This window comes from Burkholderia sp. AU18528 (genome assembly GCF_002223215.2).
In the GTDB taxonomy this organism is placed as follows: Bacteria; Pseudomonadota; Gammaproteobacteria; order Burkholderiales; family Burkholderiaceae; genus Burkholderia; species Burkholderia semiarida.
The window spans coordinates 1,013,207-1,070,029 of record NZ_NKFC02000005.1 but is presented as its reverse complement, the minus strand read 5'-3'; the positions used below and the strand labels follow the sequence as shown (position 1 = coordinate 1,070,029).

Here is a 56,823-nt window from a genome sequence, read left to right as displayed (position 1 = left end):
GAAGAACCGCGGCGTGACCGTGCGCGTCGTGCCGCTGCGCGAGGCCGAGGAGATCTACGAAGTGCGCGCGATGCTCGACGAGTCGGTCGCGCGCGCGCTGGCGAAGCGCATCTCGCCCGACACGCTGAAGGTGCTGAAGGGCATCGTCCAGTCGATGAAGGACGCCGCGAAGGCGCACGACGTCACGCGTTATACCGAGCTGAACGTGCAGTTCCACGACGCGATGGTGGTCGGCGTCGGCAATACGCATCTCGTCGATACCTACCGGCGGCTCGTGCGCCAGCTCGGCCTGCTGCGCCAGGCGGCGATCGAGGCCGAGGAGGATGCGATCGCGGTGTCGGCGGCCGAGCACGACAGGATCGTCCAGGCGCTCGCGGCCGGCGACGAGGAAAAGGCCGTCGCGCTCGTGCGCGAGCACGTCGCGCATGGTCTCGCCCGGATGCGCCGCATGCATGAGCAGGGGTTGCCCGCGACGGGCAAGGCGGCGCGGGAGAAGGCGGGCGCGTGAATTGCCGCGTTAGCGGTTACCGCACATTGACGACGCACGGAGTGGGCCAACTGAATCACGGTCTTCGATAGAGATGCCGGCTGGCGCATCCCCGTTGCAGGGCAGAGCCCGACGGCCAGCTCTGCGCAGGACATCGATGATGTTCGTCCGAATGCGATGATCGCTCGCCGCCGATCATTGGCCGCGCTGCTTATCAAAGAAGTCGTCGAGTACCCAACCCGTTCCGGATTCGCAGCGCACTTGCGTGTACGCGTAAATCTTCGCAGCCCGATCCGTCACCGGGACGCAGGATTCGCCTTTCCTGACCGTGAAGATCGGATGCGTTCTGTCGTCGTTTGGCTCGGCGAAGGCTGGCATGTCACGAAGTGCCGCCCATTTCTCGTCTTTATATTTCGAGCACGCACCGATCATCATCGTGAGCGCGACAACTAGCAGCAGGCGTGTCATTTTTTCGGATACCGTCGGATTCCAATCAGGCGTTTCGAATGGCGCAGACCGGTCATCAAATCCGCAGGCGCTATGATACTCGGGAGTTGCCATCTCGGGTCGTGAGCCAGAATTCCCGCTTTGCCAAGTACTTCGGCTATGTTCGAGGAGCAATTGTTGTCGACGAGAGAGTATGGTTTGTTTTCGTGTAGCCGGCGTTTTATCTCGGAAACGATGATCCTTTTCTCATCCCTGGATGTATGAAGGAGATAGCCGATCGTATCGCGTTGCATCTTGGTCTGCTGGCGATTTAAGTAGTTCAGGATGCTATCTACGTCCCATCCCGGGTGCGCTCGGCCATATACGACCCCATCGACTGCAATCGCGACATGTCCGAACTGCGACCCTCTCGAGACGGATCGGGAATCGCTAATCAAGATTTCAATGGTTGTTGATGAGTGCATGAAAGAAAAGGCGGGATTCTATTTTTCGGATTGTTTGAATCCTATCATGCTGTTTTTGATAATAAAATCGAGATAATGAAATGACAAAAATAAAGCGTATGGATTGGTGCGCCGTTTTATAAGTTTTATTTTAGCTGGGACATGTCTTGTCGATGCGTGATTGTCCTCATGGGGGATTTTGCGTTTCGAAACAAAAGCGGCGCCTGGAATCGGACTTTTTCTATTAGCGGGATTTCCCCACCTGTTGTTCGGTCGATGTGCGGATTCGACAGAGGCTGGCGACATGATGGTGCCGGGGAGCCGCCGGCCTCTCCCGTTTCTCGCCGCATTCGCCCCGCCCGTTACGCCTTGTCCGCCTTCCCCGCCGCACTCGCCAACTTCGCGAGCCACGTATCGACGACCGACGGCTGCCGGTTCTCGTCTTCCGCGCGCTCCTTGCGGCGGATCGCATTGCGCACGACATGCGCGCCGACATAGCGAATCGGCTCCGGCGGAAACCGGCCGAGCGGGCCGCGCACGAGCGGGCTGCGCGTCCACGCGTTGTCGAGGCCGAGCACGAGCGACGACAGGATCTGCCCGCCCATGTAGGTCGGCCCGACGCCGTTGCCCGAATAGCCGAAGCCGTAGAACACGTTCGGCGCGTCGTCGAGGCGGCCGAAGAACGGGAAGCCCGTTACCGAGCGGTCCGACGGCCCGTTCCAGCTTGCGGTGATCGGCACGCCCGCAAGCGACGGAAAAAATGCGCGCAGGCTCTGCGTGAGCTGCGCCTCGTACGGCGAGCGCCGGTCGAACACGGGCGCGATGCGGCTGCGCCACGAGAACGTGTTGCCGCCCTTGCCGAGCATCAGCCGCCCGTCGGCCGTCGTGCGGTAGTAGTAGACGAAGATCCGCGAATCGAGCACCGACACGCCGTCCACGAGCCCCGTCCGCTCCAGCAATGCCGGGCATTTCTCGGTCATCACCATGTCGCTCGACACGACCGCGATCGTGCGTTCGAACTGCGGGAAGCGGCTCGCCATCCACGCGTTGATCGCGAAGACCAGCTTGCCTGCGTGCACGCTGCCGGACGGCGTCTGCACGGCGGCCGGCTGCCCCGGCGTGAAGTCGACGAGCGGCGTGCGCTCGTAGATCCGGATGCCCATATCGAGCGCGACGCGGCGCAGGCCGCGCACGAGCTTGCCGGGATGCACGGTCGCGGCGATCGGCGAGTACACGCCGTCGAGATTGCGTGCGGAGCCCGAGCGGCGCGCGACTTCGGCGGGCGGCAGATGTTCGTAGCTGTGGATGCCGCACGCGGCGAGCGCGTCGAGCACCGGCGCGAGCGTGCCGACCTGCGCGCGCGACGTCGCGGTGTACAGCGTGCCGTCGAGCCGCAGGTCCGCATCGATGCCGTGCGCGCGGCAGAAGTCGGCGATGTGCTGGACGGCCGCTTCCGACGCCCTCACGAGCCGGATCGCCTCGGCTTCGCCGAACAGGCGCCGCAGCGTCAGGAATTTCGCCGACCACGTGAGCAGGCAGCCGCCGTTGCGGCCGCTCGCGCCGGCGCCGCACAGGTCGGCCTCGAGGATCGCGATGTCGAGCGCGGGGTTGTGCTGCTTCGCCTGGATCGCGGTCCAGAGGCCCGTGAAGCCGCCGCCGACGATGCACACGTCGGCCCGCGTCGCACCTTGCAGCGCGGGGGCGAGATCGCCGTCGTTGAACAGCGCTTGTTCGATCCAGAAGGGGCGCATCGGAGCATTCGTCGATAAAGGGCCGTGCGGCGCACAGCCGGAAAAACGGGCGGCCGCATGCGTATGCGGTCGGTACGTCGCGTCACATCGTCATGCAGCCGCTTCGGCCGATAGGCGGCTGCGGCGCACATCCATCGCCTTCAGCGTGTCGGCGATCGCCGCGACAGCGCGCGGAATCCCGGCTTCGCCGACGCGACCGATGCAGTCGACGCGGAGCGTCGGCACTTCGGTCCGCTTGCCCGGATACCGAATGTAGGCGCGCTATTTGACCTCCTGATAACACCGCTTGAAGTCGTCATTCGGATCGTCCGGGCGCCATCGCCTTGCCTCCTGCTTTTTGCATGTTGTTGACAATCTACAAATCGTCCATTTTAATGTCAAGCATCGAAACACTCGTTCGGCGCGGCACGGGCGCCGACGGCTCACCGCTTCGCCCCGAAAGGAATGAACGTCATGACTGAAACGCCCGTCTCCGTGGAAGTGAACGGCCGCCGCTACAACTGGATGAGCCGGCCCGTGGTGGTCGTCTGCGTCGATGGCTGCGCGTATGAATATCTGGAAGAGGCCGCCGAGGCGGGCGTCGCGCCGTTCCTGCGCACGCTGCTGAAGCCGGGCACGGCACTGAAGGGAGAATGCGTGGTGCCGAGCTTCACGAACCCGAACAACCTGTCGATCGTGACCGGCGTGCCGCCGGCGATCCATGGGATCAGCGGCAACTACTTCTACGATCGCGACACCGGCGCCGAGGTGCTGATGAACGATCCGAAATACCTGGTCGCGCCCACCGTGCTCGCGGCCTTCGCCGAGCGGGGCGCGCGTGTCGCGGTCGTCACCGCGAAGGACAAGCTGCGCCGCCTGCTCGGCAAGGGGCTGAAGGGCATCTGCTTCTCGTCGGAAAAGGCCGACGAAGCGAGCGTCGAGGAAAACGGCATCGACAACGTGCTGGAGCTGGTCGGCAAGCCGGTGCCGAGCGTGTACAGCGCGGCGCTGTCGGAATTCGTGTTCGCGGCCGGCGTGCGCCTGCTCGAGACGCGCCCGATCGACCTGATGTACCTGTCGACCACCGACTACGTGCAGCACAAGTGCGCGCCAGGCACGGAAGGCGCGAACGCGTTTTACGCGATGATGGACACGTACCTGAAGCGCCTCGACGAACTCGGCGCGATCGTCGCGATCACCGCCGATCACGGGATGAACGCGAAGCACGACGACGCGACCGGCGAGCCGAACGTCGTCTACCTGCAGGAGCTGTTCGACGAATGGCTCGGCCACGATGCGGCGCGCGTGATCCTGCCGATCACCGATCCGTACGTCGTGCACCACGGCGCGCTCGGTTCGTTCGCGACCGTCTACGTGCCGGCAACGGCCGATGCCGAAGCGCTGCGCGCGCGGCTCGCCGCGGTCGACGGCATCGACGTCGTGCTGACGGGCGCCGAAGGCTGCGCGCGCTTCGAGCTGCCGCCCGCGCGGATGGGCGACCTGATCGTGATCTCGAGGCAGGACGTAGTGCTCGGCACGCGCCGCATCAAGCACGATCTGTCCGGCCTCGACGTGCCGTTGCGCTCGCACGGCGGGATATCCGAGCAGATCGTGCCGCTGATCTTCAGCAAGCCGGTCGCGACCGACGTCGCGGGCCGCGCGCGGCTGCGCAACTTCGACATCATCGATATCGCGCTCAACCATCTGCAGTGATGCACGCGCATCCTTGGGGAGATACAGGCATGAACGCCTTTGCAGTATCGACCGCGGTGCGCGAGATTCGTCGCGAGGCACTGCGAATCGACGGCGAGCGGATTCAGCGGGATGCGGCGATCGACGTGCGCAACCCGTACGACGGCGCACTGGTCGGCACCGTGCCGAAGGCGACGCTCGACGACGTGCGCCGCGCATTCGCGGTCGCGCGGGCGTACCGGCCGACGCTCACGCGCCACGATCGCGCGGCGATCCTGCGCCGCGCGGCCGACATCGTGCGCGCTCGCACCGCGGAGATCGCCGCGCTGATCACGGCCGAGGCCGGGTTGTGCATCAAGGATTCGACGTACGAAGCGGGCCGCGTGGCCGACGTGCTGACGTTCGGCGCCGGCGAAGTGCTGAAGGACGACGGGCAGATCTTCTCGTGCGATCTGACGCCACACGGCAAGAAGCGCCGCGTGTACACGCAGCGCGACCCGCTGCTCGGCGTGATTTCGGCGATCACGCCGTTCAACCACCCGATGAACCAGGTCGCGCACAAGGTCGTGCCGTCGGTCGCGACCAACAACCGGATCGTCGTGAAGCCGTCGGAGAAGGTGCCGCTGTCGTGCTACCTGTTCGCGGACATCCTGTACGAAGCCGGCTTGCCGCCGCAGATGCTGCAGGTGATCACCGGCGACCCGAAGGACATTGCGGACGAATTGATCACGAACGCGGCGATCGACCTGATCACGTTCACCGGCGGCGTGTCGATCGGCAAATCGATCGCCGCGCGGATGGGCTACCGGCGCGCGGTGCTCGAACTCGGCGGCAACGATCCGATCATCGTGATGGAAGACGCCGATCTCGACGAGGCGAGCACGCTCGCGGTGTCGGGCTCGTACAGGAATTCGGGGCAGCGCTGCACGGCGATCAAGCGGATGCTCGTGCACGAGGCAGTGGCCGATCGCTTCACGGAACTCGTCGTCGAGAAGACGCGCGCATGGTCGTACGGCAACCCGTCCGATCCGTCGGTCGACATGGGCACCGTGATCGACGAAGCGGCCGCGCAATTCTGCGAGCAGCAGGTGAACGACGCGATCGCGCGCGGTGCGCGGCTGCTGGTCGGCAACGTGCGCGACGGCGCGCTGTATTCGCCGACCGTCGTCGATCGCGTGACGCCCGACATGCCGCTGGTCAAGCATGAAACCTTCGGCCCGGTATCGCCGATCCTGCGCTTTCGCGACATCGACGAAGCGATCCGGATGTCGAACAGCACCGACTACGCGCTGTCGTCGTCGGTGTGCACGAACCGCTTCGACCACATCACGCGCTTCATCACCGAGCTCGAAGTCGGCAGCGTGAACGTGCGCGAGGTGCCCGGCTATCGGCTCGAGCTGACGCCGTTCGGCGGCGTGAAGGATTCGGGGCTCGGATACAAGGAGGGTGTGCAGGAAGCGATGAAGAGCTTCACGAATACGAAGACGTATTCGTTGCCATGGTAAGCGACGTGTAAGGGGCCCGCGTCGGCATCGAGGTTGGCGTGGTCGTTATTCGATCGGCTCATATCGTTAGCCGATTTGCGTTTTTGCCGGGCCTTCCCGCATCGGTAGAATTCGCGGACCTCTCGAACGGCGCAGGCGTGCCGGCGGGATGATTCTCTCCAATCATTCGGGGTCCGCACCATGAAATTCCTCCGCTCCATCCTGATCGTCGCGCTGCTGCAGGCCGCCGCGGCCACCAGCGCGCTGGCTGCCGACGACCTGTCGCAGATCAAGTCGGCCGGCGTGTTCCGCATCGGTACCGAAGGCACCTACGCGCCGTTCACGTACCACGACGAGACGGGCAAGCTGACGGGCTTCGACGTCGACATCGCGACCGCGATCGCGCAGCGTCTCGGCGTGAAGCCGCAGTTCGTCGAAGGCAAATGGGACGGGCTGATCGCGGGCCTCGACGTGAACCGCTACGACGCGGTCGTGAACGAAGTGTCGATCACCGACGCGCGCAAGGCGAAATACGATTTCTCGACGCCGTACATCACGTCGCACGCGGTGCTGATCGTGCGCGCGGACAACACGACGATCCGCTCGTTCGACGACCTGAAGGGCAAGAAATCCGCGAACACGCTGACCAGCAATTTCGGCAAGCTCGCGGCCGCGCACGGCGCCGACGTGGTGCCCGTGCAGGGCTTCAACGAATCGATCGACCTGCTGACGTCCGGACGCGTCGATGCGACGATCAACGATTCGCTGTCGTACCTCGATTTCCGCAAGCACAAGCCCGACGCGAAACTGAAGATCGCGGCGACCGACACGAGCGGCGCGGGCGACGCGTCCGGCGTGCTGCTGCGCAAGGGCAGCCCCGCCCTGGTGGCCGCGATCGACAAGGCGCTCGCGGACATCAAGGCGGACGGCACCTACGCGAAGATCTCGCAGAAGTACTTCGGCCGCGACGTGTCGCAGCCGTGACGCGAGGCTGAACGATGCCGGCCTGGCTGCACCTGATGGCGGAATCGCTGCGCCCCCTGCTCGTTGCAGGGCTCGTGTTTACGGTTCCGCTCACGCTCGCGTCGTTCGCGATCGGCCTTTTGCTCGCGTTCGGCGCAGCGCTCGCGCGGCTGTTCGGGCCGCGCTGGGCGCAGGCCGTCGTGCGTTTCTATATCTGGCTGTTCCGCGGCTCGCCGTTGCTCGTGCAGTTGTTCGTGATCTTCTACGGGCTACCGAGCGTCGGCATCGTGCTCGATCCGCTGACGGCCGCCGTGATCGGCTTCTCGCTGAACGTCGGCGCGTACAACGCGGAAGTGATTCGCGGCGTGATCGAATCGATCCCCAAGGGGCAGTGGGAGGCCGCGTACTCGATGTCGATGACGCGCGCGCAGGCGCTGCGCCGCGCGATCCTGCCGCAGGCCGCGCGCGTCGCGCTGCCCGCGCTGTCGAATTCGTTCATTTCGCTCGTGAAGGACACGTCGCTCGCGGCCGTGCTGACGGTACCCGAGATCTTCCAGGCCGCGCAGCGCATCGCGGCCGTGACCTACGAGCCGCTGATTCTCTATACCGAAGCTGCGCTGATCTATCTGCTGTTCAGCTCGGTGCTGTCCACGCTGCAACGTCGCCTCGAAACCCGCTTCGGCCGGCATGCGCTGTTCCACGCGGAGTTGCGATGATCCGTCTCGAGCGCATCGACAAGTCGTTTGGCTCGCATCGCGTGTTGAGCGGAATCGACCTCGCATTGCAGCCGGGGAGCGTAACGGCGCTGATCGGCCCGTCCGGCAGCGGCAAGAGCACGCTGCTGCGCTGCGTGAACCTGCTCGAAGTGCCGGAGGCGGGCGCGCTCGTGGTCGGCGATGCGCGCATCGCATTCGTGCCGGGGCGCCGGCCGTCGCGCGACGCGGTGTTCGCGGTGCGCAAGCAGACCGGCATGGTGTTCCAGAACTTCCAGTTGTTTCCGCACCTGAGCGTCGTGCAGAACGTGATGGAGGGGCTCGTGACCGTGCAGCGCTGGCCGCGCGAGCAGGCGCGCCAGCGGGCGCTCGCGCTGCTCGACAAGGTGGGCATCGCGGGCAAGGCCGACGCATGGCCGGCCACGCTATCGGGCGGACAGCAGCAGCGCGTGGCGATCGCGCGCGCGCTCGCGCCGTCTCCGCAGGTGCTGCTGTGCGACGAGCCGACATCGGCGCTCGATCCGGAGCTGTCCGTCGAAGTGGTCGAGGTGCTGCGCCAGCTCGCGCGCGAAGGCACGACGATGCTGATGGCCACGCACGACCTGCGCCTGGCCGCGTCGATCGCGCACGATGCGGTGTTCCTCGCCGATGGCCGCATCGTCGAAGCCGGCGCGTCGCGCGACCTGTTCGGCCGGCCGCGCGACCCGCGCACCGCGAAGTTCGTCGCGACGCTCGCGCAAGGCGTGCCGGTGTTCTGACGACGCGAGGTGGCTGGCGGTCAGCGTGGCGCGTGCGCGTCGAGCACCGCGGCGACGATCGCCTCCGGCGCATCTTCCTGAACCAGATGGCCCGCGTGCGGGACGCGGATCAGCTTGCCGTTCGCGACGCGATCGGCGAGCGCCTGCCCTTGCTCGAGCGGAATCCATGCGTCGTCCTCGCCCCACACGATGCGCACCGGAAAGTCCGGCGGTGCGTAGCGGGCTTCCGCTTCCTCGATGTAGCGCTGGCGCATCTGCGCGATCTGGCGATAGAACGCGGCCTGGCCGGCCGGCGTGAGCCACGGTGCACGGTAGATCGACAGTGCTTCGTCGCTCAGCGGTCGCGCGACCGCCTGGCCGATATAGGCCGACACGAGCGCATGGTGCGCGTACGCGGGCAGGCCGGTGAACGCGGCTTCGTGCTGCGCGACGTGACGCACGAACGGCGACCCTTGCGGCGCGATCGCGACCGGGTTCACGAGCGTGAGATCCGCATACGCGATGCCGTCGAGAAAGTGCGCGCGCAGCACCGTGGCGCCGCCGTAGTCGTGCGCGAGCACACGCGGCCGCGCGAGTGTCCATTCGTTCAGCAGTGCGCCGAACATCGCGTTCTGGCGGCCGAGCGACACGTCCGCGTCCGGCATGTCGGACTGGCCGTAGCCGAGCAGGTCGTAGACATACACGCGATGGCGCCGCGCGAGCCACGGCGCGATCCGGCGCCATACCTGCGACGAAAACGGCGTGCCGTGCACGAGCACGAGCGGCGGGCCTTCGCCGAGCGTACCCCATGCAATCCGGTGGCCTTCGAAATCGAAGCGGTTCGGAAGTTCGAGCATCGGCTTCTCCGTGCTAACCTGTTTTGGTTGTTAACAGGTTACGCCGGATTTTCCGGATATGAAACCGATAGGTGAAAATAAATGGTTACTCGATCCGACCCGGCGCGGCACGGGCACGAATGGCGCGCGGCCGATTTCGTCGGCGGCCATCCGGCGCTCGACTTCCTCAACACGGTGGCCGACACGGGCAAGACGCGCGACGAGGACAAACTCGTCGACTGGCCGGCCGTGCGTGCGTGGGCCGGGAAAGCGGGGTTGCTGGCGCCCGACGATCTGGCGCGGCTGCTGCGTCATCCGCGCCAGGATGGCCCCGAGGAGCTGGCGGCGCTGCACCGCTTTCGCGACGACGCGTACGCCGCGATCGTGCACCTGACGGCCGCGGGCGGCGGCGGCGCGGGCGCGCGCGCTGCCGAGCGGCTTGCGCTGGCGATCCGCGAGGCGATCGGGCGGAGTGCGTTCGATGCGGTTGGCGGCCGCTTCGCGTGGCGACCGGACGCGCGCGCTGCGTCGCGCTGGATCGATGCGGCTGCGCTCGGTTTCGAGGATCTGATGCGCAGCGACGATTTCGCGCGCGTGCGGCAATGCGGCCGGTGTACGTGGTTCTTCGTCGATCGCGGCCGCGGCGTCGGGCGGCGGTGGTGCGACATGCGCACGTGCGGGAACCGCGCGAAGGTGGAGGCGTTCAGGGAGCGGTGACGCGCGGCGCGGCGGTTGCCGCACCGCGCCGAGCGTGGGTCATCGAGCGGCCTCGGCTTCGTGCGGCCGATGGTCGGGCCATAACGTCGCGGCGGCGAACAGCCCGGCCGCCAGGAACGGCGCGCCGATCGCGAACAGGATGGCCGTGAGGCCCCAGCGATCCCAGAAGCGATCGACGAGCGCACGCTCGGGCGTGACGGGATCGTACAGCACGTCGACCGCATCGCCTTTGTGGAGGCCCGGCGGCGACGCCGCGGAGCCCTGGGCGAATGTGATCAGCCGCCCGCTGTCGGTCGTGAACGCGACGATGGCCGAATACAGCGACGTGCGCGACCGCGACGGCCGCCCGTTTTTCGCGATCTCGACCACATGGCCGGTCGAACGCGCATAGTGGTGGACGATTTGCCACTGACGCAGCCCGGCCGCGCCGGCGCCGGCGAGGAAACCCGTGCCGATCGCGATCGGAATCAGCGCGATCGCGACATCCCAGCGGCGCCGTGCCGGCTTGCGTTCGACGTGGCGCGGCGCCGGGCCCGACTGCCGGCGGCGTCGCTCGCCCGCGAGCAGCAGGCCGCCGATGGCGAACGACGCGACGGCGAGCAGCGCCGGCACGGCCACCGGAAGCCAGCGTTGCGCAAAATCGTCGATCAGCGCGGGGCGCTCCGGGTGGTCGGGGTCGAGCAGGATGTCGACGTTCTCGCCGATGTCGTACGCGGGCACCGCGGATGCAGTATTGCCGGCGACTTCGCGGCGCCGGCCGTCGTTCGCGAGATACGCGACGATCGGCCGGTACGCGCGCATTGCATCGCTGTCCTGGACGATGCGCACGACCGTGCCCGGCGCGCGGACCAGGCGGTCGGGTTCCCGGCCGGCCGTGACGGCGAGCACGCCGGCCAGCACGAACAGCACGACACCGATCATCAGTGCGACCAGCGCGTCCTTACCCGGCATGACGCGATCCGGTTCTGGCGTCGCGCGGATCGGGGCCGGCCCGGGTGAGCGGCCCATCGCGACGGACAGGCCGATATCGGCGCAACCATGCCCTCTGAATGGTCGCGTCTCGTTCACATGCTTCCATGTCTGACGTCCCATGTTCTCTCAGTGCCGGCGGGCAAATGACGAACCCCGCGCCGGTCGTGTGATATTTGTCGGACGATTCTAGCGGAAACGATGCGCGACGGGCGTGCGGCGGCGTACCGCGAAAGGCGCGCGCTGCGAATACGGCGCGCCAAAACGGAAAAGGCCGGTCAGCTTTCGCTAACCGGCCTTTGAAATTCCTGGTGGGGCGTGAGTGACTCGAACACTCGACCTACGGATTAAGAGTCCGCTGCTCTACCAACTGAGCTAACGCCCCCAACAGAAGAAAGATTATGCCGGGGTTTTCGGGACATGGCAAGCCCTTTCTGCGAATTTCCCGAAAATATTTCGTCACGCCGGCGGCGGTTGCCGGCGCGGTAACGAGCGGTCGCAGTTTGCGCGCTCCCGGTATGATGACGCCACACGCGTTGCGCGGCGGTCGCGCAACGTTTTCTGGACATTCGAAGATGGACGAAAACGCAGTCCGCGAATTGCTGGATCGCCTGCTGGCCCCGTGGGTCCGCTCGCTGGGTCTGGTCCCCGTGTCGATCGGCGACGACAGCGTCACGTTGCGCCTGCCGTTTTCCGGCGAGTTCCGCCATTCGGGCGGCGTGATCTGCGGCCAGGTGTTCACGGCGGCCGCCGACACCGCGATGGTGGTCGCGATCTCGGCTGCGCTCGGCGAATTCCGGCCGATGACGACGGTGTCGCTGAACACGAACTTCATGCGTCCCGTGCGCAAGGGCGACGTGCTCGTCACCGCGCGCGTGCTGCGGATGGGTCGCAACCTCGTGTTCGGCGAAGTCGAGCTGTTCGACGAGGACGGCAAGATGGCCGTCCACGCGACGTCGACCTACGCGCTCGTCAGTTGAGCGGCGCGATGTTCGACCAGATCGTCTTTGCGGGCGGCGGCAATCGCTGCTGGTGGCAGGCCGGCTTCTGGGACGTCGCGCAGCCGGCCCTCGGCCTGCGCCCGCGGGTGATCACCGGCATCTCGGCCGGCGCGGCGACCGCCTGCATGCTGTATACACGCGACGCCGCATGGGTGATGCGCTATTACGAGGAGGCGCTGCGCCACAACCGGAAGAATGCGTACTGGGGCAACCTGTTCGGGCGTGAGCCGGTGTTTCCGCATTACCGGATCTATCGTCAGGCGCTGCTCGACATCTACGGCGAGCCGTTCGCGAAGCTCGCCGCGGCGCCGGAAATCCGCATCGGCGTGTCGCACGTGCCGCGCTGGCTCGGTGCGCGCAGCGCGGTCGCGGCCGGCCTCGTCGCGTACAACATCGAGAAGTACGTGCGCAAGACGCTGCACCCGACGCTCGGGCGCACGCTCGGCTTTCGGCCCGAATTCGTGCGCGCGCAGGCCTGCGCGCACGTCGACGAACTCGCCGACCTGATCCTGCAGTCGTCCTGCACGCCGCCGTTCACGCCGGTGCTGCGGCGCGGCGGCCGGCCGGTGCTCGACGGCGGGATGGTCGACAACGTGCCGGTCGATGCGCTCGATCCGTCTCCGGGCGACGTGCTGGTGCTCGTCACGCGGCTGTATCCGCGTCCGCAGATGTTCACGGTCGCGCATGGCGACCAGCGGCGGCTGTACGTGCAGCCGTCGAGCAAGGTGCCGATTTCGAGCTGGGATTACACGAGCCCGTCGCAGATGCGGCATGCGTACGATCTCGGGCGGCGCGACGGCGAGCACTTCCTCACGCGCGTCGACGCGATGACGGGCGGCCGCGTGGCCGCCTGACGGCGGGAATCGGGCAACGGGGCCACGCGACGCGCGCGGCCCGCGCGATCAGCGCTTGCGGATCGGCGTCAGCGCTTCGGGGTTGGCGACGCTCGACATGTCGCCGTCGTCGAACGCGAGAATGTTGCGGAATGCGGCACTGAAATACAGTTCGTAGCTTTCGCGTTCGACGTAGCCGATGTGCGGCGTGCAGATCACGTTTTCCATCCGCAGCAGGCTGTAGCCCTGCAGGATCGGCTCGCTTTCGAACACGTCGATCGCGACCATCCCCGGCCGGTTGTGCGACAGCGCGTTGACGAGCGCGTTTTCCTCGAGCAGCTCGGCGCGGCTCGTGTTGACGAGCAGCGACGTCGGCTTCATCCGCATCAGGTCTTCCTGCTTCACGATCCCGCGCGTGTCGTCGTGCAGGCGCAGATGCAGCGACAGCACGTCGCTCTGCTCGAACAGCGCTTCGCGGCTCTCGGCGGCCGTGTAGCCGTCGGCGCGCGCGGCCTCGAGCGAATGCTCGCGGCCCCAGATCAGCACGTTCATCCCGAACGCCTTGCCGTAACCGGCGACGAGCCGGCCGATCTTGCCGTAGCCCCAGATGCCGAGCGTCTGGCCGCGCAGCACCTGGCCGAGGCCGAAGTTCGGCGGCAGCGCCGACGTCTTCAGGCCCGACTGCTGCCAGGCGCCCTGCTTCAGGTTCGCGACGTACTGCGGAATGCGGCGCTGGGCGGCCATCACGAGCGCCCAGGTCAGCTCGGCCGGCGCGACGGGCGAACCGGTGCCTTCGAGCACCGCGATGCCGCGGTCGGTACACGCGTCGAGATCGATGTGGCTCGACACGCGGCCGGTCTGGCTGATCATGCGCAGGTTCGGCAGCTTCGAGAGCAACTGCGAGGTAATCGGGGTCCGTTCACGAATCAGCACGAGCGCCTCGACTTCCGCCAGACGGCTGGCGAGCTGTCCCAGGCCGCGCACCGTATTGTTGAAGACCTTTACGTCGTGGCCGGCGAGCATCTCGAAGCAGTTCAGTTTGCGGACGGCGTCCTGGTAGTCGTCGAGGATGGCAATTTTCATGGTGAACGGGTGTCGCGCGTTGAAAGCGGGCACGGGCGGCGGCGCATCTTGCGCACCTGTTCCGCCCGGCCGGGGCCGACATGATGCTACGCCGGCCGCCTTCGTGGGGTCTTTTTAACAGGTTGTTACGCTCCGCCGCAATGGGCGCCAGCCACCCCCGGCACTGCTCGCGCGCCGTGCGCAAGGGTGCGCTGTTGTGTCGCATCAAACACGTCCTTCCTGATTCGGCCGTTTACTCGACGAGGTTCACCCAATTGTTGCTCGCAGCAGAATAATTGGATCAACTATCCGCGGAAGGCGAGGATTTTTGACTATTTTTATCGTCAACCGGCCCGTTGTTGAGCAACTCTGCATCATTTCCGCTGTCGTAGGAGAATTACGCATTTGCTTCATCTTTTTGAAGTTGTAACAGCGGCAGGAGTCGTTTATGGATCATTTGCAGTCGATGCGCGTGTTCGTCAAGGTTGCAGATCTCGGCAGTTTCGCGCGGGCCGCGAGCGCAATGGATATCTCCAACGCGGTCGCGACGCGCCATGTCGCCGATCTGGAAGGCCGGCTCGGCACGCGTTTGCTTAACCGCACCACGCGCAGCCTCTCCCTGACGGAGTCGGGTCAGGTCTATCTGGAGCGTGCCCGCCAGATCCTCGACGAGCTCGAGGACGTCGAGCAGATGGTCGTCGCGCGCAATCACGAGCCGGTCGGCACGCTGCGCATCGTGGCGCCGGTCGTGTTCGGCCTGCACAACCTCGCCCCCGTACTGCAGTCGTACACGGAGAATTTCCCGAAGGTGGTGCCGGATCTCACGCTGGTCGACCGGCAGGTCGATCTCGTCGAGGAAGGCTTCGACGTCGGCATCGTCGTCACGCGCCAGATGCGCAGCGCGAGCATCGTCACGCGGCGCCTGACCACCGGCTGCATGACCGTGTGCGCGACGCCCAGCTATCTGGAGAAGCACGGCGTGCCGACGCATCCGGAACAACTCGCCGAACACCCGGCGCTGAGCCTGCCGACCGAATACTGGGGCGACGAGCGCGTGTTCACGGGGCCGGACGGCGAAGTGCGCGTGCGCCCGACCAACGTGATCGTCGCGAACAACACGGCGATGCTGCGCCAGTTCGCGTTGCTCGGGATGGGCGTCGCGATCCTGCCGAGCTACCTGATCGGCAGCGACATCGCGCGCGGCGCGCTCGTGCGGCTGCTGCCGGATTTCCGGCTGCCGCAGGTCGAGATCAACATCGCCTACCCGAGCCGGCGCCATCTGCCGGCGAAGGTGCGTACGTTCATCGATCATCTCGTCGAGCATTTCAGTCACTCGACCGACGCGACGATGGGCGAGCAATGGGCCGCGCAGGGCGCGACGCCGCCGCCGATCGGCGTCGAGATGCGTGCCGAGCAGCCCGAAACGACCGATCCGAACCTGCAACCGCGTCTTGCGCGCTCGCCGCGCACGCGCGTGGCGATGCCGTCGCCGCTGTAACGGCCCGGCGCCCGCCCGGTAGCAAGACGGCCGGCACGAAGAAAAAACGCGGATCGATCGATCCGCGTTTTTTATGGGTGCGCGCCGGAGCCGGACGCGCCGCAAGCGGCGCGCGGCGGCCGGGCCGTCACGAACCCGTCTTGCGGGCCGTCGTCTTGCGTGCGGCGGTCTTGCGGGCCGGCGCCGGTTTCTCTTCGGCGCCTTCGGTCACGGTTTCGGCATCCTTCGTCGCCGATTTGGCCGTCTTCTTCGCGGCGGCCGCCTTCGGCTCCTTCTTCTCGAACTCGAAGCCGATCTTGCCGTCCGGCTGCTTCACAAGGAACGCCTTGAAGTTGCGGCCGGTACGCGACGACTTGAAGTTCGGCAGCAAGTCCGTGCGGCCGTCGGCCAGCAGCTTGCCCATCTGCTCGCGCGTGATTTCCTGCTGCAGGATCACCTTGCCCGAGCGGAAGTCGCAAGTCTTCGGGTTCGCCACCGAGTGCTCGCACACGTAGCTCATCCCGTGTTCGAACACGCGGCCCTTGCACTTCGGGCACGCGCCGACCGGTTCCTGCGCGGAGAAGTCGGGCGCTTCGCCTTCCTCGCCGCCCTGGTCCTGGCCGAAATCGAACTCGAGCTTGTAGTTCTTCGTCTCGTCGTCGAACGACAGCTTCAGGATCGCCGAGAACGGGCGGCCCATCTTGCTGCGGAACCCGGACAGCGGCCCGATTTCCTTCTTCTGCAGCAATTCCTCGACTTCCGGGATCTCGAACTGCCGGCTGCCCGGGATCTTCGAGATCGAGAAGTCGCACTTCGTGCACGCGAAGCGGCGATAGTTTTCCTTCACCTGGCCGCCGCAGTTCGGGCACGGCGTCTGAAGGGTCGCGTAGTCGCCGGGGATCGTGTCGGAATCGTATTCCTTCGCGCGCTTGACGATCTGCTGCGTCATGCGGGCGATTTCCTGCATGAACGCGTCGCGCCCGAGATTGCCGCGCTCCATCTGCGACAGCTTGTATTCCCATTCGCCGGTGAGCTCGGGCGCGGTGAGTTCCTTCACGCCGAGGCCGCGCAGCAGCGTCATCAGCTGGAATGCCTTCGCGGTCGGGATCAGTTCGCGGCCCTCGCGCAGCAGGTACTTCTCGCCGAGCAGGCCTTCGATGATCGCCGCGCGCGTCGCCGGCGTGCCGAGACCCTTCGCGGCCATCGCCTCGCGCAGCTCGTCGTCCTCGACCAGCTTGCCCGCGCCTTCCATCGCGGACAGCAGCGTCGCTTCCGAGTAGCGTGCGGGCGGCTTCGTCACGAGCGCGACGGCGGCGATTTCGTCCGTCTTCACCTTCTCGTCCTTCTGCACCGGCACGAGGTTCGCGTCGGCGCCTTCGGCATCGCGGCCGTACACCTGCAGCCAGCCCGGCTCGACGAGCACCTTGCCTTCGGTCTTGAAGTGATGGCCCGCGACTTCGGTGATCCGCGTGGTCACGCGGAATTCGGCCGCCGGGAAGAACACCGCGAGGAAGCGCTTCACGACCATGTCGTACAGCTTCTGCTCCGGCTCGGACAGCGACTTCGGCGCCTGCAGCGTCGGGATGATGGCAAAGTGGTCGCTGATCTTCGAGTTGTCGAAGATCCGCTTGTTCGGCTTCACCCAGCCCTTGTCGAGCACCTGCTTCGCATGCGGCAGATAGTTGTGGCTCTCCTTGAGCATCTCGAGCGTGGACTGGACCGTCGAAAGATAGTCTTCCGGCAGCGCGCGCGCATCGGTACGCGGATAGGTCAGCACCTTGTGCTTTTCGTACAGCGCCTGGGCGAGGCCGAGCGTATTTTTCGCGGAGAAGCCGAAGCGGCTGTTCGCCTCGCGCTGCAGGCTCGTCAGGTCGAACAGCAGCGGCGAGAGTTGCGTCGACGGCTTCGATTCCTCGGACACCGTGCCGATCTGGTCGCGGCAGGCGGCGACGATCGTTTCGGCGGCCGGCAGGCTCCAGAGGCGGGAGTCGCGCTTTTCCGGATCGAATTCGTCGCGCTTGAATTTCGGGTCGAACCACTTGCCTTCGTAGAAGCCGCCCGCGCACGCGAATTCGGCCTTCACTTCCCAGTAGTCGCGCGGGACGAAGCGGCGGATTTTCTCTTCACGTTCGACGACGATCGACAGCGTTGGCGTCTGAACGCGGCCGACAGTGGTCAGGAAGAAGCCGCCGCCCTTGCTGTTGAACGCGGTCATCGCGCGCGTGCCGTTGATCCCGACGAGCCAGTCGGCTTCCGAGCGGCAGCGTGCGGCGTCGGCGAGCGGCTGCATGTCCGAGTCGCTGCGCAGGTTCGCGAAACCGTCGCGGATCGCCTGCGGCGTCATCGATTGCAGCCACAGACGCTGGACCGGCTGCTTCGCCTTCGCGTGCTGCGCGATCAGGCGGAAAATCAGCTCGCCTTCGCGCCCCGCGTCACATGCGTTGATCAGGCGGTCGACGTCCTTGCGCTTCATCAGCTTCGTGAGCACCTTGAGGCGCGACTCGCTTTTTGCGATCGGGTTCAGGTCGAAATGCGGGGGAATGACGGGCAGATGCGCGAAGCTCCATTTCCCGCGCTTGACCTCGTACTCCTCCGGGGCGGCGATTTCCAGCAGGTGGCCGACAGCGGACGAAAGGACGTAATCGTCGCTCTCGTAATACTCGTCATGCTTGGTAAAGCCGCCCAAAGCGCGTGCGATGTCGTTCGCGACAGAAGGCTTTTCCGCAATGATCAGTGCTTTGGACATGACAGGTGTGTGTTGGTAGACCGGGTTCGCCGGCGTGGGTCCCTTTTACGACCGCTTTATAGCACACGCGGCAGCGACGGCGGCTCGGCGTGTAAAAAGCGGCTCATCATAGAGGGGGGCCGCAACGGCGGCAAGCGTCCGGCGCGGCGCAGCGCGCGAACCTGCGCGAAACCTGCCGCGCCGGCCCGCGAATTCAGGCTTCGACGGCCAGGACGTCGCGCAATTTCGGTGCGTGCGGCGCACCGGGCACCGCGCTCAGGTCGGACAGCATGCGCTCGACGATCGCCGCGTGCGGGAGCACCGTGCCGAAGAAGCGCGCGGTGTGGGCATCCTCGATCAGGATGGTCGGGAAGTTCTCGACGTCGAGATCGTCGAGCCGGTCGGCATGGGTTTCGATGTCGATCCACGCGAAGCAGGCATCCGGATGCGCGTCGGCGAGCTGGTCGAAGGCGGTCCGGTAGTCGCGGCACGTGCCGCACCACTCGGCGCACAGGCAGGCGACCAGCAACGTGCCGGGATCGGCGAGGCGCTCGGCGATCCGATCTGCGTCGGTGTCGAGATTCAGCGCGGGCATGGCATTCCTTGGGTAGCGTCGGCGGCCGGGCCGCCCCTATGGCGGGGAATGTAGCACGCTCCGCGCGGACGGGGTGGGCGCCGCGTCAAGCCGCGCGAACCGTCCGCCGGCGACGCTCGCGACGCGGCCGGCCAGTTCCAGCGCGAGCAGCGCGCCATGCAGCACGTCGTCGGACAGGCCGCTGTGCTCGGCCAGCCATTCGTACGTCACGGGGCCGTATCCCAGGGCAGCGAGCACCGCCTGTTCCGACGGGGTGACCGGTGACGCGGCTTCGATCCGGGGCGATGCGGCGGCCGCGACGGCACGATTCGCCGGCGCGCCGCCGGCCGTTTCGGGTTCGCCGCTTTCGCCGGCGTTCGGGCCCGGGTTGGCGGCCCGTACCGTGCCGGCTGGTGCGTGCGCCGCCGGCTCGCCCAGCCCGTATTCCTCGAGCACGTCGAACGGCGCTGCGGTGAGCTTCGCGCCATCGCGGATCAGCGCGTGGCAGCCCTGCGCGAGCGGCGCGTGGATCGAACCGGGCATCGCGAACACATCGCGCCCCAATTCGTTCGCGAGCCGCGCGGTGATCAGCGAGCCCGAGCGCGGGGCGGCCTCGACGACGAGCACGCCGAGCGCGAGCGCGGCGATCAGCCGGTTGCGCTGGGGAAAATGCGCGGCGCGGGCCGGCGTGCCGAGCGGCCATTCCGACACGATCGCGCCGTGCGCGGCGATCTCGTGGGCGAGCGCGCGGTGCCGCGCCGGATAGACGAGATCGGCGCCGGTCGCGATCACCGCGACCGTGCCCGAGCGGCCGTCGAGCCCGCCACGATGCGCGGCGCCGTCGATGCCGAGCGCAAGGCCCGACACGATCGTGAGGCCCGCGTCGGACAGCCCGCGTGCGAAATGCGTGGCGTCGGCGAGCCCCTGCGGCGTCGCGTGGCGGCTGCCGACCACGGCGAGGCCGCGGGCGTGCAGCAGATCGAGCCGCCCCTTTACATATAGCAGCGGCGGCGGATCGTGCAGATCGCGCAGCCGCGGCGGGTAGGCCGGATCGCTCAGCGTGACGAGCACGTTGCCCGGCCCGTCGAGCCAGGCGAGTGCGGCGTCGGTGCGCGTATCGAGATCGTCGCGCTCGCTCGCGCGCACGGCCTGCGCGGCGGCGGGGCTGGCCACGGTGGCGATCGCCTCGTGGGACGCGCGCAGCAACGCCGCCGGCGAGCCGAACGCAGCAAGTAAAATCTGCAGCACGGCGGGCGGGAGGCCGGGCGCATGCGCGAGCTGCAGCCAGGCGCGCAGCGCGGCGGGCGTCAGCGCTTGCGGCGACATGAGACGGCCCTCGAATGCGGCGGCCAGCGCAGCGCGTGACGCCATGATAAAATTTTCATCATCCGAAATACTCGACAGGGCCGTGCGCGCAGGCGCCCGGCCGATTGCAGGAGGCGCGATCCGCGGCATTGATATGCCACGCATCCGCCTCATCTTCATTGCATCGCGGCGGCGGCGCCAGCCGGCCGGATGGCCGATGCGGCGCGCCGCCCCATCGAATACCGAACACCGAACACCATGGCTTTGCTCAATATTCTTCATTACCCCGACAAGCGGCTGCACAAGGTCGCGAAGCCCGTCGACAAGGTCGACGACCGGATCCGCAAGCTCGTCGCCGACATGGCCGAGACCATGTACGCGGCGCCCGGCATCGGCCTGGCGGCCACGCAGGTCGACGTGCACGAGCGCGTGATCGTGATCGACGTCTCCGAGGAGAAGAACGAACTGCGCGCGTTCATCAACCCGGAAATCGTGTGGTCGAGCGACGCGAAGCAGACCTATGAAGAAGGCTGCCTGTCGGTGCCCGGCATTTACGACGAAGTCGAGCGGCCCGACCACGTGCGCGTGCGCGCGCTCAACGAGCACGGCGAGGCATTCGAGCTCGACTGCGAAGGGCTGCTGGCCGTGTGCGTCCAGCACGAGATGGATCACCTGATGGGCCGCGTGTTCGTCGAATACCTGTCGCCGCTCAAGCAGACGCGTATCAAGACGAAGATGAAGAAACTCGAACGCGCGATGTGATGCGCGCACGCCCAGCCCGACCCCGAACGCTGTCATGACCCATACGTTGCGCGTGATTTTTGCCGGCACGCCGGAATTCGCCGCGGCTGCCCTTGCCGCGATCCACGAGGCCGGTTTCCCGGTGCCGCTCGTGCTCACCCAGCCCGATCGCCCGGCCGGCCGCGGGATGAAGCTCCAGGCGAGCGCCGTGAAGCGCTACGCCGTCGAGCACGGGATGACCGTCGCGCAGCCGCCGTCGCTGCGCCGCGCGGGCAAGTACCCGGCGGAGGCGGCCGACGCGATCGAGCTGCTGCGCGCGACGCCGCACGACGTGATGGTGGTGGCCGCGTACGGCCTGCTGCTGCCGCAGGAAGTGCTCGACATCCCGCGCGCCGGCTGCATCAACATTCACGCGTCGCTGCTGCCGCGCTGGCGCGGCGCCGCGCCGATCCATCGCGCGATCGAGGCCGGCGACGCCGAGACGGGCGTCACGCTGATGCAGATGGACGCCGGCCTCGACACCGGCGCGATGATCGACGAGGCGCGCACGGCGATCGCGCCCGACGATACGACCGCGACGCTGCACGACCGTCTCGCCGCCGACGGCGCGCGGCTGATCGTCGACGCGCTCGTGCGGCTCGAGCGCGACGGCACGCTGCCGGCGACGCCGCAGCCGGCCGACGGCGTGACCTACGCGGAAAAGATCGGCAAGCACGAAGCGGCGCTCGACTGGCGCAAGCCGGCCGACGTGCTCGCACGTCAGGTGCGGGCGTTCGATCCGTTCCCGGGCGGCGTCGCGACGCTCGACGGTGCGGCCATCAAGCTGTGGGCGGCCGAGCCCGTGGCGGTGCGCGGTGCGATTGCCGACGCGGCGCCCGGCACGATCGTCGAAGCCGCGCCGGAAGGCGTGGTGGTCGCCTGCGGCAGCGGCGCGCTGCGCGTGACCCAGTTGCAGAAGCCGGGCGGCAAGCGGCTGCCCGCGCGCGAATTCCTTGCCGGTTCGCCGCTCGCCGCCGGCCAGCGTTTCGTGCTGCCCGACGCTGACTGACACGGCCCGAGCGCCATTCGACCCGGTCTGCCGGCCCGGCGCAACTGGCCGGACGGCCGAGTCGCGCGGTGCGGCAGGCGCGCGTAGAATTTCCCTGCGCTTTCCGGTTTCGAGGTCTTCATGTTCGGCATCACCCATTTCGGCTTCTTCGTGTTCGCGGTTTTCCTGCTGAACATCACGCCCGGCCCCGACACGGCCTACATCGTCGGCCGCAGCGTCGCGCAGGGGCGCGGCGCGGGGCTGATGTCGGCGTTCGGCATTTCTGCCGGCTGCTGCGTCCACGCACTTGCGTGCGCATTCGGGCTGACCGCGCTGCTGGCGGCGTCGGCAACCGCGTTCACGGTGATCAAGCTGGTCGGCGCCGCGTACCTAATCTATCTCGGCGTGCGGATGGTCATCGCGAAGCCGTCCGCCGCGCCGTCGGGCGCGGAAGCCGTGCAGGTCCCGGCCGCCAGGCCGCTGCGCCAGCTGTTCATGCAGGGCTTCTGGACCAACGTGCTGAATCCGAAGGTCGTGCTGTTCTTCGTGTCGTTCTTCCCGCAGTTCGTATCGGCCGACAGTCCGCACAAGGCATGGGCGTTCCTGACCCTCGGCGCGGTGTTCGTCGCGATGAGCACGGTCTGGACGAGCCTGGTCGCGTGGGTGGCGGGCACTGTCACGCAGCGCTTTTCCGGCAAGCCGGGCGTCAAGAGGTGGCTCGATCGCACGGTCGGCAGCGCTTTCGTCGGGCTCGGCCTGCGTCTGGCCGCTTCGCAACGCTGAGATTGAATTTTTCCGGCGAGACCTTATCTAACAAATCGCTTACAATTTTCCGCCGTGCGCTGTGAAGCGCGGCGGGTCCCCTGACGGATAAGGAGTGGGTATGTTCAATTGGGTCAAAACGGCGATGCTGATGGCCGCGATCACGGCCCTGTTCATCGTGATCGGCGGGATGATCGGCGGCTCGCGCGGCATGACGATCGCGCTGCTGTTCGCGCTCGGCATGAATTTCTTCTCATACTGGTTCTCGGACAAGATGGTGCTGCGCATGTACAACGCGCAGGAAGTCGACGAGAACACGGCGCCGCAGTTCTACCGGATGGTGCGCGAGCTGGCCACGCGCGCGAACCTGCCGATGCCGCGCGTCTACCTGATCAACGAGGACGCGCCGAACGCGTTCGCGACGGGCCGCAACCCCGAGCACGCGGCGGTCGCCGCGACGACGGGCATCCTGCGCGTGCTGTCGGAGCGCGAGATGCGCGGCGTGATGGCGCACGAGCTCGCGCACGTGAAGCACCGCGACATCCTGATCTCGACGATCACGGCGACGATGGCGGGTGCGATCTCGGCACTCGCGAATTTCGCGATGTTTTTTGGCGGGCGCGACGAGAACGGCCGGCCAGCCAACCCGATCGCGGGTATCGCGGTCGCGCTGCTTGCGCCGATCGCAGGCGCGTTGATCCAGATGGCGATTTCGCGGGCGCGCGAGTTCGAGGCCGACCGCGGCGGCGCGCAGATTTCCGGCGATCCGCAGTCGCTCGCCACCGCGCTCGACAAGATCCATCGCTATGCGGCGGGCATCCCGTTCCAGGCGGCCGAGGCGCATCCGGCCACCGCGCAGATGATGATCATGAATCCGCTGCACGGCGGCGGCCTGCAGAACCTGTTCTCGACGCACCCGGCCACCGAGGAGCGCATCGCGCGCCTGATGGAGATGGCGCGCACCGGCCGCTTCGATTGACCTCCGGCATACCGCGCGGCCGTTGCCGCGCGGAGGCCGCCCCGCCACCCCGCATGCTCCGCGCTGCGGGGTGTTTCATTTGCGTGCGCCGTAAAGGGGCCAAAGGGGCGGCATGGCCGCACGCTACAATGCGCGGTTTGGGATCGCCAGGCCGTCTGGCGGCTGCGATCCCGCCGTTTGCCGCATTTGTTTGCCGCAGCTGATTGCCGCGCCTGTTTGCCGATTCCGCACCGATGACACGACCCCGTTCTTCCGCTTCGACTCCTTCCGGCCGCCCGGCGCGCCTGGCCGCGCTGCATCTGGCGCCCGATTCGCTCGGCTTCGCGCTCGACGCGGCCGCGCAGGCGGTCGATGCGGTGCGGCGCGGCACCGCATTGCCGGCGGCGCTGTCGGCGGTGTTCGCGCAGATGCCGTCCGGTGCGCAGGCGCTCGCGCGCGGCGCGACGCAGGACGTCGCCTACCGGACGATGCGTCGCCTCGGCAGCGCGGACTGGCTGATCGGCCGGTTCGTCAGCAAGGCGCCGCCCGCGCACGTACACGCGGTGCTCGCCGGCGCATTCGCGCTGCTGCTCGACCCGGCGGATGAGGCCGCGTACCCGGCGTTCACGGTGGTCGACCAGGCCGTTACCGTCATCGGTGCGCGGCGCGAATTCGCATTCGCGAAGGGGATGGTCAACGCGGTGCTGCGCCGTTTCCTGCGCGAGCGCGACGCGCTCGTCGCGGCGATGCAGGACGACCCGGTCGCGCGCTGGAACTACCGCGCATGGTGGGTCGATGCGGTGAAGCGCGCATGGCCCGACGCGTGGCAGGCGATTCTCGCGGCCGGCGAGCGTCAGGGGCCGCTGACGCTGCGCGTGAATGTGCGCCGCGCGAGCGTCGACGCGTATCTCGACACGCTGCGCGTGAGCGGGATCGACGCGACCGCGATCGGCCGGCACGCGGTGCGGCTTGCGTCGGCGCTGCCGGTGGATCGCATTCCGGGATTCGCCGACGGCGTGGTGTCGGTGCAGGACGCCGGCGCGCAACTCGCGGCCGAATGGCTCGGCGCGCGCGACGGCATGCGCGTGCTCGACGCATGCGCGGCGCCCGGCGGCAAGACGGGCCATATTCTCGAACTCGCGGACGCGGAAGTCGTGGCGCTCGAAAGCGACGCGACGCGCGCGGCGCGCATCGGCGAGAATCTCGTGCGGCTGTCGCTCGCGGCGGAGGTGCGCGTCGGCGACGCGGGCGCGCCGGACGCGTGGTACGACGGGCGCCCGTTCGATCGCATCCTGGCCGACGTGCCGTGCTCGGCGTCCGGCATCGTGCGGCGGCACCCCGACATCCGCTGGCTGCGCCGCGAGGCCGATATCCCGGCGCTGGTCGCGGAGCAGCGCCGCATCCTGTCGGCGTTGTGGCCGCTCGTGAAGCCGGGCGGCGAACTGCTGTACGTGACCTGTTCGATCTTCCCCGAAGAAGGCGAATTGCAGGCCCGCTGGTTTGAAGCGGCCTGTGAAGATGCGGTACGATTGGACGCCCCCGGCCAGCTGCTGCCGGGTGGCGCGCACGGACGGGCGGCCGCCGGCGCACTCGACCAGAACACCGATCACGACGGATTTTTCTACGCGCGGTTTCAGAAACGGTGACGATCAAACACCTTTTTCCCTTTCGGCTCGCGGCCGTCTTGCTGGTTGCGTTGACGCTATGCGTGGCCATCGTCCGGCCGGCGCATGCCGAATCGATCGCCGTGCAGCGCGCGTCGCTCCAGGCCGACGGAAGCGGCTGGAGCCTCGACGCGCGTTTCGACTTCGAGCTGAATCCGAACCTCGAGGATGCCGTCAACAAGGGCATCCCGCTCTACTTCACGACCGACTTCGAGCTGAGCCGCGCGCGCTGGTATTGGTTCGACGAGCAGCCGGTGTCCGTCACGCAGACGATCCGCCTGTCGTTCCAGCCGCTCACGCGCGAGTACCGCGTGTCGACGGGCGGCCTGCAGCTCGGTTTCCCGTCGTTGAAGGATGCGCTCGCGGTCGTCCGGCACATCACGTCGTGGCACGTGATCGATCGCAACCAGGTGCGCGCGGGCGAAACCTACACGGCATCGGTGCGGATGCAGCTCGATACGGCGCTGATGCCGAAGCCGTTCCAGGTCGATGCCGTGAACAACCGCGACTGGACGCTCGGGTCGGACTGGAAGCGCTTCAACTTCACGGTGACCGAACGTGCTAAATAAAGTACGCCGCGCGGCCAGTGGGAAGAGCCTCCTCGTCCGCGTGATCGTCTCGACCGTCGCGCTGACCGCGCTGCTGCTGCTCGTGCTGCTCGCGGCCGCGAGCGCGAACACCGAATTCTTCGACCGCTACTACTCGTGGCTGTACGCGACCAACATCGTCGTCGCGCTCGTGTTCCTGCTCGTGGTGCTCGGGCTGATCGGGATGATCGTCGCGCGCCTGAGGAAGGGCAAGTTCGGCACGCGGCTGCTCGCGAAGCTCGCGGTGTTCTTCGCGCTCGTCGGCGTGGTGCCGGGCGGGATCATTTACATCGTGTCGTACCAGTTCGTGTCGCGCAGTATCGAGTCGTGGTTCGACGTGAACGTCGAGACGGCGCTGACGGCCGGCCTGAACCTCGGCCGCGGGATGCTCGATGCGTCGCTGTCCGATCTGCAGACGAAGGCGCGGCTGATGTCCGACCAGCTCGCGAGCGTCGACGCGAACACGAACGGCACGACGCTCACGCTGCTGCGGCTGCGCGACCAGTTCGGCGTGCAGGACGCGACGATCGTCGAGCCGAGCCGCGGCGGCTCCGGCGCGGCGCCCGACCTGCACATCGTCGCGCAGGCGTCGGGCAATTTCGCGGCGCTGATTCCGGACGACCTGCCGACGCCGCTGATGCTGAGCCAGGCGCGCGAACACGGCGCGTATGCGGCGATCGAAGGCGAAGTCGACGGCGACCCGCGCGCGCACGGCGCGAAGGGCGCGCTGCGGCTGCGCGTCGTGCGGCCGATTCCCGATGCGACGACGTCGCTGCTGCAGCCGGCGGAGCGGTTCCTGCAGCTCACGCAGCCGGTGCCGCCCGGGCTCGCGCACAACGCGGACGCCGTGCAGCGCGCGTACCGCGAGTACCAGGAAAAGTCGCTTGGCCGCACCGGCCTGCGCAAGATGTACATCGGCACGCTGACGCTCGCGCTGTTCCTCGCGACCTTCATCGCGATGATGCTGGCGCTCGCGCTCGGCCAGCAGCTCGCGCGGCCGCTGTTCCTGCTCGCGCAGGGCACGAAGGAGATCACGGAAGGCGACTACACGCCGAAGCGCGAGATCAAGACGCGCGACGAGCTCGGCTTCCTCACGCAGTCGTTCAACGCGATGACGCGCCAGTTGTCCGAGGCGCGGCTCGCGGTCGAGAAGAACCGCATCGCGCTCGAGCATTCGAAGACGTATCTCGAGAGCATCCTCGCGAACCTGACGGCCGGCGTGTTCGTGCTCGACCGCCAGTTCCGGTTGACGACGGCCAATCGCGGTGCCGAGCGGATCTTCCGGCAGCCGTTCAACACGCTGATCGGCACGACGCTCGACCGGATCGGCGTGGCCGCCGGGTTCGGCGCGATGGTGCGCAAGGCATTCGCCGATCGCGAAGCGGCGTCCGACGGCGGCAGCGGCGATCGCGGTCACTGGCAGCAGCAGTTCGCGATCGAGGTGCCGGGCGAAACCGATCCGCTGACGCTGCTCGTGCGCGGCACGCGGCTCGTGTCGACGGTCGAGGGGCAGGCCGACGATCCGCAGACGTCCGGTTACGTCGTCGTGTTCGACGACATCTCCGACGTGATTTCCGCGCAGCGGTCGGTCGCGTGGGGCGAGGTCGCGCGGCGGCTCGCGCACGAGATCAAGAATCCGCTGACGCCGATCCAGCTGTCGGCCGAGCGGCTGCAGATGAAGCTGTCGGACAAGCTCGCGCCGTCCGACGCGGACGTGCTCAAGCGCGGCGCGACGATGATCGTGAACCAGGTGGCCGCGATGAAGCGGATGGTCGACGATTTCCGCGAATACGCGCGCACGCCGCCGGCGGTGCTCGCGAACCTGCAGTTGAACGACCTGGCGAGCGAGGTGCTCGGGCTGTACGGCGTCGGCGAAGGCAAGAGCCCGATCGTCGCCGAGCTCGCGCCGTCGCTGCCGGTGATTCGCGGCGACGCGACGCAATTGCGCCAGGTGATTCACAACCTGCTGCAGAATGCGCAGGATTCGGTCGCGGAGTCCGCGCATCCGCGTGTGTTGATCGAAACCAAGACAGTAGAATATGGCGACCCCGACGCCGAAGGCAAAACGCGCGTCGCGGTACGTCTGACCGTGTCCGACAACGGGCCCGGTTTTCCGGCACGCATCCTGACCCGCGCGTTCGAGCCTTACGTGACGACGAAGGCGAAGGGCACGGGGCTCGGGCTGGCCACGGTCAAGAAAATCGTTGACGAGCACGGCGCGCGGATCGATCTGCGCAATCGCATGCACGGCGAGACCGTCGAGGGTGCGCAGGTGTCGATTCTCTTCCTGCAGATGGCGAGCGATACGCCAGGCGCCGAACCGGGCGCGCAGGACGGGGCGACGCCCGCCAAGACAAAAGCAAGTGAGCAGACAAAGGCAGCGTAAATGGCAACCATCCTGGTGGTAGATGATGAAATGGGCATCCGGGAATTGCTCTCGGAGATCCTCAGCGATGAAGGACATGTCGTCGAGGCGGCGGAGAACGCGCAGGCCGCGCGGGAATACCGGCTGAAGCAGGCGCCCGATCTCGTGCTGCTCGATATCTGGATGCCCGATACCGACGGCGTCACGCTGCTCAAGGAATGGGCGGCGCAGGGGCTGCTGACGATGCCCGTGATCATGATGTCCGGGCACGCGACGATCGATACGGCCGTCGAGGCGACGAAGATCGGCGCGCTCGATTTCCTCGAGAAACCGATCGCGCTGCAGAAGCTGCTGAAATCGGTCGAGCATGGTCTCGCACGCGGCGCGGCGCCCGTATCCGCGAATGCGGCGGCGAAGGCGGGCGGCGGCCAGCCCGCAGGCCCTGCGGCGGTCGCGTCCGCGGCGGCGCTGCCGACGCTCGGCGACGACATGGCGTCGGCGCTCGGCCTCGCGGGCCAGACGGCCGCGATCCCGTTCGACATCCCGCTGCGCGAAGCGCGCGATGCGTTCGAGCGCGCGTACTTCGAATATCACCTCGCGCGCGAGAACGGCAGCATGACGCGCGTCGCGGAGAAGACGGGCCTCGAGCGCACGCACCTGTATCGCAAGCTCAAGCAGCTCGGCGTCGAGCTCGGCAAGAAGCCGCCCGAAGGCGCGCTGTAAAATTTTTTGCGAAAGCACTTGCTCAGGGGTGAATAGCTCGATATACTTTCATTCTTCGTTGGCCCGGTAGCTCAGTTGGTAGAGCAGCGGATTGAAAATCCGCGTGTCGATGGTTCGATTCCGTCCCAGGCCACCAGCATTCAAAACCCCAAGAATCGGAAGGTTCTTGGGGTTTTTCGTTTGTGGTGGGTATCGCGTGTCGTGGGCCGCGGGCCCGGCAGCATTCGCCGGGGCATGATAAAATCCGTGCCCGCTCAATGACTTAGCGCATCGCTTCATGCGCATGGCCGGCCGCCCGCGGCGCGCCTGCCGTGGCGCGCGGCAACGATGCCGCGCGATGAGCGGTATAAGCGCGCCGCCGCATTCTCGGCCGACCGCGCTGCCTATACTGGTCGAGCCGGCGCAGGCCGGCCGTGTCGGGCCGCCCGGCGGCAGCCGGCCTCGGGGCGCAGCGCGACGCGAGCCTACACATTCACGGAGTATCACGGTGATTCGGACAGACGCTAAAGACGGCGCGCTCGTGTTGTTTTCCGGCGGGCAGGATTCCGCCACGTGCGTGGCATGGGCCCTCGAACGCTACCAGACGGTCGAGACGCTCGGCTTCGATTACGGCCAGCGTCATCGCGTCGAGCTCGAGTGTCGCGAAGGCGTGCGCGAAGCGTTGAAGCGCAAGTTTCCGGCGTGGTCGGACCGGCTCGGCGACGATCACATGATCGACCTGTCGGTGCTCGGCGCGATCAGCGATACCGCGATGACGCGCACGATCGAGATCGAGACGGCGGCGAACGGCCTGCCGAATACGTTCGTGCCGGGCCGCAACCTGATGTTCATGACGATCGCCGCGGCGATCGCCTATCGCCGCGGGCTGCGCGTGCTGGTCGGCGGGATGTGCGAGACCGATTTCTCGGGCTATCCGGACTGCCGCGACGACACGATGAAGGCGCTGCAGGTCGCGCTGAATCTCGGCATGGATACGCGCATCGTGCTCGAGACGCCGCTGATGTGGCTCGACAAGGCGCAGACGTGGCAACTCGCCGAACAGCTCGGCGGCGACGCGCTCGTCGAACTGATCCGCGTCGAGACGCACACGTGCTACGTGGGCGAGCGCGCGGAGCTGCACGACTGGGGCTTCGGCTGCGGCGAATGCCCGGCCTGCAAGCTGCGCAAGCGCGGCTACGAAGCCTACCTGAAGGGCGAGCGGGTGACCGAAGCGCCGCTGTGACGCGGCTCGCGCGGGCAGCGCTTGATGGACAACGGATTCTGATCGACAACGAGCGGCGCGAGCCGGACGAAGCACGATGACTTACGCGGTCAAGGAAATTTTCTACACGTTGCAGGGCGAGGGCGCGAACGCGGGCCGGCCGGCCGTGTTCTGCCGGTTCGCCGGCTGCAATCTGTGGTCGGGCCGCGAAGAGGACCGTGCGGAGGCCGTGTGCCGCTTCTGCGATACCGACTTCGTCGGCACCGACGGCGAGAACGGCGGCAAGTTCAAGGACGCCGCCGCGCTCGTCGCGACGATCGCGGGCCTGTGGCCGGAAGGCGAAGCGCACCGCTTCGTCGTCTGCACGGGCGGCGAGCCGATGCTGCAGCTCGACCAGCCGCTTGTCGACGCGCTGCATGCGGCAGGCTTCGAGATCGCGATCGAGACCAACGGTTCGCTGCCGGTGCTCGAATCGATCGACTGGATCTGCGTGAGCCCGAAGGCCGATGCGCCGCTCGTCGTCACGAAGGGCAACGAACTGAAGGTCGTCGTGCCGCAGGACAACCAGCGGCTCGCCGACTACGCGAAGCTCGATTTCGAGTATTTTCTCGTGCAGCCGATGGACGGCCCGTCGCGCGATCTCAATACGAAGCTCGCGATCGACTGGTGCAAGCGTCATCCGCAGTGGCGGCTGTCGATGCAGACCCACAAATATCTGAACATTCCCTGAGCCACGGCTTTTGACATCGTGCTGATTACCCGAAAACTCGAATTCGACGCGGGCCACCGCATCCCCGATCACCGCAGCCAGTGCAGGAACCTGCACGGCCATCGCTACGTGCTCGAAATCACGCTGCGCGGCGATCTCGTCGATACGGAAGGGGCGCCCGACCGCGGCATGGTGATGGATTTCGCCGATGTGAAGGCGCTCGCGATGGAGCACCTCGTCAGCAAGTGGGACCACGCGTTCCTCGTCTATGCGCGCGACGAGGTCGTGCGCTCGTTCCTCGAGCAGATGGCCGACCACAAGACCGTCGTGATCGACCGGATCCCGACCGTCGAGAATCTCGCGGCGATCGCGTTCGACATCCTCGCGAACGTGTACGACGCGCACTACGGCGTGAACCTGCGCCTCGAGCGCGTGCGGCTGTACGAAACGCCGAACTGCTGGGCCGACGTCGAGCGCCAGCCCGGCCGCTGATCCTGCCTGCCCCGGCAGCCCCGCCGTGCGGCGCGGGCTGCCCGTCGATGCGCTTTCGCGCGCCCACGCCCCCGCGGTCTCGCCGCCGCCAGTCCCGCGCCGGTACGGCTTCCCCCGTCAGTTCCCGCATCGAGCACCCCGCCGCGCTATGATCGTCGTGCGGCGCCGAAAAACGCTCGCGTGACCCATTGCGCGGCCCGCGCTGTCAGATCGGCCGTCCCGGGCCGACTCACGTTCTCGGGCGCGCGATCCGCCGCCGCCGTGCTTCGCTTGCCCGGCGGCGGGCGTTTCGCTTCGCCTGTTGCTTGTCCCGTTCGATTGCCGTTCCGCTCCGGAGGCCGTATCGATGAGCACGCTCACCAATTCCCTCAAACAACGCCTGCGCGACGGTGACGAGCCGCTGTACGGCCTGTGGCTGTCGCTCGGCAGCGACTCGGCCGCGGAAGCGCTCGCGCACGCCGGTTACGACTGGCTCTGCATCGACATGGAGCATGCGCCGAACGACAGTCGCGACGTGGCGTCGCAACTGCGCGCGATCGCCGCCGCGCACCTGCCGAGCGAGCCGGTCGTGCGCGTGCCGGCGCGCGAGCCGTGGCTCGTGAAGCGCGCGCTCGACGCCGGCGCGCGCACGCTGATGTTCCCGTGTATCGAGACGCCCGACGACGCCGCGCACGCGGTGCGGCTCACGCGCTTTCCGTCGCCCGAAACGCCCGACGGGCTGCGCGGCGTCGCGGGCATGGTGCGCGCGGCGGCGTTCGGCATGCGCCGCGACTACCTGCAGACGGCGAATGCGCAAGTCGCGGTGGTCGTGCAGGTCGAATCGGCGCGCGGCGTCGACGAAGTCGAGCGGATCGCGGCGACGCCGGGCGTCGATTGCCTGTTCGTCGGTCCGGCCGACCTCGCGGCGAGCCTCGGGCATCTCGGCGATATCCGCCATCCGGACGTCGAAACCGCGATGGCGCGCGTGCTCGCGGCCGGCAAGCAGGCGGGCGTCGCGGTCGGCATCTTCGCGGCCGATACGGCGGCCGCGCGCCAGTACCGCGAGGCCGGCTATCGGATGATCACGGTGTCGGCCGACGTGAGCTGGCTATTGCGCGCGACGCGACAGGCGTTGCAGGAGGTACGGTCATGAACGGCGCAGACGGTGCGTGCCGCAGGCGCGCGCGGATCGGGACGATGGTCGGCCTGTGGGCCGTGTGGGCGGCGGCCGCCGCGCAGGGCGCGCCGCCAGCGAAGCCCGATCCGTCGCGCGAGACGCAATCGGCGGTCGCCGACTACAACGCAGGCGACTATCGCGCGGCGCTGGTGCAGTTCCACGATGCGGCCGAGCGCGGCGATCGCCTCGCGCAGTTCAATTACGCGATGATGCTGCTGACGGGCGAAGGCGTGACGGCGAACGTCGACGAAGGGCTGCGCTGGCTGAAGCGCGCGGCGGAAGCGAACATGTCGCATGCGCAGTACGTGTACGGCCGGATGTTCGACGACGGCGAGTTCGTCGCGCGCAATCCGGCTGAAGCGCACCGCTGGTTCCTGCGGGCCGCGAAGCAGGGGCACGTGCAGGCCGCGCTGTCGCTCGCGAACCAGTTTCTCGACGGGCGCGGCACGCCGCGCGACAACCGGCAGGCGTTCACGTGGTACAAGCAGGCCGCCGACGCCGGCGAGCCCACCGCGCAGTACGTGACCGCATCGTTCTACGAGCGCGGCGGCGACGGCGTCACGCAGAACCTGAACATCGCACGGGCGTATTACGCGGCGGCCGCCGCGCAGGGCGACGAGACGGCCGGCCTGAAATTCAAGGAGCTGAGCGCGCGGCTGAAGGCGCCGGCATCGGGCGCCGGCGCCGGGCAAGACAAGCCGCGCGCGCCGCCGCAGTAAGCGGCCGCATTCGGCGGGCCCGATGCAAAACGGCGCGTCGCGGCGCCGTTTGCGTGTGCTGCGCGGTGCGGTGCGGGCCGCGCGATCAGCTCTTCATCAGCCGCCGCTGCCGGCCGACGCTCATGATCATCCCGATCGCGATGCCGAGCGTCGTGAGCGCGGTGCCGCCGTAACTCATGAACGGCAGCGGCACGCCGACGACCGGCAGCACGCCGCTCACCATCCCGATGTTGACGAACGCGTAGACGAAGAACGCGAGCGTGAGCGAGCCCGCGAGCAGCCGGCCGAACTGTGTCGCGCCCTGCGCGGCGATGTAGAGGCCGCGCGCGATCAGCGCCATGTACAGCGCCAGCAGCACGAGCCCGCCGGCGAGCCCCCATTCCTCCGAGAACACCGCGAAGATGAAGTCGGTGTGCTTTTCGGGGATGAATTCGAGGTGGGCCTGCGTGCCTTTCAGGTAGCCCTTGCCGAGCACGCCGCCCGAGCCGATCGCGATCACCGCCTGGATCGTGTGGAAGCCCTTGCCGAGCGGGTCGGACGTCGGGTCGAGCAGCGTGCACACCCGGTGCTTCTGGTAGTCGTGCATCAGCGGCCACTGCACTTCGGGCTGGCAGATGCGTTCCTCGAACACGGCGATCGAGCCGACCGCGATCACGCCCGCGACGAGCACCGGCACGATCAGCTTGAACGACAGGCCGGCCAGATAGATCACGAAGAAGCCGGCCGCGAACACGAGCAGGCCGGTGCCGAGGTCGGGCTGCTTCGCGATCAGCCCGACCGGCACCATCAGGATCCCGAACGCCGCGACGAAGTCGTACCAGCGCAGCCCGCCTTCGCGGCGCTGGTAGTACCACGCGAGCATCAGCGGCGTCGCGATCTTGAGGATTTCCGACGGCTGGATCACGACGCCGACGTTCAGCCAGCGCTTCGCGCCCTTCTTGGTCATCCCGAACAGCGCGACGGCGATCAGCAGCGTGACCCCGAACGTGTAGAGCGGGACCGCGAAGCGCATCAGCGTGGTCGGCGGGATGTTCGCGATCACCCACATCAGCACGAAGGTCAGCAGGATGTTGCGCAACTGGTCCTCGACGCGGCCCGGTACGTCGATCGACGCGCTGTACAGCGTGACGATGCCGACGCACAGCAGCAGGAACACGATGAGGGCGAGCGGGCGGTCGAAGCCCGCGAACATCTGCTTGATCTTGTCGAGCCAGGCGCGCTTGTCGAATTGCATGCCTTTCTCCGTTAATGAGCGGTGCCGGCGTCCGCCGCTTTCGCGGGGGCCGTCGCACGATGGTTGTCGTCCCGCGGCGCGGCGACGGCAGGCTGCGCGTCGCTGGCGGGCCGGCGCGGGCGGTGCGGGCGCCGGATCGGCGGCAGGCTCGCGGCCATCGGCGCCGCGGCGCTCGCGTCGGCCGGCGCCGTGGCGCTGGCGCCTGCCGCGCCCGAGGCGCCCGAGGCGCCCGACGCCGCGTCGGCCGCGCTGGCTGCCGACGGCACGACGGGCTGCGGCAGCGCGGTGAAGCCGGCCGCGATCGTGGCCGGCTTCGATGTGTCGCCGACCACGGGCGCGCTCACCGGCTCGGTGGCCGACGCCGCGGCGGCCACGGCCGCGGCTTCGTTCTTCGGGTTCTGGCGCTCGACCAGGTAGTAGTCGAGCACGCGACGCGCGACCGGGCCGGCGGCCTGGGCGCCCCAGCCGCCGTTTTCGACGACCAGCGCGACGGCGATCTGCGGGTGGTCGACCGGCGCATACGCGATGAACAGCGCGTGGTCGCGCAGGTGCTCGGCGAGCAGGTGGCCCTTGTAGTTCGAGCCCTGCAGCGAGAACACCTGCGCGGTGCCGGTCTTGCCGGCGGCGAGGTACTGCGCGCCGCGGAACACCTTGTACGCGGTACCGGACGGGTTCTCGATCACGTTCTCCATCCCGCGTTTCACGACGTCGATGTCGGCTGCCTTCAGCGGGATCACGTCGCTTTCCTTCGGCACCGTCAGGTGGCGCGCGCGCGTGATCGGATCCTCGACTTCCTTCACGAGGTGGGGCTTCATCACGACGCCGTTGTTCGCGAGCGTCGCGGTCGCGTGCGCGAGCTGCAGGATCGTGAACGAGTTGTAGCCCTGGCCGATCCCGAGGCTGATCGTCTCGCCGTCGAACCACTTCTGCTGCGCGGGCTTCTTGAACGCCTTCTTCTTCCAGTCGGTCGACGGCAGGATCCCGCGCGCCTCGCCCTGGATGTCGATGCCGGTGATCTGGCCGAAGCCGAACGGCTTCATGAAGTTCGCGATCGCGTTCACGCCGAGGTCGCGCGCGAGCATGTAGAAGTAGGTGTCGTTCGACACCATGATCGCCTTGTTCATGTCGACCCAGCCCTGGCCCGAGCGCACGTCGTTGCGGAACGTGTGGCCGCCGAACGTGAAGTAGCCCGGGTCCTGGAAGCCCCAGCCCGGCGTGCGCTTGCCGAGCGTCAGGCCCGCGAGCGCCATGAACGGCTTGTACGTCGAGCCGGGCGGGTAGGTGCCGTGCAGCGGGCGGTTCAGGAGCGGCTTGTCGGGCGAGTTGTTCAGCTCGTCCCAGGTCTGCTGGTCGATGCCGTCGACGAACGAGTTCGGGTCGAAGCTCGGCGACGACACGAACGCGAGCACGTCGCCCGTCTTCGGCTCGATCGCGACGAGCGCGCCGCGCTTGCCGGCGAACGCCTGCTCGGCGACCTGCTGCAGCCCGATGTCCAGCGACAGCACGAGATTGTTGCCGGGCGTCGCCTGCGTGCGCGACAGCGTGCGCACCGGCCGGCCGCCGGCCGTCACCTCGACTTCCTCGAAGCCCGTGAGCCCGTGCAGCTCGGTTTCGTAGCTCTGCTCGACGCCGATCTTGCCGATGTAGTCGGTGCCCTTGTAGTTGTTCGCGTCGCGACGCGGATCGTAGTGTTCCTGGTCGCTGTCGTTGTCGTCGCTCATCGCGTCGATGCGATCCTGGTCGCGCTTCGAGATCCGGCCGATATAACCGATCACGTGCGCGGCCGTCATGCCGAGCGGGTACTGGCGGAACAGCCGCGCGCGCACGTCGACGCCGGGGAAGCGGAAACGCTGCGCGGTGAAGCGCGCGACTTCGGCGTCGGTGAGCCGCGTGCGGATCGGCAGGCTCTCGAAGTTCTTCGAGTCTTCCTGCAGCTTCTTGAAGCGGCGGCGGTCGCGGGCGTCGATCGGGACGATCTCGGACAGCTTGTCGATCGTGTTGTCGAGCGTGTCGTCGAGCTTCGACGGCGTGATCTCGAGCGTGTACGCCGAGTAGTTCTTCGCGAGGATCACGCCGTTGCGGTCGGTGATGATCCCGCGGTTCGGCACGATCGGCGCGACCGAGATGCGGTTTTCCTCGGCCTGCAGCGCGTATTTGCCGTGCTGCATCAACTGCAGATAGAAGAAACGGCTCGCGAGCAGCCCGAAGCAGACGAACACGAACACGCCCGCCGCCGCGACGCGCAGGCGGAACCTCGAGAGCTGCTGTTGGGTGTCGTTGAATTCGGTCATTTACTGGCAATCTGGCCCGCGCGCGGGCGAGGGCGAGGTGCCGCCCCGGAGCGCGGCGCGCGGCGGGCGTGGGGGCGGCGGGTATTCAAGGTCGGTCCGGCTCAGATCGGGCGCGTATCGTCCGGGTCGACCGGGCGGCGTTGCGGCATCAGCAGCAGATGGCTCGCGATCGGCCACAGCGCGGCTTCGACGAAACCGTCGACGAGGTAGCGCCAACCGGGGAACGCGGCGCCCATCAGCAGGCGGATCACGAACGGCACGAGCTGCGCGGCGACGAGCAGCGGCGTGACGTACAGCACCTGCACGCCGATCGGCATCCACAGCACGCGGCGGTGGATCGTGATCGCGCCGTACGACAGCAGCGTATAGGCGAGCGCATGCTCGCCGAGCAGCCCCGCGTCGTGCACGTCCATCAGGATGCCGAGCGCGAACGCGACGCCCATCCCGACCTTGCGCGGCTGGTGGATGTTCCAGAACAGCAGCACCAGCGCGACGAAGTCGGGCACGCCGGGCAGGCGGCCCCACGGCATCAGGTTCAGCAGGAACGCGGCGGCGAGGCTGAAGACGATGAAGTACGGATTGACCGGCTGCAGGATGTATTGCGGGCGGTTCATCGCTGGGCTCCAGATTGCCCGGCGGCGGGCTTCGCGGGCGCGGCGGCGGGCTGGGCCGGCGCCGGCGCCGGCGCCGGCTTCGCGCCGGGCTGGGCCGCGGCGGCCGGCTTCGCGTTCGCGTCGGCCTTGTCGGTTTTCTCGGCCTTCTCGCCCTTTGCGGCGGCTTTCGCGCCCTTCTTGCCCTTCGCGTTCTTCTCGGCGGCGGGATCGGGCTCGGCCGGGCGCGGCGGGATGTCGTTCCGGTAATGCAGCACGAGCATCTGGCGCGCGCCGCGCACGGCCGCGACCGGTGCGCAGGTCACGCGCGCGAACGCGGTATCGGCGAGCTTGTCGACGCGCACGACCTTCGCGACCGGCAGGCCGGGCGGATAGACGCCGTCGAGGCCGCTCGTGACGAGCTCGTCGCCGGCGACGAGATCCGCGCTCGTCGGCACGAAGCGCAGGTCGAGCGAATCGCCCTTCGGCGTGCCGTAGATCACGCTGCGCAGGCCGGTGCGCAGCACCTGCACGGGAATCGCGAGATCGCGGTCGGTGACCAGCGTGACTTCGGATTGCAGCGGGAACACGCGCGTGACCTGGCCGACCACGCCGTCCTCGCTGACGACGGGCGAGCCGTCCTGGATGCCTTGCTGCGAGCCTTGGCCGATCACGATCTTCTGCGTGAACGGGTCGCTCGTGTCGTACTGGATCTCGACCGGCGTCGATTGCGTCGCGATGTGCTGGCGCAGCTCGAGCACCGCGCGCAGATGGATGTTCTCCTGCGCAAGCACCGCGGCCTGGTTGGCCTGCGTGGACAGTTGCAGGTTGCGCTTGCGGAGGTCGTCGTTCTCGTGGCGCAGCGACGCGCCGGTGACGGCGATGTCGGCCGCGCCCATGAACAGGTCGCGCGGCACGAGCGCCGCGCGTTGCAGCGGGTACAGCACGGTGCCGAGTACGCCGCGCACGATTTCGAGCGTGCTGAAGCGCGCGTCCGACACGAGGAGCGCGATGGCGAGGGCGACGAAGAAGATGAGCCGCGCGAGCGCGGGCGGACCTTGCTTGAAGAGGGGCGGCGGACTGTATTCCATGGTCGGCGCCGGGCGCGTGTGATCGGTTAAATAATGCTCAGACGCGCAAACGGCGCGGCGGTTCGTTCTGAACGAGCGATCCGGCCACGCCGCGGGTGCGCCATATCAAACGGGACTGCCTAGGCGATCACTGGGCGATCACTCGTACGAGAAGATGCTGCCCAGCTTGTCCATGCGCTCGAGCGCCATGCCCGAACCGCGCACGACGCAGGTCAGCGGATCTTCCGCGACGAGCACCGGCAGGCCGGTTTCTTCCGCGAGCAGGCGATCGAGGTCGCGCAGCAGCGCGCCGCCGCCCGTCAGCATCATCCCGCGCTCGGCGATGTCGGCGCCGAGTTCCGGCGGCGTCTGTTCGAGCGCGATCTTCACCGACGACACGATCTGGTTCAGCGGATCGGTCAGCGCTTCGAGGATTTCGTTGCTGGAGATCGTGAAGCTGCGCGGGATGCCTTCCGACAGGTTGCGGCCCTTCACTTCCATTTCCTTGACTTCGGAGCCCGGGAACGCGGAGCCGATTTCCTTCTTGATCGCCTCGGCGGTCTGCTCGCCGATCAGCATCCCGTAGTTGCGGCGGATGTAGTTGACGATCGCCTCGTCGAACTTGTCGCCGCCGACGCGCACCGAGCCCTTGTAGACGATGCCGCCGAGCGAGATCACGCCGACTTCAGTCGTGCCGCCGCCGATGTCGACGACCATCGAGCCGGTGGCTTCCGATACCGGCAGGCCCGCGCCGATCGCGGCCGCCATCGGCTCCTCGATCAGGTAGACCTGCGATGCGCCGGCGCCGTGCGCGGCTTCCTTGATCGCGCGGCGCTCGACCTGGGTCGAGCCGCACGGCACGCAGATGATGATGCGCGGCGACGGCGAGAACATGCGCGACTCGTGCGCCGTCTTGATGAACTGCTTGATCATCTGCTCGGTGACGGTGAAGTCGGCGATCACGCCGTCCTTCATCGGGCGGATCGCCTCGATGTTGCCGGGCACCTTGCCGAGCATCTGCTTGGCTTCCTTGCCGACCGCCTGGATCGTCTTCTTGCCGTTGGGGCCGCCTTCCTGGCGGATCGACACGACGGACGGCTCATCGAGCACGATGCCCTTGCCGCGCATGTAGATCAGGGTGTTTGCGGTGCCGAGGTCGATCGCGAGATCGTTGGAGAAGTAGCTGCGCAAAAAACCGAACATTCAGAATCCTGTTTCGCTCTGGGCCGGCCCTGCATAGCGAGCGCTGAGGGCGGCAGCGGAAAAAATAACAGCCTCGGGAAGCGTGGCGGAAGCGGCCGCCGCGGCGCACGAAGCTGCGAGTGATGTCTACCGGGGATCGCACGAAGCACGCACGGCTTGCCGAAACAGGGCGAAACGGTGCGGGAAAAGGCTGCCGGGTTTGGGTCGAACGCGTAATGATACCTTATAATTTCGCGGTATTTGAATCGAAACGGGCGGTATTTTTGCCGCTTCGGCCCCGATTTTTGAGGGTGGGATCGCACCCTCCAACCCCCCGCCGCAGTGCTGCTTCGATGCACTGCGCAGCCTTGTTTTTCCGGTGATCGCATGGCCCTGACCCTGACCGATGTGAAACGCATCGCGCACCTGGCGCGACTCGAAATGGCCGACGCCGACGCCGAGCACATGCTCGGCCAGCTCAACGAATTCTTCGGCCTCGTCGAGCAGATGCAGGCGGTCGACACCGCCGGCATCGCGCCGCTCGCCCACCCGATCGAACAGATCCAGGCAGTCGCGCAGCGCCTGCGCGACGACGCCGTGACGGAGCTCGTCAATCGCGACGACAACCAGCGTCCGGCGCCGGCCGTCCAGGACGGCCTCTATCTCGTGCCGAAGGTGATCGAGTAAGCATTCGATGACAAGCGCGCCGGCCGTCCAGCGCCGCGCGCCACCCAGAATTCCCAGGAAAACCACTCAATGCATGCAAAAAGCCTGACCGAACTGCGCGCCGCGCTCGCCGCCAAGGAATGCTCGGCCGTCGAGCTCGCGCAGCACTATCTGAAACGGATCGACGCCGCGCGCGACCTGAACGCGTTCGTCCACGTCGACGCCGACCTCACCCTCGCGCAGGCGAAAGCCGCCGACGCGGAGCTCGCGCGCGGCGCGGGCGGCGCGCTCACCGGCCTGCCGATCGCGCACAAGGACGTGTTCGTCACGCGCGGCTGGCGCTCGACCGCCGGCTCGAAGATGCTCGCGAACTACGAGAGCCCGTTCGACGCGACCGTCGTCGCCCGCCTGCAGGCGGCCGGCATGGTCACGCTCGGCAAGACCAACATGGACGAGTTCGCGATGGGCTCGTCGAACGAGAATTCGGCGTTCGGCGCGGTGAAGAACCCGTGGGACACGAACGCGGTGCCGGGCGGCAGCTCGGGCGGCAGCTCGGCCGCCGTCGCCGCGCGCCTCGCGCCGGCCGCGACCGGCACCGACACCGGCGGCTCGATCCGCCAGCCCGCGTCGTTCGCGGGCGTGACGGGCATCAAGCCGACCTACGGCCGCGTGTCGCGCTACGGGATGATCGCGTTCGCGTCGTCGCTCGACCAGGGCGGCCCGATGGCGCAGAGCGCGTCCGACTGCGCGCTGCTGCTGAACGCGATGGCCGGCTTCGACGAGCGCGACTCGACGAGCCTCGAGCGCGACGACGAAGATTTCACGCGTCACCTCGGCCAGCCGTGGGCGGCCGGCAACGACGCGGGCAAGCCGCTCGCCGGCCTGCGCATCGGCCTGCCGAACGAGTATTTCGGCGCCGGCCTCGCCGACGACGTGCGCGCGACGATCGATGCGGCGCTCAAGCAATATGAAGCGCTCGGCGCCACGCTCGTGCCGGTGTCGCTGCCGAAGACGGAACTGTCGATCCCCGTGTACTACGTGATCGCGCCGGCGGAGGCCTCGTCGAACCTGTCGCGTTTCGACGGCGTGCGCTTCGGCCACCGCGCCGCGCAGTACGGCGACCTGCTCGACATGTACAAGAAGTCGCGCGCCGAAGGCTTCGGGCCGGAAGTGAAGCGCCGGATCCTCGTCGGCACGTACGTGCTGTCGCACGGCTACTACGACGCGTACTACCTGCAGGCGCAGAAGATCCGCCGCATCATCGCGAACGATTTCCAGGAAGCGTTCAAGTCCTGCGACGTGATCATGGGCCCGGCGTCGCCGACGGTCGCATGGGATCTCGGCGCGAAGGGCGACGATCCGGTGCAGATGTATCTCGCGGATATCTACACGCTGTCGGTGAGCCTCGCGGGCCTGCCCGGCATGAGCGTGCCGTGCGGCTTCGGCGCGGGCGCGAACGCGAAGCGCCCGGTCGGCCTGCAGATCATCGGCAACTATTTCAACGAAGCCCGGATGCTGCAGGTCGCGGACGCGTTCCAGCGCGCGACCGACTGGCACAAGCAAGTTCCGGCGGGGGTGTAAGCATATGGCTACTCAGTGGGAAGTCGTCATCGGTCTCGAGACGCACGCGCAACTGTCGACCGTCTCGAAGATTTTCTCGGGCGCATCCACGCAGTTCGGCGCCGAGCCGAACACGCAGGCGTGCCCGGTCGACCTGGCGCTGCCGGGCGTGCTGCCGGTGCTGAACCGCGGCGCGGTCGAGCGCGCGATCCGCTTCGGCCTCGCGATCGGCTCGACCATCGCGCCGCGCAGCATCTTCGCGCGCAAGAATTATTTCTACCCCGATCTGCCGAAGGGCTATCAGATCAGCCAGTACGAGATTCCGGTCGTGCAGGGCGGCCGGATCACGATCCAGGTGCCCGCCAACGAAAAGGCCGGCAAGCCCGCGTACGAGAAGACGGTCAACCTGACCCGCGCGCACCTCGAGGAAGACGCGGGCAAGTCGCTGCATGAAGACTTCGCCGGGATGACCGGGATCGACCTGAACCGCGCGGGCACGCCGCTGCTCGAGATCGTCACCGAGCCGGAAATGCGCAGCGCGGCCGAGGCCGTCGCGTACGCGAAGGCGCTGCACGCGCTCGTCGTGTGGCTCGGCATCTGCGACGGCAACATGCAGGAAGGCTCGTTCCGCTGCGACGCGAACGTGTCGGTGCGCCCGGTCGGCCAGGAGAAGTTCGGCACGCGCGCGGAAATCAAGAACCTGAACTCGTTCCGTTTCCTCGAGGAAGCGATCAATTACGAAGTGCGCCGTCAGATCGAGCTGATCGAGGACGGCGGCGAAGTCGTGCAGGAAACGCGCCTGTACGATCCGGACAAGCGCGAGACGCGTTCGATGCGCAGCAAGGAAGACGCGCACGATTACCGCTACTTCCCCGATCCCGACCTGATGCCGCTCGTGATCGGCCAGGACTGGATCGAGCGCGTGCAGTCCGGCATGCCCGAGCTGCCGGCCGCGATGCAGCAGCGCTTCGTCGACGAATACGGCGTGTCCGCGTACGACGCGGGCGTGCTGACGTCGAGCAAGGCGATGGCCGCGTACTTCGAGGCGGTGGTCGCGAAGGCCGGCGCGGCGAACGCGAAGATCGCCGCGAACTGGCTGATGGGCGACGTGTCGTCGCAGCTGAACCGCGACGGCATCGAGATCGACGTGATTCCGGTGTCGGCCGCGCAGCTCGCGCAGCTGTTGCAGCGCATCGCCGACGGCACGATCTCGAACAAGATCGCGAAGGAAATCTTCGCGACGATCTGGGACGAGAAGGCGACCGACGAAGGCGCGGCCGATCGCATCATCGACGCGAAGGGGCTGAAGCAGATCTCCGACACCGGCGCGCTGGAAGCGATCATCGACGAAGTGCTCGCGGCGAACGCGAAGTCGGTCGAGGAATTCCGCGCGGGCAAGGAAAAGGCGTTCAACGCGCTGATCGGCCAGGCGATGAAGGCGACGAAGGGCAAGGCCAATCCGCAGCAGGTCAACGAACTGCTGAAGAAGAAGCTCGGCTGAGCATGCGCGCGCGCCTGACCCGCGCTTGACGACGGGCCGCACCGGACGCGTTCGGGCGGCCCGTCGCATTTGGTGGATGCGTTATCGTATGCATCGTACCGCCCAACGGAGGAACGAATGGCGAAACAACCGTCGCTCGACGATTTCCGCGTGCCGTACAGCACGCGCGAGAAGGAAGCCGCCGCATTCAAGCTCGACGCGTTTGACCCGGCCGCGAAGCCGTTTTCGTCCGGCTCGAAGGAGGCCGACCGCGAACGGCTGTCGGCGGTGTCGACCGAGCTCGACGTGCAGCAGGAGCGCCTGCACACGCAGCAGAAGAAGCGCGTGCTGCTCGTGCTGCAGGGGATGGATACGAGCGGCAAGGACGGCACCGTGCGCGCGGTGTTTCGCGAGGTCGATCCGCTCGGCCTGCGCATCGTGCCGTTCAAGGCGCCGACGCCGATCGAGGCCGCGCACGACTTCCTGTGGCGCGTGCATGCGCAGGTGCCGGCCGCGGGCGAGCTCGCGATCTTCAACCGCAGCCACTACGAGGACGTCCTCGTGCCGCGCGTGCTCGGCGCGATCGACGACAAGGAGTGCGAGCGCCGCTACCGGCAGATCCGCGATTTCGAGACGATGCTGTTCGAGAACGGCACGACCATCGTCAAGTGCTTCCTGCACATCTCGAAGGACGAGCAGCGCGAGCGGCTCCAGGCGCGCATCGACGATCCGACCAAGCACTGGAAATTCGACATCGCCGACCTCGACGCGCGCAAGCACTGGGACGCCTACCAGTCCGCGTACCGCGACGCGCTCGCCGCGACGTCGGCCGAGCATGCGCCATGGTACGTGATCCCGGCGAACTCGAAGACGCACCGCAACGTGATGATCGCCGAGCTGCTGCTGCGCACGATGACCGACATGAAGCTGGAATTCCCGCCGCCGAAGCCCGAGCTCGACGGCGTGAAGATCCGATAACCCTGTAAAAACATCGAACTGAACGGAACCCGACATGATGCGAGTGATTACCGCCAACCTGAACGGCATCCGCTCCGCCGCGAAGAAGGGCTTCTTCGACTGGCTCGGCGAACAGAACGCCGATTGCGTGTGCGTGCAGGAAATCAAGGTATCGGCCGACGACCTGCCGGCCGAATTCGTCGAGCCGCACGGCTTCAAGAGCTATTTCCACCACGCGGAGAAGAAGGGCTACAGCGGCGCGGGCGTGTACAGCCGCCGCGAGCCCGACGACGTGATCATCGGCTTCGGCAGCAGCGAATTCGATCCGGAAGGGCGCTACGTCGAGGCGCGCTACGGCAAGCTGTCGGTCGTGTCGGTGTACGTGCCGTCCGGCTCGAGCGGCGAGGAGCGCCAGCAGGCGAAGTACCGCTTCATGGCCGAATTCATGCCGCACCTCGCCGCGCTGAAGAAGAAGCGCGAGGTGATCCTGTGCGGCGACGTGAACATCGTCCACAAGGAAATCGACATCAAGAACTGGAAGAGCAACCAGAAGAACTCGGGCTGCCTGCCGGAAGAGCGCGCGTGGCTCACGAAGCTGTTCGACGACGTCGGCTACGTCGACGTGTTCCGTACGCTCGACCCGCGTCCCGAGCAGTACACGTGGTGGAGCAACCGCGGCCAGGCGTACGCGAAGAACGTCGGGTGGCGGATCGATTACCAGATCGCGACGCCGGGCGTGGCCGGCACCGCGAAACGCACGTCGATCTTCAAGGACATCAAGTTCAGCGACCATGCGCCGCTGACGATCGACTACGACTATACGAAGTGATGGCCGGCGCTGCGCCTGCGCGCAGCCGCCGAGCCATTCGTCCGGTCGCCGGACGCAAGACGGGCCGCCTGTCCGACAGGCGGCCCGTTTTGTTTGCCGCGGCGCTTACTGCTTGAGCGACGCCATGTCGATCACGAACCGGTATTTCACGTCGCTCTTCAGCATCCGCTCGTAAGCAGCGTTGATCTGCTGCATCGGAATCGTCTCGATGTCGGACGTGATCCCGTGCTCCGCGCAGAAATCGAGCATTTCCTGCGTTTCCGCGATCCCGCCGATCAGCGAACCCGCGAGGCGGCGGCGCTTGAAGATGAGGTTGAACACCTGCGGCGACGGATGGTCGTGCTCCGGCGCGCCGACGAGGGTCATCGTGCCGTCGCGCTTCAGCAGGTTCAGGAACGGATTCAGGTCGTGCTGCGCGGCGACCGTGTTCAGGATGAAGTCGAAGCTGTTCAGGTGCGCGTTCATCTGCGCTTCGTCCTTCGAGATCACCACTTCGTGCGCGCCGAGCCGCTTGCCGTCGTCGATCTTCGACGGCGACGTCGTGAACAGCACGACGTGCGCGCCCATCGCGCGCGCCAGCTTCACGCCCATGTGGCCGAGGCCGCCGAGGCCGACGATGCCGACCTTCTTGCCGGGGCCGACGTTCCACTGCCGCAGCGGCGAGTAGGTCGTGATCCCCGCGCACAAGAGCGGCGCGGCGCCGGCCGGGTCGAGCGTGTCCGGCACGCGCAGCACGAACGCCTCGTCGACGACGAGCTGCGTCGAATAGCCGCCGTACGTGATGTCGCCCGTCACGCGGTCCTGACCGTTGTAGGTGCCGACGAAGCCGTTCTCGCAATACTGCTCGAGGCCTTCTTCGCAGCTCGCGCAGGTGCGGCACGAATCGACGAGGCAGCCGACGCCGACCAGCTCGCCGACCTTGAAGCGCGACACCTGCGGGCCGGTCGCGGTCACGCGTCCGACGATTTCATGGCCCGGTACGACCGGGTAGATCGTGTTGCGCCATTCGTTGCGCGCCTGGTGAAGATCCGAGTGGCAGACGCCGCAGTAGAGGACGTCGATCTGGACGTCGAGGTCGCGCAGCGCGCGACGCTGGAATTCGAACGGGGCGAGCGGCGATTGCGAATCGGTCGCCGCGTAGGCATAGGTCGTGCTCATGCAATGGGCTCCTTGTCCGGAAAACATCCGGCGAAACAGACTGCCGCCGCACCCTGTGGCGATGCGGCGAGACAGGCCCTCATCGTAAGGAGCGCGGCGCCGCGGCGAAATACACGAAGGTCTGGAAGATTTGCCTATTCCTCTCGAATTGGCCGCGAACGGCCGTCAAAATACGTTCAAGGTGCTACATTGCGAGCCAGATTCTCTTGCCGGACAGGACCACGCCGATGAGCTTCCAGCCCCTTTTGGCCGACGCGGGCGAACGCCTGCAGCGCCGCATGATCGAGCTGCACACGCGCCTCGCGCCGAACGAGGGCGACACGCTCGCGGCGCTCGACGGCGTGCGCTTCATCCGTGTGACGCATCCCGTGCCGCGCATGCCGGTGCTGTACGAGCCGAGCATCATCGTCGTGTGCCAGGGGCGCAAGCTCGGCTATCTCGGCGACCGCTCGTTCGTGTACGACGCGCAGCAATACCTGGTGCTGTCGGTGCCGCTGCCGTTCGAATGCGAGACGTTCGCGAGCACGGACGAGCCGTTTCTCGCGATCTCGATCCGCGTCGATCTCGCGGTGATCGCCGAGCTCGCGATCCTGCTCGACGAGACGCTCGGCGCGGCGGTCAGCGAGCCGCTCGGCGTGTACTCGACGCCGCTCGATGCGCCGCTGGCCGATGCCGTCGTGCGGCTGCTCGAAGCGCTCGCGTCGCCGCACGACACGCGCGTGCTCGGGCCGGCGATCATGCGCGAGATCGCGTATCGCGTGCTGACGGGCGAGCAGGGCGACGCGATGCGCGCGGCGCTCGTGCAGCAGCATCATTTCGGCCGCATCGCGAAGGCGCTGCGGCGCATCCACGCGGAGCTGAAGGCCGATCTCGACGTCGAGACGCTCGCACGCGAAGCCGGGATGAGCCTCGCGGTGTTCCACGCGCAGTTCAAGCACGTGACGGCGACGTCGCCGATGCAGTACGTGAAGACCGCGCGGCTGCACCAGGCGCGGCTGATGATGGTGCGCGACGGGCTCGGCGCCGGCGCGGCGGCCGCGCGGGTCGGCTACGCGAGCGCATCGCAGTTCAGCCGCGAGTTCAAGCGGCTGTTCGGCCGCAGCCCCGGTGACGAGGTGCGCTGGATGCGTGACAGCGGCGTGCGCCCGGCGATGGCCGACGCACACGCGTAGCGCGCGGCGCCGTGCGGCCGCTCAGCGCCGCACGACCTTGCGCCGCTGCGCGCTGATGCCCGCGTAGTCGGGCAGCGATTCGACGCGCTTGCCCGTTGCTTTCGCGTACAGCGGCATCAGGTCCGGCAGCCGGTTCAGCAGATCCTGGCGGCGCGCGGCGCCGTACGGATGCGTGTAGATGAAACCCGTCGCCTTGTTCGCGCGCGTCGCGGCCGCGAGCTTGTCCCACAGCGTGATCGCCGCGCGCGGATCGAAGCCCGCGCGGGCGGCGATGTCGCCGCCGATCACGTCGGCTTCGGTCTCGTCGGTCGGATCGTAGTGGAGCGACTGCAGGCGCTCGCCGAGGTTCAGCGCCTGCGGCAGCGGATCGCCGACGCCGAACAGCGGCGGCAGCGCGGCCGCGCGCAGCGACGTCTGCGAGGTCGCGCCGAAGTTGCTGCGCGCGTGTTCGCGCAGCGCATGCGCGATGCCGTGCGCGAGCAGCACGCCGAGCTCGTCGTCGTTCAGGCGCACACGCTCGAGCATGCCGCCGTACACGAGCACCTTGCCGCCCGGCAGGCAGGTCAGGCGAATGTCGCGCGAACGGATCGCATTGACGTCCCATGCCCAGCTTTTCACGCGGTCGTTCCATTTCACCGAATACGGCGCGAGCTTCGCGACGATCGCACGCAGGCGCTTCACGCGCGGCTGGTTCGCGGGCAGCAGGCGGTTGCTGTCGGCGGCCGTCTGCACGATCTGCGCGTATTCGTTCGCGGTGAGCTGTTCGAGCAGCGGCGACGGAATCAGCGTGCGGAACGCGATCGCGTTGCCGTAGCGGACCTGCTGCGGCGTCGGCGTATAGGCCTTCGCCGGCACCGCGGCGCCGGTCGGCTGCGCGCCTTCGGCGGCGGACGGCGCGGCGGGCGCGGCAGACGTGGCGGCGGCGGGCGGCGTGGCTTGCGCCGCGGCCGGCGCGGAGCCCGCGGCCGTCGCGCCGGTGTCGGTCGCGTGCGCGGCGAGCGCCGCGGCGCCGACGCCCAACGCGGCCGCCACGCGTGCGAGACGGCGCAGGCGGTTACCGCGCACGGCTCGCCTCGCCGTTGCGTGCGGCACCGTTCCACGGCGCGATCCTGAACAGCAGCAGCATGCCGGGAATCGCGAGCGCGGTGCACACGATGAAGTAGTCGAACCAGCCGATCTTCGCGACGATGAAGCCGCTCGCCGCCGACGCGAGCGTGCGCGGCACGGAGGCCAGGCTCGTGAACAGCGCGAACTGCGTGGCCGTGTAGCGCGGATCGGTCGTGCTCGCGATGTACGCGACGAACGCGGCCATCGTCAGCCCGGTCGTGAAGGTTTCGAAGCCGTAGACGATCGCGAGCGCGACCGTCATCGGGCTGAATTGCGGCGTGACGGCGATGCCGAACACCGACAGCGCGGCCGCGATCGCGTGGCTGGTCGACACGGTGAAGTCGTACAGCATCGCGAGCACGGGCGAGCCGGGGCCGAGCTGCGCGAGCCATGCGAAGCCGAGCGTCGACACCATCTGCAGCGCGCCGAAGATCCACAGCCCGCGGCCGATGCCGATCTTCACGAGCCAGATGCCGCCGATGATGCCGCCGGCGACGCTCGCGACGAGCGCGGTGGTTTTCGCGACGATGCCGATTTCGGTGCGCGTGAAGCCGATGTCGAGGAAGAACGACGTCGACAGCGTGGTGGCCATCGTGTCGCCGATCTTGAACAGGAAGATGAACGCGACGACGAGCAGCGCGCCGGCCCAGCCGTCGCGCTGGATGAATTCGCGAAACGGCAGCACGATCGCGTCGCGCAGGTTGCGCGGCGGCGCGCCGGCCACTTCCGGCTCGCGCACGACGAGCGTCATCAGGATGCCCGGCAGCATGAATGCGCCGGTGATCGCGAACACGGCGTCCCACGGCATGTGGTCGGACAGGATCAGCGCCAGCGAGCCGGGAATCAGCGCGGCGAGCTTGTACGCGTTCACGTGCACCGCGTTGCCGAGGCCCTGCTCGGTGTCGCGCAGCAGTTCGCGGCGGTACGCGTCGATCACGATGTCGGCGCTCGCGCCGAAGAACGCGACGAGCGTCGTGAGCGCGGCGACCGTCCAGATCGAGTCGCGCGGCGACACGAAGCCGAGCGCGGCGATCGCGCCGGCGACCAGCACCTGCGTGAGCAGCAGCCAACCGCGCCGGCGGCCCGGCCGCCAGCCGGGCAGCCGCGGGATGTAGCGGTCCATCAGCGGCGCCCACAGGAACTTCCACGTATACGGGAACTGGATCAGCGCGAACAGGCCGATCTCCTTCAGGTTCACGCCCTCGGAGCGCAGCCATGCCTGCACGAGGTAGACGAGCGTGAACAGAGGCAGACCCGACGTGAAGCCCAGGAACACGCAGATCAGCATGTGCTTGTTCAGATAGGCGCGCCAGCCGGGGTGATCCTCGTGAGCGGTGAGTGCGGGCGCCTCGTGTGGCGTTTTCGACATGGACTGGAACTGGGTAGCGTTGACTGAAGGCGGCGGCAGCGCGGGCGGCGCGGCCGGCGAAGGCGGGGCGGCCGCGCGCGTGGGCGGGCCGGATCTTCCGTCAACGGCTCCCCGGCTCAGCTGCGCTTGACGCGATAGACAGCAAGACTACCACGCCAGTTCGCTCCCCATCGAATCGGCTGGCCTTCGTGCAGCACGACGCGGTCGAGGATCGTGACGCCGACTTCGGGCGCGAGCGCCTCGAAATCCTTGATCGTCAGCACCCGCACGTTCGGCGTGTTGTGCCACTGATAAGGCAGCGACTTCGACACCGGCATCCGGCCGCGCAGCACCGACAGCCGGTGCGCCCAGTAGCCGAAGTTCGGGAACGACACGATGCATTCGCGCCCGACACGCGCGGTTTCGCGCAGGATCGCGGCGGTCTGGTGGATCGTCTGAAGCGTCTGTGACAGGATCGCGATGTCGAAGCTGTGATCCTCGAACAGGCGCAGGCCGTCCTCGAGGTTCTGCTGGATCACGTTGATGCCGTTTTTCGCGCTCGCGAGCACGCCCGCGTCGTTCAGCTCGATCCCGTAGCCGGTCACGTCCAGTTCTTCCATCAGCAGCGCGAGCAGCGAGCCGTCGCCGCAGCCGAGGTCGAGCACGCTCGAGCGCGGCTCGACCCAGCGGGCGATCGTGCGGAAGTCCGCGCGCGCGGACAGGGAATTCAGCGCTTGCTGGTTCATGCTCCCACCTCGATGGCGATTCGTTCGTAATACGCGCGGATCAGGTTGTGATAGCGCGCGTCGTCCAGCAGGAACGCATCATGGCCGTGCGGCGCATCGATTTCCGCGTAGCTGACCGTGCGCTTGTTGTCGAGCAGCGCCTTCACGATCTCGCGCGAGCGCGCGGGCGCGAAGCGCCAGTCGGTCGAGAAGCTCGCGATCAGGTACTTCGCCTGCGTATGCGCGAGCGCGGCCGTCAGGTTGCCGTCGAACGCCTTGGCCGGATCGAAGTAGTCGAGCGCGCGCGTGATCAGCAGGTAGGTGTTCGCGTCGAAGTAGTCGGCGAACTTGTCTCCCTGGTAGCGCAGGTACGACTCGACCTCGAACTCGACGTCGAAGCTGAAGTTGTACGCGTCGAGCGCGCCGTCCGCGCGGCGCAGCGCCCGGCCGAATTTCTCGGCCATGTCGTCGTCGGACAGGTACGTGATGTGGCCGATCATCCGCGCGACGCGCAGGCCGCGCTTCGGTTTGACGTTGTGCGCGTAATAGTCGCCGCCGTGGAAATCGGGATCGGACAGGATCGCCGAGCGCGCGACCTCGTTGAACGCGATGTTCTGCGCGGACAGCTTCGGCGTCGACGCGATGTCGATGCAGTGCGCGACGCGCTCGGGATACATCAGGCTCCATGCAAGCGCCTGCATCCCGCCGAGGCTGCCGCCCATCACGGCCGCGAAGCGCTCGATGCCGAACGCGTCGGCGACGCGCGCCTGGGCGTGCACCCAGTCCTCGACGGTGACCACCGGGAACTTGGCGCCGTACGGCTTGCCGGTCGACGGATCGACGCTCATCGGGCCCGTCGAGCCGAAGCACGACCCGAGGTTGTTCACGCCGATCACGAAGAAGCGGTTGGTGTCGAGCGGCTTGCCCGGGCCGACCATGTTGTCCCACCAGCCGGTGCTGCGCGGATCGTCCGCATAGACGCCGGCGACGTGGTGCGACGCGTTCAGCGCGTGGCAGACGAGCACCGCGTTCGAGCGCGCGGCGTTGAGCTCGCCGTACGTCTCGACGACGAGCTGATAGTTGCCGAGCACGCTGCCGCTTTGCAAGCGCAGCGGTTCGGCGAAGTGCATGGTCTGTGGAGCGACGATGCCGATCGATTCCATTCGTTCCGCCTTATGACTGGGCGGCTAAACGGTGTCGGCGATGCGCGGAGGCGAAGGTGCGCGGCTGACGACCTCTTTAGCCGCATTTGTAGTGAACCCACCGGGGGAGCGACGCATCGACGCATCAAACCCCGGCCGGTTCGCGCGCCCGCAATCGAGTCAGCAAATCGGCGCGCTTCCGACCTGCCGCCAGGGGCGGCAAGTCGGCAAAGTATAGCGGAATTCGGCGGGCGCGCGAATTCCGCCGCTCGTCGGCCGCCGCGGCCGTCACCAGCGATATTTCGCCGAAAGCTGCCCGGTTACCACCGAGTAGTCGGACAGATTGCCTTCGACGCCAAGGCTCGCCGATATCGAGAATTGGCGGCTCACCTGCCCGGTGGCGCCGAACCTGACCGCGACGCGGTCGCGCGGCACGTCGAACGAGAAGGCGTTGCGGTCGAGCGTCAGCGTACGTGAGCCGGGACCGTGCCACCAGTTCGCTTCGACGAACGGCCGAAGTTCACGCCCGTTCGGCATCGCGGTCACGCCGTGTACGCGCACGCCGAGCCGGGTCAGCACGTCGGTTGCACCCTGCCCGTCGAGACGGCCGCCGGCCGTGCCGTGCGCCTCCGCGCGGTAGTCCGACACGACGAGCTGCGCTTCGGGCTCGACGAAGAACCGCGTGTCGCCGCGCTCGTAGAATCCGAACGAATAGCCGGTCTCGATCGAACCCGTCACGGTGCGTGAGCGATACGAATCGGCCGCGAGGCTGCCCCCGACGCTGTTCGCGTAGGCGCCGTACATGAACCACGCATCGACGTAAGGGCCGGTCAGGATGTCGCGGCTGCCGTACCACGTGCCGTACACGCCCGCGTTGTAGCCCGATACGCTGCCGCGCGCGGTGGCGTTCATCACGCGATGCTCGATCGCATTCCACAGCGGGCGCGTCGACCAGCTGGTCTGACTCCCGTACATGCCCATCGCGCCGATTCGGAAGCTGCCGCCGCGACCATCGTCGAAGCGGAGCAGATCGGCGCCCGCGTGAATCAGGCGACCGTTACCCGACACGCTGCGGCCATTGCCCGACATCGACGTCGTATTGCCCTCGGCGCGCAGCCACACGGCTCCGTCGAGCGGGCCGGCGGCCTCCGTGCGCAATGAGCGATCGTTGCGCTGATGCAGCGTATGGACTGCCATCGTCGATGCCGCATCCGCGTTCGCCAGATAGGCGTCCGGCTCCGGGGCGGTCGTGCGCGCAGGCGGCGTGGTTTCGGGTTCGATCGGCGGATCCGGGTTCACCGGGCCGGGCGGCAGCGGTGGTACGGGCCGTACGGGCGGTTCGGGCTTTGCCGCGGACACGAGATACCAGTCGTTGTCCCGCCCGCCGTCGCCGCCGCCGCCGCGCTTCAGCATGTAGTCATAGCCACCCGCGGACAACGTGCCGAATCCTTGCCGGTAGCCGTCGGAACTCGCGTCGAGCGTGAATGCCGACACGTCCGTCGTACCGCCGTTGCGCGTTTCGACGATCGGGATGCCGACGGTCGTCGGCGCACCGTTGCCGCCGGCGCGCTTGACGACGACCCCGGTGTCGCCCGACGCATGGCCGCCGTCGATCACGAGCCGGTCTGTCGGCGATGCATCGTCCTGCAGCGTCGTATGGAGAACCAGCTTGCCGTTGCGCGCGGCGTAGTCGCCGGATACGACGAGCGTGCGCGGCGTCGCCGGCGCGCCGGCAGCCGGATCGGCGAACGCGATCGTCGAGTCGTTCAGCGCGACGGAGCCGACCGACGAGTTCGCGGTGACGGTCCAGCGGCTGTCCGTGTCGAGCGCCAGCGTGCGCACCGCGTTCGTCGCGCCGGTCCAGGCCGACGCATTGGACAGCGTGACGTCTGTTGTCGCATGCGTCGGGCTGCCGTCGGCGGCGGGGTGATTCACGATGTCGCCGTTGGCATGCGAGCCGGTGTCGAGCGTCAGCCGCACCGGCGCGTCGGGTTGCGCATGCACGGACAGCAACGTGCCGTTGCCGCCACCGGCGCGCGTGCCGTTGCGCAGCACGATGGTCGCGCCGGATGCATCGATTGCGCCGTGCCGCTCGCTGACGAGCGAACCGTCGTCGATGGTCAGTGCGCCGTCGTACACGCTTGCGGCATAGGCATCGTCGCCGCGCGCGCGCGCGGCGGTGCGCACGAGGTCGATCCGGCCGCCGGCGCTCGCATGAAGTGCGCTCGCGCCGGGCCCGCGCGTGTCGACGGTCATGTCGGTGAGGGCGACGACGGAGTCCGTGCCGCTCGACATCGCGCCGCGTGCACGCTCGCCGTCGGTTGCGATGCTGCCGCGCGTCATCGCGATCTTGCCGCCGAGCCGCGCGATCGCGCCGATCGAGCGGTCGCCGGTGGTCGTCACGTGCGTATCGGTTGCGTCGACGACCGGCGTGTCGGCGTACTCCTTCGACGCATACAGCCCGTGCGCGCTGGTGCCGTGCGTGACGACGCGCGTGCGTGCGAGTGCGACGTCGCCCGCGCGGGTATCGACGCCGACGGCGGCGTCGCCGCCCGTTTCCAGGTACGAGTCGTTGAATGCGACCGTCGACGCGCTCGGCAGGTACAACACGGACGCGTAGTCGCCGTCCGTCCGGATATCGGTGCGATCCAGCGTGGCGTGCGCGCCGTCGTAACTGATGGACAGGCCGGTCGCGATCAGGCCGCTGGTTCTGATCAACGTATCGGCGACGTTGACGGTGCCGCCCGGCGCGCCATTCACCGCGATGCCGGAGCCTTCCTTGCCGCGCGTGACGATCACGCTGTCCGAGATGCGGAGCTGGCCGTTCGCGCCGTTGACGTACGCACCGTGCGCGAAATCGCCGTCGGTGTCGATCGACGAGCGTTGCGCGGACGCGCTGGCGCCCTGACGGACGTCGATGCCGATGCTGTTGCGGCCGCGCGTACGGATTTCGGTATCGCGCAGTTCCATGCTCGAACCGGCGCCCGATGCGGCGGCACCGGCCGCGACGTGGCCCGTCGAGAACGCGCGGGTTTTGCCGGCGGTCGTCAGGCGGCCGCCGTTGATCGCGGACAGGACGGACTGGCCGATTTGGGATGTCGAATAGTCGCCCGGCGCGACTTCGAGCTCGATGCCGTTGGCCTGTTGCGGGCCGCCGGTGACTTGCGCGGCGGACGGCCACGGTATCACGGCGCCGGCAATCAGTGCGGAATGCGCGAGATGGCGGCCGGTGCGTGCTCGGGAAAATGGAAAACGACGGTGGTTCACCCGTGTACCTCCTTGTTGCGACGGGCGAAAAGTAACTTTCCAGCGCGAGTTTGGAAATTGGACGAGTTCGAATCTTGCGGAATCCATGAGCAACGGCCCGGCAGTTGCATGAAGACGGTCACGAACCGGCGGCGGCATTTGCGCCGAATTGGTTCAAGCAGACGAGTCGCACGATCGCAATGGCCGGATGCGGCACGTTCGATCGGAACCCGACGCGCATTGCACCGAATGCCCGGGCGGCGAATCGCCGACCGCAGCCGGCCCGCGTTCGCTTGCAGGCATGAGCGGCAGCGCCTTTCGACGGTTGATCCGACGCATGCGATCAGGGTGGGGCGGGGCGCTTTGTGTCGATAAATCAGACGTGTCTGCGTGTCTCGGTATTGATTTCAAATATCTGTCCCATTGTTGATGCCGGTGCCCTTGGCTAGATTTGCGGCTTACCTCGAATGGACAAGGGCGCACACCGGCGGGCATGGGGCGGCCGATACGAGCATGACGAACGGAACGAGCAGGAAAGGCCGGCGCGCGCGAGCCGCAGCGGTGGAATGGGCGAAGCGAAGCGCGGGCGGCACCGGTGTCATGACGGCTGCGCTGATGGCCACCGCGCCGTATCTCGGTTCGTGCGCACCGGACGACTCCGGAGCGGCACGGGCGCCGGCGTCCGAGGTGCCGCGCAGCGTGCCGGCGCCCGCGTCGTCGGTGGCACCGCCGGCGGGCGTGCGCGATGTCGACGAGCGGACCGATCCGCCTGTGCAGCCTCGCGTCGACGAAGACAAGGCCCCCCATCCCGTCCCGCCGCCATCCGCGTTTCCAGCGGCCCCGTTCGCGCCGGTGCGGCGGCCGGCCATCGCCGCCGGACTCGACGATCGTCTGCTCGGCGGCCCGCTCGCGGCCGACAGCCTGGCCGACCGGCCGCCGCTGCCGAATGGTCCGCTGCCGGACGAACGTTTCGATCTGTTCCGGCCGCATCGCGGCGGCCCCGTGCTCAGTTATACAGGCGCGGCCGAGCCGTTGCGCGCGCGGATGCTCGACGGTGAGCGTCTGGCCCGCGTCGCGTCCCCTGACCTGCCCCCATTGCCCGGCGTCGCCGTCGAACTGGCCGGCGCGACGGATTCCCCGTTCTATGCCGATCAGGTGGCCGACGCGCTCGCGCGCTACGCCGCGGCGGGCGGCGCGGCGGTGCACGGCGAAGCCGGGGCGGTCCGCGCGGCGAGCGCGGACCGCGGCGACGCATCGGGGCGCGGCCTGGCCGGAGAACCGTTTTACGCGGATCAGATCGCGTATGCGCGGACACACCCGTTGCCCGGCGGCGCGCCAGCGCTCGCGGCCGACGCGAGCGAAGGCGTCGCGTCACTCGTTTCGCGATTCCCGTTCGATCTGTCGGGTCCGACGCGTGCCGCGCCGCCCAGTATCGCGTTGTCCACGCTGGGCGGCGAGGTGGCCTATCACGCGTTGTCCGAGCGACGTGCGGCGTCCGTCGAGCCGCGGTCGCTGACCGGCTTGCTCGATACGTTGAAGCCGGTTTTGGCCGCGTTGCCCAAGCCGGCGACGGGAGCGGTCTCGACGATCGCGCACGGCGGCGCCGAGCCTGCCGAAGCACGGATCGGTGACGCAGCCTTCGCATCGCCCTTATCGCCTGCGGTGCGCGTGGCCGGATCGGCGCGGCCGCTCGACGGCCAACGGGCCGCGATGCTGGCGACGCCGGCGAGTCTTCCCGAGCTTGCGGCACGGGTCGCGAGCATCGCC

General features: G+C 67.7%; 49 protein-coding genes, 2 tRNA genes and 1 pseudogene (2 of these 52 only partly in view). 31 read left to right on the top strand and 21 right to left on the bottom strand.

The genetic code is table 11. The features are described 5' to 3' along the window. Positions 1 to 508, top strand: the 3' portion of a protein-coding gene (locus CFB52_RS16670) for a phosphonate utilization associated transcriptional regulator (protein WP_059573593.1). 218 nt of this gene lie to the left of the window's left edge; 508 of the gene's 726 nt are visible here — the last part of the coding sequence; its start codon lies beyond the left edge, outside the window; its stop codon occupies positions 506 to 508. A 174-nt stretch (positions 509 to 682) separates the two neighbouring features. Here CFB52_RS16670 and CFB52_RS16665 read toward each other — a convergent pair whose 3' ends face one another. The 3 genes and pseudogenes from CFB52_RS16665 to CFB52_RS35095 form a co-directional block, all read right to left on the bottom strand. Beyond that, positions 683 to 1,048: a hypothetical protein gene (locus tag CFB52_RS16665; protein ID WP_179231734.1), complete on the bottom strand. Its 366-nt coding sequence runs from the start codon at positions 1,046 to 1,048 to the stop codon at positions 683 to 685. Between the two features lie 691 nt (positions 1,049 to 1,739). Then, positions 1,740 to 3,128, bottom strand: coding sequence for an FAD-dependent oxidoreductase (locus tag CFB52_RS16660; protein ID WP_099316937.1), 1,389 nt, complete (start codon positions 3,126 to 3,128; stop codon positions 1,740 to 1,742). Positions 3,129 to 3,218: 90 nt separating this feature from the next. Next, positions 3,219 to 3,440, bottom strand: a pseudogene (locus CFB52_RS35095) (2-aminoethylphosphonate--pyruvate transaminase); the annotation flags it as partial. Between the two features lie 141 nt (positions 3,441 to 3,581). Between CFB52_RS35095 and phnA the strand changes: the two are divergent. From phnA to CFB52_RS16630, 5 genes are all read left to right on the top strand, one after another. Continuing rightward, positions 3,582 to 4,820, top strand: a complete 1,239-nt coding sequence (gene phnA / locus CFB52_RS16650; protein WP_099316983.1) for a phosphonoacetate hydrolase — start codon at positions 3,582 to 3,584, stop codon at positions 4,818 to 4,820. 29 nt (positions 4,821 to 4,849) lie between these two features. Then, positions 4,850 to 6,304, top strand: coding sequence for a phosphonoacetaldehyde dehydrogenase (gene phnY / locus CFB52_RS16645; protein ID WP_099316936.1), 1,455 nt, complete (start codon positions 4,850 to 4,852; stop codon positions 6,302 to 6,304). Between the two features lie 180 nt (positions 6,305 to 6,484). Then, positions 6,485 to 7,267: an amino acid ABC transporter substrate-binding protein gene (locus tag CFB52_RS16640; RefSeq protein ID WP_059573597.1), complete on the top strand. Its 783-nt coding sequence runs from the start codon at positions 6,485 to 6,487 to the stop codon at positions 7,265 to 7,267. A 14-nt stretch (positions 7,268 to 7,281) separates the two neighbouring features. Beyond that, on the top strand, positions 7,282 to 7,962 hold the full coding sequence (locus CFB52_RS16635) for an amino acid ABC transporter permease (RefSeq protein ID WP_059573598.1): 681 nt from the start codon (positions 7,282 to 7,284) through the stop codon (positions 7,960 to 7,962). After that, positions 7,959 to 8,717: an amino acid ABC transporter ATP-binding protein gene (locus tag CFB52_RS16630; RefSeq protein ID WP_099316935.1), complete on the top strand. Its 759-nt coding sequence runs from the start codon at positions 7,959 to 7,961 to the stop codon at positions 8,715 to 8,717. The genes CFB52_RS16635 and CFB52_RS16630 overlap by 4 nt, the downstream gene beginning before the upstream one ends. A 20-nt stretch (positions 8,718 to 8,737) precedes the next feature. On the opposite strand, the gene CFB52_RS16625 is transcribed toward CFB52_RS16630, so the two are convergent. Continuing rightward, positions 8,738 to 9,553, bottom strand: a complete 816-nt coding sequence (locus tag CFB52_RS16625; protein WP_099316934.1) for an alpha/beta fold hydrolase — start codon at positions 9,551 to 9,553, stop codon at positions 8,738 to 8,740. 81 nt (positions 9,554 to 9,634) lie between these two features. Between CFB52_RS16625 and CFB52_RS16620 the strand changes: the two genes are divergently transcribed. Further along, complete coding sequence (locus CFB52_RS16620; RefSeq protein WP_060010894.1) at positions 9,635 to 10,249, top strand: CGNR zinc finger domain-containing protein; 615 nt, start codon at positions 9,635 to 9,637, stop codon at positions 10,247 to 10,249. Between the two features lie 39 nt (positions 10,250 to 10,288). Here the strand turns inward: CFB52_RS16620 and CFB52_RS16615 are convergent, their stop codons facing one another. After that, complete coding sequence (locus tag CFB52_RS16615; RefSeq protein WP_060010897.1) at positions 10,289 to 11,341, bottom strand: DUF3592 domain-containing protein; 1,053 nt, start codon at positions 11,339 to 11,341, stop codon at positions 10,289 to 10,291. 186 nt (positions 11,342 to 11,527) lie between these two features. Continuing rightward, a tRNA-Lys gene (locus CFB52_RS16610) sits at positions 11,528 to 11,603 on the bottom strand. A 190-nt stretch (positions 11,604 to 11,793) separates the two neighbouring features. Here CFB52_RS16610 and CFB52_RS16605 point away from each other — a divergent pair. Both CFB52_RS16605 and CFB52_RS16600 read left to right on the top strand, forming a co-directional pair. Further along, a complete protein-coding gene (locus CFB52_RS16605; protein ID WP_027785770.1) occupies positions 11,794 to 12,198 on the top strand; it encodes a PaaI family thioesterase in 405 nt (134 codons plus the stop codon). A gap of 8 nt (positions 12,199 to 12,206) precedes the next feature. Continuing rightward, the gene (locus tag CFB52_RS16600; protein ID WP_059573647.1) at positions 12,207 to 13,073 is read left to right on the top strand and encodes a patatin-like phospholipase family protein; all 867 of its coding nucleotides are present in this window, start codon (positions 12,207 to 12,209) and stop codon (positions 13,071 to 13,073) included. Between the two features lie 48 nt (positions 13,074 to 13,121). Here CFB52_RS16600 and CFB52_RS16595 read toward each other — a convergent pair whose 3' ends face one another. Continuing rightward, positions 13,122 to 14,135 (bottom strand): D-2-hydroxyacid dehydrogenase family protein, encoded by a 1,014-nt coding sequence (locus CFB52_RS16595; RefSeq protein ID WP_059573604.1) that lies wholly within the window; start codon positions 14,133 to 14,135, stop codon positions 13,122 to 13,124. Between the two features lie 427 nt (positions 14,136 to 14,562). Between CFB52_RS16595 and CFB52_RS16590 the strand changes: the two genes are divergently transcribed. Then, the gene (locus CFB52_RS16590) at positions 14,563 to 15,612 is read left to right on the top strand and encodes a LysR family transcriptional regulator (protein ID WP_059573605.1); all 1,050 of its coding nucleotides are present in this window, start codon (positions 14,563 to 14,565) and stop codon (positions 15,610 to 15,612) included. Positions 15,613 to 15,739: 127 nt separating this feature from the next. Here the strand turns inward: CFB52_RS16590 and CFB52_RS16585 are convergent, their stop codons facing one another. The 3 genes from CFB52_RS16585 to dprA all read right to left on the bottom strand — a co-directional run bounded on the left by CFB52_RS16585 (position 15,740) and on the right by dprA (position 20,261). Further along, entirely contained in the window at positions 15,740 to 18,337 is a 2,598-nt protein-coding gene (locus tag CFB52_RS16585; RefSeq protein ID WP_059573606.1) for a DNA topoisomerase III, read from the bottom strand. Positions 18,338 to 18,530: 193 nt separating this feature from the next. Then, positions 18,531 to 18,911 carry a thioredoxin family protein gene (locus CFB52_RS16580; RefSeq protein WP_059573607.1) on the bottom strand — a complete coding sequence of 127 codons (381 nt, stop codon included), beginning with the start codon at positions 18,909 to 18,911 and terminating at the stop codon, positions 18,531 to 18,533. A gap of 36 nt (positions 18,912 to 18,947) precedes the next feature. Then, positions 18,948 to 20,261: a DNA-processing protein DprA gene (gene dprA / locus CFB52_RS16575; RefSeq protein WP_257220446.1), complete on the bottom strand. Its 1,314-nt coding sequence runs from the start codon at positions 20,259 to 20,261 to the stop codon at positions 18,948 to 18,950. Between the two features lie 192 nt (positions 20,262 to 20,453). Here dprA and def point away from each other — a divergent pair, with 192 nt between their 5' ends. The 14 genes from def (at position 20,454) to CFB52_RS16505 (ending at position 33,299) form a co-directional block, all read left to right on the top strand. After that, positions 20,454 to 20,957 (top strand): peptide deformylase, encoded by a 504-nt coding sequence (gene def, locus CFB52_RS16570; RefSeq protein WP_059573609.1) that lies wholly within the window; start codon positions 20,454 to 20,456, stop codon positions 20,955 to 20,957. A 34-nt stretch (positions 20,958 to 20,991) separates the two neighbouring features. After that, a complete protein-coding gene (fmt, locus tag CFB52_RS16565; protein ID WP_059573610.1) occupies positions 20,992 to 21,984 on the top strand; it encodes a methionyl-tRNA formyltransferase in 993 nt (330 codons plus the stop codon). Between the two features lie 120 nt (positions 21,985 to 22,104). Continuing rightward, entirely contained in the window at positions 22,105 to 22,746 is a 642-nt protein-coding gene (locus tag CFB52_RS16560; protein WP_059573611.1) for a LysE family translocator, read from the top strand. Positions 22,747 to 22,846: 100 nt separating this feature from the next. Further along, positions 22,847 to 23,704, top strand: a complete 858-nt coding sequence (htpX, locus tag CFB52_RS16555; RefSeq protein WP_006485774.1) for a zinc metalloprotease HtpX — start codon at positions 22,847 to 22,849, stop codon at positions 23,702 to 23,704. Between the two features lie 233 nt (positions 23,705 to 23,937). Further along, positions 23,938 to 25,329, top strand: a complete 1,392-nt coding sequence (gene rsmB, locus CFB52_RS16550) for a 16S rRNA (cytosine(967)-C(5))-methyltransferase RsmB (RefSeq protein ID WP_099316982.1) — start codon at positions 23,938 to 23,940, stop codon at positions 25,327 to 25,329. Continuing rightward, positions 25,326 to 25,916 (top strand): DUF4390 domain-containing protein, encoded by a 591-nt coding sequence (locus CFB52_RS16545; protein ID WP_060312271.1) that lies wholly within the window; start codon positions 25,326 to 25,328, stop codon positions 25,914 to 25,916. The genes rsmB and CFB52_RS16545 overlap by 4 nt, the downstream gene beginning before the upstream one ends. After that, entirely contained in the window at positions 25,906 to 28,320 is a 2,415-nt protein-coding gene (esaS, locus tag CFB52_RS16540) for a sensor histidine kinase EsaS (protein ID WP_059573612.1), read from the top strand. The genes CFB52_RS16545 and esaS overlap by 11 nt, the downstream gene beginning before the upstream one ends. Further along, complete coding sequence (gene esaR / locus CFB52_RS16535) at positions 28,321 to 29,022, top strand: response regulator transcription factor EsaR (RefSeq protein ID WP_059573613.1); 702 nt, start codon at positions 28,321 to 28,323, stop codon at positions 29,020 to 29,022. It begins immediately after the preceding gene. Positions 29,023 to 29,082: 60 nt separating this feature from the next. Beyond that, positions 29,083 to 29,158, top strand: a tRNA-Phe gene (locus tag CFB52_RS16530). A 351-nt stretch (positions 29,159 to 29,509) separates the two neighbouring features. Continuing rightward, positions 29,510 to 30,244 carry a 7-cyano-7-deazaguanine synthase QueC gene (gene queC, locus CFB52_RS16525; protein WP_059573614.1) on the top strand — a complete coding sequence of 245 codons (735 nt, stop codon included), beginning with the start codon at positions 29,510 to 29,512 and terminating at the stop codon, positions 30,242 to 30,244. A gap of 76 nt (positions 30,245 to 30,320) precedes the next feature. Beyond that, positions 30,321 to 30,953, top strand: coding sequence for a 7-carboxy-7-deazaguanine synthase (gene queE / locus CFB52_RS16520; RefSeq protein ID WP_006482565.1), 633 nt, complete (start codon positions 30,321 to 30,323; stop codon positions 30,951 to 30,953). An 18-nt stretch (positions 30,954 to 30,971) separates the two neighbouring features. Then, a complete protein-coding gene (gene queD / locus CFB52_RS16515) occupies positions 30,972 to 31,424 on the top strand; it encodes a 6-carboxytetrahydropterin synthase QueD (protein ID WP_059573615.1) in 453 nt (150 codons plus the stop codon). Positions 31,425 to 31,770: 346 nt separating this feature from the next. After that, entirely contained in the window at positions 31,771 to 32,556 is a 786-nt protein-coding gene (locus CFB52_RS16510) for an HpcH/HpaI aldolase/citrate lyase family protein (protein WP_099316932.1), read from the top strand. After that, on the top strand, positions 32,553 to 33,299 hold the full coding sequence (locus CFB52_RS16505; RefSeq protein ID WP_099316931.1) for a tetratricopeptide repeat protein: 747 nt from the start codon (positions 32,553 to 32,555) through the stop codon (positions 33,297 to 33,299). Before CFB52_RS16510 ends, CFB52_RS16505 begins: the two co-directional genes overlap by 4 nt. An 85-nt stretch (positions 33,300 to 33,384) precedes the next feature. On the opposite strand, the gene rodA is transcribed toward CFB52_RS16505, so the two are convergent. The 5 genes from rodA to CFB52_RS16480 form a co-directional block, all read right to left on the bottom strand. Then, positions 33,385 to 34,533: a rod shape-determining protein RodA gene (rodA, locus tag CFB52_RS16500; RefSeq protein WP_059573618.1), complete on the bottom strand. Its 1,149-nt coding sequence runs from the start codon at positions 34,531 to 34,533 to the stop codon at positions 33,385 to 33,387. 11 nt (positions 34,534 to 34,544) lie between these two features. After that, positions 34,545 to 36,824 (bottom strand): penicillin-binding protein 2, encoded by a 2,280-nt coding sequence (mrdA, locus tag CFB52_RS16495; protein WP_099316930.1) that lies wholly within the window; start codon positions 36,822 to 36,824, stop codon positions 34,545 to 34,547. A gap of 101 nt (positions 36,825 to 36,925) precedes the next feature. Then, a complete protein-coding gene (gene mreD / locus CFB52_RS16490; protein ID WP_006477476.1) occupies positions 36,926 to 37,438 on the bottom strand; it encodes a rod shape-determining protein MreD in 513 nt (170 codons plus the stop codon). Beyond that, the gene (mreC, locus tag CFB52_RS16485; RefSeq protein WP_099316929.1) at positions 37,435 to 38,505 is read right to left on the bottom strand and encodes a rod shape-determining protein MreC; all 1,071 of its coding nucleotides are present in this window, start codon (positions 38,503 to 38,505) and stop codon (positions 37,435 to 37,437) included. The genes mreD and mreC overlap by 4 nt, the downstream gene beginning before the upstream one ends. Positions 38,506 to 38,643: 138 nt before the next feature. Further along, complete coding sequence (locus CFB52_RS16480; protein WP_004189550.1) at positions 38,644 to 39,687, bottom strand: rod shape-determining protein; 1,044 nt, start codon at positions 39,685 to 39,687, stop codon at positions 38,644 to 38,646. Between the two features lie 366 nt (positions 39,688 to 40,053). Here CFB52_RS16480 and gatC point away from each other — a divergent pair, with 366 nt between their 5' ends. The 5 genes from gatC (at position 40,054) to CFB52_RS16455 (ending at position 45,158) form a co-directional block, all read left to right on the top strand. Next, complete coding sequence (gene gatC, locus CFB52_RS16475) at positions 40,054 to 40,353, top strand: Asp-tRNA(Asn)/Glu-tRNA(Gln) amidotransferase subunit GatC (RefSeq protein ID WP_059573621.1); 300 nt, start codon at positions 40,054 to 40,056, stop codon at positions 40,351 to 40,353. A gap of 69 nt (positions 40,354 to 40,422) precedes the next feature. Further along, positions 40,423 to 41,913: an Asp-tRNA(Asn)/Glu-tRNA(Gln) amidotransferase subunit GatA gene (gatA, locus tag CFB52_RS16470; RefSeq protein ID WP_011546474.1), complete on the top strand. Its 1,491-nt coding sequence runs from the start codon at positions 40,423 to 40,425 to the stop codon at positions 41,911 to 41,913. A gap of 4 nt (positions 41,914 to 41,917) precedes the next feature. Further along, positions 41,918 to 43,393: an Asp-tRNA(Asn)/Glu-tRNA(Gln) amidotransferase subunit GatB gene (gatB, locus tag CFB52_RS16465; RefSeq protein WP_099316928.1), complete on the top strand. Its 1,476-nt coding sequence runs from the start codon at positions 41,918 to 41,920 to the stop codon at positions 43,391 to 43,393. 117 nt (positions 43,394 to 43,510) lie between these two features. After that, complete coding sequence (locus CFB52_RS16460) at positions 43,511 to 44,350, top strand: polyphosphate kinase 2 family protein (protein ID WP_099316927.1); 840 nt, start codon at positions 43,511 to 43,513, stop codon at positions 44,348 to 44,350. 34 nt (positions 44,351 to 44,384) lie between these two features. After that, the gene (locus CFB52_RS16455; RefSeq protein WP_059573624.1) at positions 44,385 to 45,158 is read left to right on the top strand and encodes an exodeoxyribonuclease III; all 774 of its coding nucleotides are present in this window, start codon (positions 44,385 to 44,387) and stop codon (positions 45,156 to 45,158) included. Positions 45,159 to 45,263: 105 nt separating this feature from the next. Here CFB52_RS16455 and CFB52_RS16450 read toward each other — a convergent pair whose 3' ends face one another. Beyond that, positions 45,264 to 46,316: an NAD(P)-dependent alcohol dehydrogenase gene (locus CFB52_RS16450; protein WP_059573625.1), complete on the bottom strand. Its 1,053-nt coding sequence runs from the start codon at positions 46,314 to 46,316 to the stop codon at positions 45,264 to 45,266. A 227-nt stretch (positions 46,317 to 46,543) separates the two neighbouring features. Between CFB52_RS16450 and CFB52_RS16445 the strand changes: the two genes are divergently transcribed. Continuing rightward, positions 46,544 to 47,488 (top strand): AraC family transcriptional regulator, encoded by a 945-nt coding sequence (locus CFB52_RS16445; protein ID WP_059573626.1) that lies wholly within the window; start codon positions 46,544 to 46,546, stop codon positions 47,486 to 47,488. A gap of 21 nt (positions 47,489 to 47,509) precedes the next feature. Here the strand turns inward: CFB52_RS16445 and CFB52_RS16440 are convergent, their stop codons facing one another. The 5 genes from CFB52_RS16440 to CFB52_RS16415 form a co-directional block, all read right to left on the bottom strand. Next, the gene (locus CFB52_RS16440) at positions 47,510 to 48,553 is read right to left on the bottom strand and encodes a M48 family metallopeptidase (RefSeq protein WP_059573650.1); all 1,044 of its coding nucleotides are present in this window, start codon (positions 48,551 to 48,553) and stop codon (positions 47,510 to 47,512) included. Continuing rightward, complete coding sequence (locus tag CFB52_RS16435; protein ID WP_059573627.1) at positions 48,543 to 49,964, bottom strand: AmpG family muropeptide MFS transporter; 1,422 nt, start codon at positions 49,962 to 49,964, stop codon at positions 48,543 to 48,545. Before CFB52_RS16435 ends, CFB52_RS16440 begins: the two co-directional genes overlap by 11 nt. Positions 49,965 to 50,080: 116 nt before the next feature. Beyond that, on the bottom strand, positions 50,081 to 50,689 hold the full coding sequence (metW, locus tag CFB52_RS16430; RefSeq protein ID WP_059573628.1) for a methionine biosynthesis protein MetW: 609 nt from the start codon (positions 50,687 to 50,689) through the stop codon (positions 50,081 to 50,083). Then, positions 50,686 to 51,831 carry a homoserine O-acetyltransferase gene (locus CFB52_RS16425; RefSeq protein WP_059573629.1) on the bottom strand — a complete coding sequence of 382 codons (1,146 nt, stop codon included), beginning with the start codon at positions 51,829 to 51,831 and terminating at the stop codon, positions 50,686 to 50,688. The genes metW and CFB52_RS16425 overlap by 4 nt, the downstream gene beginning before the upstream one ends. A gap of 267 nt (positions 51,832 to 52,098) precedes the next feature. After that, the gene (locus CFB52_RS16415; RefSeq protein WP_257220322.1) at positions 52,099 to 55,164 is read right to left on the bottom strand and encodes an autotransporter outer membrane beta-barrel domain-containing protein; all 3,066 of its coding nucleotides are present in this window, start codon (positions 55,162 to 55,164) and stop codon (positions 52,099 to 52,101) included. 405 nt (positions 55,165 to 55,569) lie between these two features. Here CFB52_RS16415 and CFB52_RS34240 point away from each other — a divergent pair, with 405 nt between their 5' ends. Continuing rightward, positions 55,570 to 56,823 carry the 5' portion of a hypothetical protein gene (locus tag CFB52_RS34240; RefSeq protein ID WP_144029743.1) on the top strand. It continues 636 nt past the right edge of the window, so the window shows 1,254 of its 1,890 coding nt (coding positions 1-1,254); its start codon is at positions 55,570 to 55,572; the stop codon falls past the right edge of the window.

Bases quoted from the DNA above. Each gene is read 5' to 3' on its own strand.
- CFB52_RS16665 (WP_179231734.1), bottom strand. From the start codon at position 1,048: ATGGCAACTCCCGAGTATCATAGCGCCTGCGGATTTGATGACCGGTCT.
- CFB52_RS16660 (WP_099316937.1), bottom strand. From the start codon at position 3,128: ATGCGCCCCTTCTGGATCGAACAAGCGCTGTTCAACGACGGCGATCTC.
- phnA (WP_099316983.1), top strand. From the start codon at position 3,582: ATGACTGAAACGCCCGTCTCCGTGGAAGTGAACGGCCGCCGCTACAAC.
- phnY (WP_099316936.1), top strand. From the start codon at position 4,850: ATGAACGCCTTTGCAGTATCGACCGCGGTGCGCGAGATTCGTCGCGAG.
- CFB52_RS16640 (WP_059573597.1), top strand. From the start codon at position 6,485: ATGAAATTCCTCCGCTCCATCCTGATCGTCGCGCTGCTGCAGGCCGCC.
- CFB52_RS16635 (WP_059573598.1), top strand. From the start codon at position 7,282: ATGCCGGCCTGGCTGCACCTGATGGCGGAATCGCTGCGCCCCCTGCTC.
- CFB52_RS16630 (WP_099316935.1), top strand. From the start codon at position 7,959: ATGATCCGTCTCGAGCGCATCGACAAGTCGTTTGGCTCGCATCGCGTG.
- CFB52_RS16625 (WP_099316934.1), bottom strand. From the start codon at position 9,553: ATGCTCGAACTTCCGAACCGCTTCGATTTCGAAGGCCACCGGATTGCA.
- CFB52_RS16620 (WP_060010894.1), top strand. From the start codon at position 9,635: ATGGTTACTCGATCCGACCCGGCGCGGCACGGGCACGAATGGCGCGCG.
- CFB52_RS16615 (WP_060010897.1), bottom strand. From the start codon at position 11,341: ATGGGACGTCAGACATGGAAGCATGTGAACGAGACGCGACCATTCAGA.
- CFB52_RS16605 (WP_027785770.1), top strand. From the start codon at position 11,794: ATGGACGAAAACGCAGTCCGCGAATTGCTGGATCGCCTGCTGGCCCCG.
- CFB52_RS16600 (WP_059573647.1), top strand. From the start codon at position 12,207: ATGTTCGACCAGATCGTCTTTGCGGGCGGCGGCAATCGCTGCTGGTGG.
- CFB52_RS16595 (WP_059573604.1), bottom strand. From the start codon at position 14,135: ATGAAAATTGCCATCCTCGACGACTACCAGGACGCCGTCCGCAAACTG.
- CFB52_RS16590 (WP_059573605.1), top strand. From the start codon at position 14,563: ATGGATCATTTGCAGTCGATGCGCGTGTTCGTCAAGGTTGCAGATCTC.
- CFB52_RS16585 (WP_059573606.1), bottom strand. From the start codon at position 18,337: ATGTCCAAAGCACTGATCATTGCGGAAAAGCCTTCTGTCGCGAACGAC.
- CFB52_RS16580 (WP_059573607.1), bottom strand. From the start codon at position 18,911: ATGCCCGCGCTGAATCTCGACACCGACGCAGATCGGATCGCCGAGCGC.
- dprA (WP_257220446.1), bottom strand. From the start codon at position 20,261: ATGGCGTCACGCGCTGCGCTGGCCGCCGCATTCGAGGGCCGTCTCATG.
- def (WP_059573609.1), top strand. From the start codon at position 20,454: ATGGCTTTGCTCAATATTCTTCATTACCCCGACAAGCGGCTGCACAAG.
- fmt (WP_059573610.1), top strand. From the start codon at position 20,992: ATGACCCATACGTTGCGCGTGATTTTTGCCGGCACGCCGGAATTCGCC.
- CFB52_RS16560 (WP_059573611.1), top strand. From the start codon at position 22,105: ATGTTCGGCATCACCCATTTCGGCTTCTTCGTGTTCGCGGTTTTCCTG.
- htpX (WP_006485774.1), top strand. From the start codon at position 22,847: ATGTTCAATTGGGTCAAAACGGCGATGCTGATGGCCGCGATCACGGCC.
- rsmB (WP_099316982.1), top strand. From the start codon at position 23,938: ATGACACGACCCCGTTCTTCCGCTTCGACTCCTTCCGGCCGCCCGGCG.
- esaR (WP_059573613.1), top strand. From the start codon at position 28,321: ATGGCAACCATCCTGGTGGTAGATGATGAAATGGGCATCCGGGAATTG.
- queE (WP_006482565.1), top strand. From the start codon at position 30,321: ATGACTTACGCGGTCAAGGAAATTTTCTACACGTTGCAGGGCGAGGGC.
- CFB52_RS16510 (WP_099316932.1), top strand. From the start codon at position 31,771: ATGAGCACGCTCACCAATTCCCTCAAACAACGCCTGCGCGACGGTGAC.
- CFB52_RS16505 (WP_099316931.1), top strand. From the start codon at position 32,553: ATGAACGGCGCAGACGGTGCGTGCCGCAGGCGCGCGCGGATCGGGACG.
- rodA (WP_059573618.1), bottom strand. From the start codon at position 34,533: ATGCAATTCGACAAGCGCGCCTGGCTCGACAAGATCAAGCAGATGTTC.
- mrdA (WP_099316930.1), bottom strand. From the start codon at position 36,824: ATGACCGAATTCAACGACACCCAACAGCAGCTCTCGAGGTTCCGCCTG.
- mreD (WP_006477476.1), bottom strand. From the start codon at position 37,438: ATGAACCGCCCGCAATACATCCTGCAGCCGGTCAATCCGTACTTCATC.
- mreC (WP_099316929.1), bottom strand. From the start codon at position 38,505: ATGGAATACAGTCCGCCGCCCCTCTTCAAGCAAGGTCCGCCCGCGCTC.
- CFB52_RS16480 (WP_004189550.1), bottom strand. From the start codon at position 39,687: ATGTTCGGTTTTTTGCGCAGCTACTTCTCCAACGATCTCGCGATCGAC.
- gatC (WP_059573621.1), top strand. From the start codon at position 40,054: ATGGCCCTGACCCTGACCGATGTGAAACGCATCGCGCACCTGGCGCGA.
- gatA (WP_011546474.1), top strand. From the start codon at position 40,423: ATGCATGCAAAAAGCCTGACCGAACTGCGCGCCGCGCTCGCCGCCAAG.
- gatB (WP_099316928.1), top strand. From the start codon at position 41,918: ATGGCTACTCAGTGGGAAGTCGTCATCGGTCTCGAGACGCACGCGCAA.
- CFB52_RS16460 (WP_099316927.1), top strand. From the start codon at position 43,511: ATGGCGAAACAACCGTCGCTCGACGATTTCCGCGTGCCGTACAGCACG.
- CFB52_RS16455 (WP_059573624.1), top strand. From the start codon at position 44,385: ATGATGCGAGTGATTACCGCCAACCTGAACGGCATCCGCTCCGCCGCG.
- CFB52_RS16450 (WP_059573625.1), bottom strand. From the start codon at position 46,316: ATGAGCACGACCTATGCCTACGCGGCGACCGATTCGCAATCGCCGCTC.
- CFB52_RS16445 (WP_059573626.1), top strand. From the start codon at position 46,544: ATGAGCTTCCAGCCCCTTTTGGCCGACGCGGGCGAACGCCTGCAGCGC.
- CFB52_RS16435 (WP_059573627.1), bottom strand. From the start codon at position 49,964: ATGTCGAAAACGCCACACGAGGCGCCCGCACTCACCGCTCACGAGGAT.
- metW (WP_059573628.1), bottom strand. From the start codon at position 50,689: ATGAACCAGCAAGCGCTGAATTCCCTGTCCGCGCGCGCGGACTTCCGC.
- CFB52_RS16425 (WP_059573629.1), bottom strand. From the start codon at position 51,831: ATGGAATCGATCGGCATCGTCGCTCCACAGACCATGCACTTCGCCGAA.
- CFB52_RS16415 (WP_257220322.1), bottom strand. From the start codon at position 55,164: ATGGATTCCGCAAGATTCGAACTCGTCCAATTTCCAAACTCGCGCTGG.